The sequence below is a fragment of the Nocardia elegans NBRC 108235 genome (assembly GCF_001612845.1).
Taxonomy (GTDB): Bacteria; Actinomycetota; Actinomycetes; order Mycobacteriales; family Mycobacteriaceae; genus Nocardia; species Nocardia nova.
Genome location: NZ_BDBF01000048.1, coordinates 1 through 49,079, shown reverse-complemented (window position 1 = coordinate 49,079; position 49,079 = coordinate 1). Strand labels below are relative to the sequence as shown.

Below are 49,079 nucleotides of genomic sequence, written 5' to 3'. Positions count from 1 at the left end.
GGCGGTCGAGGCGCGCGCGGCGACCGGATGTATCCGGCCGGCGGCGAAACAGGTGATCACGACCCGGGTGCCGCCCTCGATATCGCGCAGCCGCACGGAGGCGAAACTTCCGGTCGCCGCGCAGTACAACTCGAAGGCCTCCCCGCGCGGGCCCACCCGCACGGTCAGCGACAGCGTCCGGATCTCGGTGTCGGCGGTTCCGATGCGCAGCTGCCACAGCGGCGCGTCGGCGACGGTCTCGAGCCGTTCACAGGCGCCGATCCCGGTGAAGATGCGCGGATACAGCTGCGGGTCGATGAGCAGCTCCCAGACGGCGCTGCGCTCGACCGGCAGCTCGACGGCGGTGTCGAAAACCTCGGTAGCCAACTTCTTACACTTCTCGCGGGCCGGTTCTTCGAGCACACCGGCGGGAATTCCTTTGTAACCGGGATTGATTTCGCGCAGAAGATGCCTTGTGACAATTCCCGGACGGCCCGGGGGCACGGTTGTGAGTTCGCCGCCGATCCTCCGATGGGTGATGTGCGTCGCAGTCCGGAACGGAACGTCGTCCGCTGCTCCGATCGTTGAGCCAGCGGCTGTCCCGCGTCACAACGGTGCCGGACGCCGCCGGAAAAGGATGTGTGAGCTGGATGAGCAGGCGATTCGGGTCACGGTACCGGCGCCCGGCGGTGCTGTGCCTGGCGCTGGCGGCCGTGGTGGCGCTGTCGAGCGGCGTCGCCGCGGCGACCGACGGATCGGCGTCCGCGGACGGATCCCGGGTCGACCGGATCATCGATACCGACGCCCGCCACGCCACGCTCGTCGTGTATTCGGCGGCCATGGACCGCACGATCAGCATGCGGGTACTGCGCCCGGCCGACACCTCGCGGCCGGCTCCGGTGCTGTATCTGCTCGACGGCGCGGAGGACGGCATCGGGCCCGGCGGCATCGAAACCTCATGGGAAACCCGTACCGACATCGACGCTTTCACCGCAGACAAGGACGTCACCGTGGTGAACATCCTCGACGGCCGCTACACGTACTACACCGATTGGCTCGCCGACGATCCGGTGCTGGGCCGCAACGAATGGACGACCTTCCTGACGCGGGAACTTCCGCCGCTCGTCGACGCCGCGCTGCGCACCTCGGGCCGCAATGCGATTGCGGGGGTGTCGATGTCGGCGACATCGGTGCTCGAGCTGGCGCAGGCTGCTCCCGGACTGTACGCCGCGGTGGGGTCGTTCAGCGGATGCGCCCAGACCGGAACCGATCCGGGCCGGCGCTTCGTGCAGGCGGTGGTGGCCTCCGGCGGCGGAAATCCGTGGAACATGTGGGGACCGGACGGTTCGCCCGGCTGGATCGACGCCGATCCCAGCACCACGGCGAATCTGGAAAAGCTCCGGGGGACAGAGCTTTTCGTGACCGCGGGGATGCCGCACCCCGGCGGTGCGACGAACGGCCCGGCGGTCGCCGATCCCGCCGGAGGCGGTGCGCTGGAATCGGTGGTCGCGCAGTGCACCCGGCGCCTGCAGGACGCGACCGAGGCTCTCGGAATTCCCGCCACCTACCGCTACACGCCGGGCGGGCTGCACGACTGGCCGTATTGGGAGCGGTCCCTGCACGAGGCGTGGCCGAGTTTCGCGCGGGCGCTCGCCGATTAGCAGCCCGAATCAGGGCTTGCGGGCCACACCCGCATAGCCGTCGAGGGGCCGGACCTCCGAGAGGGGTTCGTCCGGATCCGGTCGCCACCGGGCCAGATATTCCAGGCCCGGTTCGACCAGAACCAGATCGCCGAGCAGTTCCATGATCTCGGCGCGGGTGCGCAGCCGATCGCCCCGGCCGGTGACGCGTTCGGTCACCGCGAGCATGCGGTCCATCTGCTCGGGCGGTCCCTCACTGGTCAGATGCGACAGCGCCAGATAACTTCCGGAGGCGATGGTGGCGCGTAGTCGCTCGAATACCGTCGCGGCCAGCGCATCGTCGGCGACGAAATGCAGCATCGATACGAGCAGGACGGCGACCGGCCGGTGGAAATCCAGCAGCTCCCGGACCTGCGGATGCTCCAGTACCCCATCGATATCGGTGAAATCGCCGTGCACCGCGGTGGCGTTCGGATTGTCGGCCAGCAGCTTGCGGCTCATGGTCACCGCGACCGGATCGATATCGACATAGACCACTCGCGCGCCCGGCACGACGCGCTGCGCGATCTCGTGCACGTTGCCCGCGGTCGGAATTCCGGAGCCCAGATCGAGGAATTGGTCGATACCCGCCTCGGCGAGAAAACCTACCGCACGCTGCAAAAACGCGCGGTTGGCGCGGGCCGTGCGCGGGACTTCGGGAATGACCTCGATCATTTGCGCGGCGACCGCCCGATCCACCTCGAAATTGGCGAATCCGCCGAGCAGATAGTCGTAAACTCGCGCCGGGCTGGGAATCCTGGGGTCGATGTCGTCGGCCGCCCAGTCGGGTAACAGGGGTTGCACGCAGCTCATCCTAGGCCGCGCACCCGGGCGGCGACATCGGTCGCATGAAGGACCCAGCGGTTGCGTCCGCTGGCCTTCGCGCGATACAGCCCGGCGTCGGCGGCATCGAGCAGCCGCTCGGCGTCGGTGCCGGTGACCGGGGTGACGATCGCGCCGATACAGGCCGAGATCATCAGGTCGTGGTTGTCGACGGGGATGGGTTCGGCCAACGCGTCGAGCAGGCGCTGGGCGACCGTGGCGATGTGCTCGGTATCGCAGGTCGGTCGCACCAGCCCGACGAATTCGTCGCCGCCCACCCGGGCCAGCAGGATCGCCGGGACGGCCGCCGAGAGCCGGTCCGCGACCGCGACCAGCAGGCGATCACCCACTCCGTGGCCGTAGGTGTCGTTGACCGATTTGAATCCGTCGAGGTCGATGAAACACAAGCCGATGCAGTCCTCGGTCTCGGCGTCGGTGATGATGGCCGAGAGCACTTCCACCAGTTGCCGCCGATTGGGCAGGCCGGTGAGCGGATCCAGGCGGGCCTGGCGATGTAATTCGGCCTGCAATTCCCGCCGCTGTGTGGTGTCTTCGCCGACCACCAGCAGATAGGCCGCGCGCCCGCCGGTCGCCGGCACCAGGGTGATCGCCCAGGTGGCCCACCCGTCGACACCTCCGGGCCGGGGATAGCGCAATTCCATCCGGACCGTGCCCGAGCCGGCGTGCAAAAGTTCGCCCAGCACGCGGCGCCGCAATTCCACTCGGTCGTCCGGATGGATCAGATCGGTGACACCGCGTTCGAGTAGATACTCGCGGCTCACGCCCAGCATCGCGGCCATGGCCGGATTCACGTCGACCACCCGGCCCTCGGCGTCACCGATGCCGATGGCGATGGCGGCATTGTCGAATACCACCCGGAATCGCGCCTCGGCGGCATTGCGGGCATCGGCCATCGCCGAGTGCAACATTTCCTGATGCCGTGCCCGGGTGGCGAGTAACTCCTCGGTATATCCGCGGGCCATCTCACCCAGTACGGCGAGCACCCGATCGCCCGGGGGGAAGGTGGTGGTGGCCAGCGGCGTCAGCGCACGGGCGGAGCGGGGCATGACCTGCGGATCGGTGAGGTTGGCGCGCACCAGCGCGGCGCCGATCGCGGCCGCGGGCGCCGCGTCGAACGGTTCCGCCCGCACGATGGTGACGAGCTGCTGGAGCAACCCCAGCAGCAGGTGCTCCAGCTCGCGCATGGACATGGGAACGAAACCGGTGTCGGCGATGGCGATACGCCATCGCCGAGCCAGTTCACCGACCCCGGTTTCCCCTGTCATGCACACCAACCCCGCCTCGGAACTACTCCCAGCGACTTGTGAGTACGGCGCGGCGCCGAACCAGAGAACCAGATTACCGCGCCGAGCGGGCCCGCAAGATCACGGCTGTGGCGTGATGCTGCGGGCCCGCTCGGTATGTACGGCGTGCGATCTCGGTGGAAAGATCGGATGCCGGCTACTTGCTCGCTTTGTGATAGGCGGCGACAACCTCGGAGGAAATGCGGCCGCGCGCGGAGACGTTATAGCCGTGTTTCTTGGCCCATTCCCGGATCGCCACCGTCTGCTCGCGGTCGGCCGCGGACTTGGTGCGGGTGCCACCGCCGGACTTCAAGCGGCCGACCTTGCGGGCCTTTTCCGTCCAGGGTTCGAGTGCCCCGCGCAGCTTCCCGGCATTCAATGTCGAGAGGTCGATTTCATACGCCACACCGTCGATCGAGAACTGCACGGTCTCATCCGCTTTGGACTTCCCGTCGTAATCATCGATGAGTGTGACGGTGACTTTCTTGGCCATGATCGAGCCCTTTCGCACTGACACGGAGCAACTGGGATTGTGTATACCGTACCGTAGTGCGGTCGGCCGTAGTGAATCCGGTGCTATTCGGGCGTTTTCGATCGTGAATGTTCCCGGAATGCGAAAAGAATCGGCGGGACGTATTTAGTGCGGGCACGGCAAAAGTTATCGGAATGCTCGCGGTCTTCGGACACTACTCGGGAGTTCGGATCGCGCGGTTCGGATAAAGGGAGCGGTGGGCGGGTACCCGGCTCCCGGGCCTCGCGGCGCGCGGAGCAGGGGATATTGCACACATAGCGATGTATGCATATGATGACGAGCGAAGCGACGGAGAGGAGTTTCGGGCATGGGCGCCGGACATACACACGGCTCGGGTCACGGGCATGCGCACAGTCATGCGCACGCCACTCCCGACAGCGATCGGCGCTGGCTCGCCGGGGCCCTCGCGGTCATCGTGGTCTTCCTCCTCGGCGAGGTGGTCGTCGGTGTGGTGGCCGGATCACTGGCCCTGCTGTCGGATGCCGCGCACATGCTCACCGACGCCGCCTCGATCGCGTTGGCGCTGTGGGCAATTCGTCTCGCGGCGCGACCGCCGGCCGGGCGGATGACCTTCGGCTGGAAGCGGGTCGAAATCCTGTCCGCGCAAGCCAACGGCCTGACGCTGCTGGTGTTGTCGGCCTGGCTGTTCTACGAGGCGATCCGCCGCCTGATCCAGCCGCCGTCGGTCACCGGTGGGCTCGTACTCACCACAGCGCTCGTGGGTGTGGTCGTGAATCTTGCCGCCACCTGGATGATTTCCCGGGCCAATCGCAGCAGCCTGAATGTCGAGGGCGCGTTCCAGCACATCCTCACCGATCTCTACGCCTTCCTCGCGACCGCGGTGGCCGGAGTGATCATCATGGTCACCGGATTCGAACGCGCCGACGCGATAGCGACGCTGGTGGTGGTCGCGCTGATGGTCAAGGCGGGCGTCGGCCTGGTCCGCGCGTCGAGCCGGATATTCCTCGAGGCCGCCCCGGCCGATATCGATCCGGCTGCGGTGGGTGTGGGTATGGCCGCCCGTGACGGGGTGGTCGAGGTGCACGACCTGCACATCTGGGAAATCACCTCGGGGTCTCCGGCGCTCTCGGCGCACGTGCTGGTCGAGCCCGGCCGCGACTGTCACGCGGTGCGTCAGGATCTGGCGCAGTGGCTGGCCGCCGACCATCACATCGAGCACGCCACGCTGCAGGTGGATCACGCACAGCCCGAACTGATCGAACTCGGGGCCGGTTCGAGTGGCCACTGCGCCCAGTCGCACGGCCCCGCGCACCGGTCGCAGGATGTCGCGCACGCCCACGAATCCGGTAATCGGAACTAACCGGACACCCCGCCGGACCGGCGCAAACGCCCCGGGACGCCGGGTGGATACTGGCTGCCGTGGGATGGATCGACACGCCGCTAACCGTGCAGTCCGTCATCGAGGAATGGCGCTGGGACACCTCGACCATCGTGGTGACCGCCGGGTTGGGGCTCGGCTACGGCCTGGCTCGCCGGCGCGCCGATCGGCGCGGTAGCACGGAGTCGGCGGGACGCAGCTGGGCGTTCGGCGCGGTCGGCCTCGGAGTGTGGTTGCTGACCGGCGTCAGCGTGATCGGCGTGTACTCCGGGACCCTCTTCTGGATGCGGGCACTGCAAATCCTGCTGCTGCTCTACGTGGTGCCGTTCGGCCTGGCGACCGGGCGGCCGCTGACCGTGGTGCGGGATTCGCTGGGCGCGGCCGGACGAGCGCGGATGGAACGCGTGCTGGCCTCGGCGCCGGCGCGGGTGGTGACCTATCCGCTGATCTCCTCGATCGCCATCCTGGCCACTCCCTGGCTGCTGATCCTGACCCCGTGGTACGAAGCCGTCCTGCGGCACGGCGTGGTCGACGCGCTCACCCGAATGCTGCTGGTGGCCGTCGGCTTCCTGTACTTCTATTCGCGGCTGCAGACCGATCCGGTGCCGCACCGCTATTCGCAGGCCCTCTCGTTGTTGATCACGGTTTTCGAGTCGCTGGCGGACGGGGTGCTGGGATTGGTGCTGTGGTTCGGGCCGCTGGTCGCGGTGGACTACTACACCGAGGTGGGCCGGACGTGGGGCCCCGATCTGCGCATGGATCAGATCATCGGCGCGGGCATCATCTGGGTGCTCGGCGACGTGCTCGGCCTGCCCTACCTGCTGACGCTGATGCGGTCGTGGGCGGCCGACGAACGACGCAACGCCGCGAAAATGGACGCCGAACTCGATGCGGCCGAAGAGCTTTCGGCGCCACCGGCCGACGCGGACGCGCGGACCTCGCCCGCGCCCGCCGCGGCGACGGCGAGCGCGGAGGCACCGGTCCAGAGCGGCCTGTGGTGGGAAAACGATCCCGTGCTGCGCGACCGCTTCCGGCGCTGACGGAATGCGCCCGTCCGGACGGCTACCGCTTCCTGCCACCGGCCGGGCTATCGCACCCGGATCTCGCGCACTCAGATCTTGCGGATCACCGTGACGACCTTGCCCAGGATCTGGGCGTCGTTACCGTCGATCGGATCGAACAGCGGGTTGTGCGGAATCAGCCAGACCTGGTCGCCGGTGCGTTTGAACGTCTTGACCGTCGCCTCGCCCTCGATCATCGCCGCGACGATATCGCCGTTGTCGGCGACATTCTGCTGGCGGACGACCACCCAGTCGCCGTCGCAGATCGCCGCGTCGACCATTGATTCGCCGACGACCTTCAGCAGGAACAGCGAACCCTCGCCGACCAGTTCGCGCGGCAGCGGGAACACGTCCTCGACGGCCTGTTCCGCGAGGATCGGCCCACCGGCGGCGATGCGGCCCAGCACCGGCACATAGGTGGGCGCCGGGGTCGCATCCGAGGTTTCGGTCGCCACCGCGCGCAGCACCGGCGCGGCACCGGCCGCCCGCACGGCGGTCTCGTCCAGGCCGCGGACGTCGACCGCACGGGGACGGTTGGGATCGCGGCGCAGATACCCCTTGCGTTCGAGTGCCCGGAGCTGATGCGCGACCGACGAGGTGGAGGTGAGTCCGACCGCATCGCCGATCTCGCGGATGCTCGGGGGATAGCCGCGTTCGCTCACCGAGGTCCGGATGACCTCGAGTACCTTGCGCTGGCGGTCGGTGAGATCCGCTCCGTTGCCGGGGGTTTCGGTGTCACCGGCCGGCGCCGGGGCGCCGTCGGGGGAGGCCGTGCCGCTTCCGGCCGCCTCCTCGTGTCCGACCACCGTACGTTCGCTCACGCTCGCCGTCCTCCATTCGTCTGTCTGCCGGGGCGTGTGTCTGCCGGGTTCTGCCGGCGCCGGGTTCTGCCGGCGCCGCCGGATCGCGTGTTTCGAATGTAGTCCGCCCGCGGCCAGGTTTCAAACATCTGTTCGACGCATGTCGGCGTGGCTGGTGACTTTGTCGGTCCGGCGTGGTAAGAATTCGAACATCAGTTCGTCGAACAGATGAGCGAATACGCCACCACTCTCATATCCCTGTGATCCATCAGCCCAGCACTCGTCACAGCATTCATGGAGGTCGTCAGATGCGTACCGCGGTCGATGAATTCAGCACGATCGGCACCCGGACCGGTTCGGCCGGCGGTGCCCCCGTCCGCACCGTGCGGCCGGTCCGGCGCCGCGGCCGGGCCGACCTGCGGCGTCCTCGCGGCCTGGATCGCCCGCACGCTGTGGTGGGCTACGACCGAGTGCCCGCCGCCGCGCCGGCCCGCGGGCCCCATCCGCTCCAGCGGGTGGAACAAGCGCGAATCGGGCTCGCGACCCTCGCGGCGACCGCCCTGCTCACCGCGGCGGCGGTCTGTGGGCTGATGGGCCTGGCACAGCTGCGCGACGCGGATGGTCCGGCGTCCACCCAGACCGTCCAGGTGCAGCCGGGTGAGTCGCTGGCCGACCTCGCGCAGCGGGTGGCGCCGGGAGATCCGGTGCGCGACACGGTGGCCCGCATCGTGGAGTTGAACGGATTACGTGGCGCCGAGGTGGCCGCCGGACGCACTCTCGTGGTTCCGGCATCGCGATAACGCCGTGGTCGGGGGCCTCGATGACCGCGAATCCGCGTGGCCGGATTTATTGATCCAGAACTGAAACATGTTGCTACTCTGCTCGGAATGTGATCGGGGCTACATTCGCCGCCAACAGATTTCGAGGACGAGGCATCATGGCGCACACCCTCCAGCGGGCGCTGCCGCGACTGTTCGCACACGCGGCCGCACTGCTCATCTGTTTCGTCATCGCCGGTGCCGCGGCGCCCGCGGTACGCGCGGAGGCGGGATACACCGCATATCTGGACATTCCCGTGGTGAACGGGGCGGGGGAGAGCGCCGGTGGCCTGAATCCCGAGCTGCCGCTGGACATTTCGACGCTGCGCGCGGCGCTCGACCAGGCCCGCGGCGACGGAGTCGCACCGTCGCGGTATGCGGCACTGCTACATCAGTATTGGCTCACGGTGGCGACCGCCGGTGCCGATATCGACCTGGCCGCGTGGGATCCGATCCGGGGAGTTGCCGCCAATTCGCGCACCTTCACCCAGGTCTACGTGAACTACCTGCGGCTGACGACCGCCCACCCCGAGTTCTACTGGACCGGGCTGGCCGGACTGGCGGGTGGCTCGTTCGCCTCCGGCTTCTTCGACATGAGCGATGTGGCAACGATTCTCAGCGTGCCGGGTATCCACCAGCTCGGCGGCGCGGTCGCGGATCTGCTGCGAGCCACACCGCCGGAGCTCGTCGCGGCGCTACCCGCCGACATCCGGCTCCTGGCGAGCGAGGGGCCCCGGCTCACCGCCGAGGATCTGGCATGGTTCCAGACCCGGCTGATGATCATGCAGAAGCACATCTTCCTCGACCAGGTGCCGATGCACGAGGCCTATGTCGCGGGAGGGTTGCCCGCGATCGAGGAGATGTACGCCGCCGGCGTGCTCGACGACAATGCCGTCCAGGCCTGGCGCTCGCTCGCCACCGGCACGGTCACCGGATACAACGACGCGCTGATGCGGATGACCGATCGCGAACAGAATCAGATCATCGCCGATCAATGGGATGTGACGTCGCAGGGGCGGGGCGCTATGGGCCGGGTGATGACCTACGTCAGCACCGTGGCGGCAAAGCCGGCGGTACCCGGCGTGCGCGCACCCGGTGTGTTCGCACCGACCACCGTCTCGGCGGAGGTCGACGGTCGCACGATGACGCTGCGCACCCCGTTGCCCGACTTCAACTGGGCCGACCGCGACCCGCGCTGGACCTACATCACCGGCGATCTGGTGCCGTGCTACGAACGGATGCAGGCCACCCCGGGTCTGGCACGCCAGGTGCTGTCGGTGCCGTTCGCCGGTGATCTCGCCGCCGGGCGATTGCTGAATCGCCTGCCGGATCTGCTCACCGACCTGACGAGCCAGTGGCAACTGACGGCGTGAGCAGCCCCGGTCGCGGGTCCGCATGGGCCGTGCCGAACACCGTCCGGGTATCCTGAAAGACGCTCAGGACATACGTGGTGAGTGCGGCTGTTTCGGCGGAAGAAGGTCGAGGGCAGGCAGCTCGTCGCGAACCGACGCAGGCATCGACGAAGGATCCCGGATGCATTGCCCGTACTGTCGGCACCCGGATTCGCGGGTGGTCGACTCGCGTGAGGCCGAGGAAGGCAGCGCGATCAGGCGCCGCCGCGCGTGTCCGCAGTGCGGTCGCCGCTTCACCACGGTCGAGACCGCGATCCTCTCGGTGGTCAAACGCAGCGGTGTCACCGAACCGTTCAGCCGCGAGAAGGTGATCCGTGGCGTCCGCCGCGCCTGCCAGGGGCGTGAGGTCGACGACGATGCCCTGAACCTGCTCGCCCAGCAGGTCGAGGATGCGGTGCGAGCGAAGGGCTCTCCGGAGGTGCCGAGCCACGAAGTCGGTCTGGCCATCCTCGGGCCGTTGCGCGATCTCGACGAGGTCGCCTATCTGCGTTTCGCGTCGGTCTACCGGTCCTTCAGCTCCGCCGACGATTTCGAACGCGAGATCGCCGATCTGCGCCGCCATCGCGCCGAACGATCGGTGCCCGCCGGCGCCGACTGATCAACGCGGCCGGGTGATCAGCGGGGCCGGGTGGCGGCGGGCGCCGCGCCGATGCCGTCGATGGCCTTGACGATTCGCTTGGCGGACACCGGATACGGCGTACCCAGCTGCTGGGCGAACAGGCTCACCCGCAGTTCCTCGATCATCCACCAGATCTCGGTGACGTCGGCGGCCGTGCGACGCGCCTCCGGGAGGCGGTCGAGCAACCGCGCGTAGGCGGTGTGCACCCGATCCAGTTCGGCCGCGCCGTGGCGATCGCGATCGGCCGAGGCCGGCAGCGCGAGCAGTCGTGCCTCGGCGGCGTGCAGATACCGCGGGATCTCGCGCAGCCGGGCACTGCCGAATTCGCTGACGAAACCGGCGAAGACCAGGTCGTCGAGCTGCCCGGCCACATCGTCGGCGATATCGCGATCGGTGGTGTCGGCCAGAGCGGCGCGCACCCGGTGCGCGGCCGCCAGCACCGGAACCACCAGCGCGAGGATGCGCGCGACCGCACCGGCGAACTGCGGTCGAACCTGCTCGACGAGCCGGGTGAACTGCTCCGGGCTGCGCACCGGGCCACCGTGTGCGGCGATCAGTTCGTCGGCGGCGCAGGCGCGGCAGTCGTCGAGCAGCGCCTCCAGCGATCCGTACGGGTTCTGGCTCAACGCGAGGCGATCGGCGGCCGACAGCCCCGAGGTGACCGAGCGTTGCGCGGCCGGCATCTCGCGCAGCAGCAGCGCCCGGGTGCCGGTGCGCATCGCGGCACGCTGTGCCGCCGGTGAGGACAACACTCGCACCGCCACCCCGTCACCCTCGCGGACCAGCGCGGGATAGCCGGTGATGGTCTGGCCGCCGACCTCACGCCGAACGGTCTGCGGCACGGTGCCCAGCGTCTGCGCCGTCCACACCGTCGCCGGCGCCTTCTCGGCCGCACTCGTCGCCTTCGCCACCGACTGTGAAATTTGCTGGGACAGTTGAGTTTTCAAGGCTGCGAGGCCCTTGCCGCGGGCGAGGTGCGCGCCGTCGGGACCGACGACGGCGAATGTCATCCGCAGATGATCCGGCAGCGCGGCGGGGTCGAGGTCGGCCGGTGCGATCGAGGTCGACGCCAGTGCCGACAATTCGCGGGCCAGTCCGCTGCGCAATGGTTCCGCGCGCGGAGTCAGCCGCGCCAACGCGGCCTTCGCGAAGTCCGGCGCGGGAACGACACTGCGGCGCAGCTGTTTCGGCAGTGTCTTGATCAGTGCGGCGGCGAGTTCCTCGCGCATGCCGGGAACCAGCCAGTCGAAGCCCACGGCACGAACGTGGGCGAGTTGGGCGACCGGGATGTGCACGGTCACGCCGTCGTCGGCCTGTCCCGGCTCGAACTGGTAGGTGAGCGGGAAAGTCAGCTCGCCCTGCCGCCAGCTGTCCGGGTAGGCGGCCGGATCCAGCTGGGCCGCTTGCGCATTGACCACGGTGGCGGTCGAGAAGTCCAGCAGATGCGGATCCTCGCGCTCGGCCTTGCGCCACCAGCTGTCGAAATGCCGCACCGACACCACGTCGGCGGGAATGCGCTGCTCGTAGAAATCGAACAGCACCTGGTCGTCGACGAGGATGTCGCGCCGCCGTGCCCGATGCTCCAGATCGGCCACATCGTCGAGCAGTTCGCGGTTGCGATGGAAGAACCGGTGCCGGGTCTGCCATTCGCCCTGGACCAGTGCGTGCCGGATGAACAGCTCGCGCGACAGCTGGGCATCGATGCGGCCGAAGTCGACGCGGCGCTGGGTGACCAGCGGAATGCCGTAGAGGGTGACCCGCTCGTAGGCCATCGCCGCGCCGCGCCGGGAGGACCAGTGCGGTTCGGAGTAGTTTCGTTTGACCAGATCGCCGGCGAGCCGTTCGGCCCATTCCGGCTCGATCCGCGCGGCCATCCGGCCCCATAGTCGTGAGGTTTCCACCAGTTCGGCCGCCATCACCCAGCGCGGCGGCTTCTTGGCCAGCGTCGAACCGGGGAAGATCATGAACTTCGCGCCGCGCGCACCGAGGAACTCCCGCGATTCGGCCTCGCGCACCCCGATATGCGACAGCATGCCCGCCAGCAGCGCGCGATGGATCGAGTCCCCGTCCCACGGCAGGGCGTCCGGATTCTGTTGCGGCGCGATGGATTCCGCGGCCGACCAGCCGAGGCTTTTCGTGATGGTGCGCAGCTGCCCTTGCAGATCCTGCCATTCCCGGATGCGCAGGTAGTGCAGGAACTCGTCGCGGCACAGTCGCCGGAACTGGTTGGACGACAACGACTTCCGCTGTCCGCGCAGATAGTCCCACAAACGCAGATAAGCGAGGAAATCCGAGCCCTCGACGGTGAAGCGGGCGTGTTTGGTGTCGGCGGCCTGCTGGAATTCGGCCGGCCGTTCCCGCACGTCCTGGATCGACAGCGCCGCGACGATGACCAGCACCTCGGACAGGCATCCGTTCGCCTCGGCGGCGACGAGCATGCGCGCCATCCGCGGATCGACCGGGAGTTGGGCCATCTGCCGTCCCACCGCGGTGAGCGCCAGCTCGTCCCCGCCCTCCGGCGCGCGCACATGGCCCCCGGGGGCGCCTTCGCTGCCGCGTCCGCGGCGACGGCGCGCACCGCGAGCGGGCGTGGGCGCCTCGGCGGGGCGCCCGAGAGCGCCGAGTTCCAGTAGCAGCGCGATACCGTCGCGGATCGCCCGCCGGTCCGGCGCCTCGACGAACGGGAAGCTCTCGATGTCGCCGAGCCCCAGTGCGGTCATCTGCAGGATGACCGCGGCCAGGTTCGTGCGCAGAATCTCCGGTTCGGTGAACGCGGGGCGCGCCTCGAAGTCCTCCTCGGAGTAGAGCCGGATGCAGATGCCGTCGGCTACGCGTCCGCAGCGCCCGGAACGCTGCCGCGCGGAGGCCTGGGAGATCGGTTCGATCGGCAGGCGCTGCACCTTGGTGCGCATCGAATAGCGGGAGATGCGCGCGGTGCCCGGATCCACCACGTAGCGGATACCCGGCACGGTGAGCGAGGTCTCGGCGACGTTGGTGGCCAGCACCACACGACGGCCGGTGTGCGGCTGGAAGACTCGATGCTGTTCGGCCGCCGACAAGCGTGCGTAGAGCGGAACGATCTCGGTGCGCGGAAGTTTCAGATCGCGCAGCGTGTCGGCGGTATCGCGGATCTCGCGCTCACCGGACAGGAATACCAGCACGTCGCCGTCGCCCTCGGCGAGCAGTTCGCGGACCGCGTCGCCGATGGCATCGGTCTGGTCGCGAGCGTCCTCGGCGCTGCCGCGCCCGCTCTGCCGGGCGCGGCGCGGCGCCAGCTCCTCCTCGAAGTCGTCCTCGTCGTCGGTGCCGGCCATGTCCGGAGCCAGCGGGCGATACCGGATTTCGACCGGATAGGACCGTCCCGACACCTCGACGATCGGCGCGGGCTCCCCGGAGTCCGCATCGGCGAAATGACGGGCGAACAGTTCCGGGTCGATGGTCGCCGAGGTGATGATCACCTTGAGATCCGGACGCTTCGGCAACAGCGACTTCAGATAGCCGAGCAGGAAGTCGATATTGAGGCTGCGCTCGTGCGCCTCGTCGATGATGATCGTGTCGTAGCGACGCAGCAGCCGGTCGCGCTGAATTTCGGCCAGCAGGATGCCGTCGGTCATCAATTTGATCAGGGTGCGATCGGAGGCCTGATCGGTGAAGCGCACGGTGTAGCCGACCACGTCGCCGAGCTCGGTATCGAGTTCGGAGGCAATGCGTTCGGCCACCGTGCGGGCCGCCAGCCGCCGCGGCTGGGTGTGGCCGATGGTGCCGCGGATCCCGCGCCCGAGTTCGAGGCAGATCTTCGGGATCTGCGTGGTCTTACCCGACCCCGTCTCACCGGCGATCACGACGACCTGATGGGCGGCGATCGCCGCGGCGATATCGTCGCGATGGGCCGAGACCGGCAGTTGTTCGGGATAGCGAATCGCCGGGACCGCGCCGCGGCGAGTCTCGATGCGAGCCTGCGCGGCGGCGATCTCACGCTCCAGCCGTTCGATCTCGCCGTCGTTGCCGTGTGCCTTGTCCAGCCGTCGGCGCAGCCGGTGTTCGTCGCGGAGAGAGAGGTCGGCCAGGCGAGCGCGCAGCTCGCGGGTGGTGGCAGTCGAGGTCATTGCATCGACCAGCGTAGCGAAACCGGCCGTCCGGCCCGTTCCCGCGCTGGTCGGGGCGCCGGACGGTGAAGATAACCGAATCGTTGCTATCGGATGATCTTGGTACCCCGCGGGGGCCGGTTATGTCACCATCGGGTCATGACTGCTGGTTCCGGAACGCCGATGTGGGTCCGTGGACTGCGCGTGGTGTCGGTGCTGCTGGGCATCGCCGCTCTGGTCCGCGACGGGGTGCGCGCGGTCGCGACGACCGCGTCGCACACGCTGCGCCGGCCGGTGGCGGCGGAGCCCGCGACGAGGCAGCGTACGTCGCCGGTCGGATCCGCCTAGACCCGGAAGCCTTTCCGTGCCGCCGGATTACGCCGGCGGCAGGGTTCGTCGTCTGCCGGTGGCCGGGGCGCCGGTGGTGAAACCGCCTGGCGGGCCGACCGGTATGCGAGGATCGTACGATGATCGGCCGTGCGGGAACGCCGATGTGGATCCGGATCCTGCGGATCGCGTTCGGTGTGCTGGGAATTGTTGCGCTGCTGTGGATTCCGCTCCGTGCGTGGGGATCGCCCGGATTCTCGCTCGGCAACTACGTGAGCTACTTCACCATCGAATCCAATATCGCCGGTGTGCTGGTTCTGCTGATCGGGGGTCTGCTGGATCCGGCGGCGCGGCGCTGGCAGGTGGTGCGCGGCGCGGGCACGCTGTATCTGCTGATCACCGGGGTGATCTACGCGGTGCTGCTGGCGAACATCGATGTGATGCTCACCGATAAGTGGATCAACGACACATTGCATCGGGTGCTGCCGATCGTGCTGGTCGCCGACTGGATTCTGGTGTCGGCGCGGCTGCGGGTCTCGGCGGCGCTGATCGGCGGGTGGCTGATCTACCCGATCGCCTTCTGCGCCTACAGCCTGGTCCGCGGCGAGATCGTGGACTGGTATCCGTATCCGTTCCTGGACCCCCGAGTGCAGGGGTATGTCTCGCTGCTGATCGGGGTGGTGATGCTGGCCGCGGTGATCGCGCTGCTGGCGATCGCGGTGGCGTGGGTGGGGTCGTTGCACAACCGTCGCGAGGCCCCCGTTCCGGTCTGACCCTGCGGTTGCCGGTCGATTGCGCGGGCCGGACGACCCGGCCTCGTCGGGCGTCGCGCGGGTAGTCTGGCGGCGCGGGCGATCGGGTGTGCCCATCGCCACCGGACGACGGGGAGAGGAGCCGAGCATGGGTGCGCTGTGGCACGGATTCGCGGATATGGGCGCGGTGGAGCGCGACGGCGCCTTCGTGGTCGCCCGCGGTGAGGGCGCCTACATCTGGGACGAAGCCGGGCGGCGGTATCTCGATGCGACGGCGGGGCTGTGGTTCACCAATGTCGGTCACGGCCGCCGCGAGATCGCCGACGCGGTCGCGGCGCAATTGTCGACGCTCGCACACTATTCGAACTTCGGCGACCTGACCGCGCCGGTGACGCAGCGGCTGGCCGAGCGGTTGTCGGAGCTGGCGCCGGTGCCCGGCAGCAAGATCATGTTCACCTCCGGTGGATCCGACTCGGTCGACACCGCCGCCAAACTCGCCCGCCGGTTCTGGCGCGAGCAGGGCCGTCCGGACAAGACGCTGCTGGTCGGCCGCCGGCTGGCCTATCACGGAATGCACGTCGCCGGAACGGCGCTGGCCGGCATCGAGGGCAATCACGAGGGTTACGGCGAGCTGATGGCCGATACCCGCACGGTGGAATTCGATCAGGCGCAGGCGCTGCGGGCGCTGATCGACGAGGTGGGTGCCGATCGGATCGCGGCGTTCTTCTGCGAGCCGATCATCGGGGCGGGCGGGGTGTATCTGCCACCGGAGGGTTATCTCTCCGAGGTTCGCCGCCTCTGCCGCGACAACGACATCCTCTTCGTCGCCGACGAGGTCGTCACCGGCTTCGGGCGGATCGGCGGATCGTGGTTCGCCTCCACTCGTTTCGGGCTCGAACCGGACCTGATGACCACCGCGAAGGGCCTGACGTCCGGCTATCTGCCGATGGGTGCGGTCTTCGTGGCACCGCGAGTGGCCGAACCGTTCTTCGGTGGCGGAGTGTGGTTCCGGCACGGCTACACCTACGGCGGCCACGCCGGATCGGCCGCCGCGGCGATGGCCAATCTCGACATCATCGAACGCGAGCATCTGCTCGACGCCAGCAAGAACATCGAATCGCTGCTGCACGACCACCTCGCGCCGCTGGCCGGACATCCGCGCGTGGCGCAGGTCCGCAGTGGATTGGGCGCGGTGGCCGGGGTACAACTCGCCGATCCGTCCGAGGGGCCGGCCATGGTGAAAGCGCTACGCGCCGAAGGCGTTTCCACCCGGTCCGCCGGCCAGGGCGCGTTGCAGATCTCGCCGGCGTTCGTCATGACCGACGAGCAGATCGGCGAGCTCGCGGCGGCGATCGGTCGCGCGCTGGGCTGAGCGCACGGTCTGCCCCACGGCTGCCTCTTCGGTGCCTCCGGGCCGCCGGATGGGCGGTGCCCACCGCCGCGCCGTGCGAGCATGGGTGCGAAGGCGAACGCGCCGCGGCGGAAGGTGGTGGGGTGTGGGGTCTTTCGTGACCGAGCACGAGGTGTTGCGCTGGGGCGTCGTCATGGCGTTCGTCGCCGCGGCGGGCATCGTTCTGGTACGGCATGTGGCGGTGCCGGTGACGCCGGGAGACGCGAGCGGACAGCGGCCGGGAACCTGGCCGAGCGAGGTCGACGCGCACGAATCCGACGCGGCCCATCTCGTGATGTGCCTGGTCATGCTCGCGATGCTGCTGTTCCCGGTGGCTGCCGCGCCCGATGCGATCCGCGGGGTGCTCATCGCCATGATCGTCGTGTACGCGGGCCTGTCGATCGTGCGAATCGCGCACTGGCGCATGGCATCCGGCGGTGACGGCGCCGAATTCCGGCTCCCGGCGGTGGTCTACCACCTGGTCGCGGCGGCGGCGATGCTATGGGTGATGGCCGGACATCATCACGGTATGGGGCACCCGGATATGAGCGATGCGGATGGCCCGCCGGTCGTACCCGTCTCGATCGTGGCCGGGCTGTTCGCGCTCGACGGCCTACTGCTGCTGTTCCCGCGTACGAGAATCGCACTGCGGCACAGTATTTCGCATCCGTCCGGCACACCGGGCGCCCTCGGCGCCGTTCCGCACGTCGTGATGGATCTCGGGACCGCCTATATGTTGATCGCCGCCGTCGCCTGATCAGAGGAGTATGGGGTGATCGGCCACGACGCGTCCGCCCAGGCGCACCCAGCCGTCGGAATCCCATTCGGTGAACAGCTGTGAACCCAAGCCCTGGGTGATGATCAGGCTGCGGCGCAATTTCGCGGTGAGTGCGATCGCGGCCGCGCCCGTCGCCTCGTCCTCGGCGATTCCCAAGGCGGGAGCGAACATTCGCGCGTGCACGGCGCCGCGCGCCTCGTTCGTCCAAGCCCACACGTAGTGCTGGCCGTCGGTGAAGTGGCGCGGATCGACCGTGTCGAGGAAGGCGGCGTCGGAGAATTCGTCGAAGGTGAATTCGGGCGCCCATTCGGCGCGGGCGCGAATCCAGACCAGACCGTCGTCGAGCATCTGGATTTCGACGGGACCGGCGGGCACATCGATGATCTTCACGGGATGCCCCTGATCGGCCAGCCACCATGCCGCGCCGACCATCGGATGTCCCGCGAACGGCAGCTCCCGTGCGGGGGTGTAGATGCGCATCCGGGCGCGCCCGGCCACCGGATCGTCGACGACCACCGTCTCACTGTGGCCGATTCGCGCCGCCAGCAACTGGTGATCGATCGCGGCCACGGCCCCCGCGCGCACGATGCCCAGTGGGTTACCGAGCCGGCCGGTGACGTCGGTGAAGACCCGAACCACCTCAACCTGTGCGCCGTCGCTTTCCCATTGGCTCATGCTGCCCCAGCGTACCCGGAGCAACACGCGCGATGCCCCGCCCCGATGGACGGGACGGGGCATCCGGTGGAATGCGTTTCGACGGTGCCTCAGACCGCCGCGGCGGCCAGCGTCTCGCTGGCCTGCACGGCCTGGCCGACGCCCGCCACGATCGCGGCGACGCGCAGCGCCTCGAAGATCACCTCGCGCGAGACGCCGGCCTCGCGCAGGGTGTTCTCGTGGGCCTCCAGGCAGTGCTGGCAGCCGTTGATCGACGACACCGCGAACGACCACAGCTCGAAATCGGCCTTCTCGACGCCCGGATTGCCGATGATCTGCATGCGCAGCCCGGCGCGCAGATCGTCGTAACGACCCTCGAGGAACGCCCGGCCCCGGTAGAACACGTTGTTCATACCCATGATCGAGGCGGCGCCCAGTGCCGCGTTGTAGGCCTCCGCGGACAGGGTGTCGGCGGCCTCCTCGCCGATCTCGCGCAGAGTGGTGGCCGACCGGGTGGCGGCCGCCGCGGCGAGCAGGGTGCCCCACAGCTGCTGTTCGTTCAGCACGGTCGACCGTGCGATGGACGACAGGTTGAGCTTGAGGTCCTTGGCGTATTCGGGAAGCGAATTCTTCAGGTTTTCAACAGACACGGGCAGGAACTTCCTTTTCGGTGATCAGACGCTCGCGGACAGCAGCTCACCCGCGTCGATGGTCGGGTCGCCCTTCTTCCAGTTGCAGGCGCACAGCTCGTCGGACTGCAGCGCGTCGAGCACGCGCAGCACCTCGTCGACGTTGCGGCCGACCGAACCGGCGGTCACGGAGACGAACTGGACCTCGTTGTTCGGATCGACGATGAAGGTCGCGCGGTCGGCGACACCGTCGGCGTTCAGCACGCCGGTCGCGGTGACGAGCTCACGCTTGAGGTCGCTCAGCATCGGGAAGGGGAGGGTCTTGAGATCCTCGTGCTGGGCGCGCCACTGGAAGTGCACGAACTCGTTGTCGACCGACACACCCAGGACCTGGGCGTCACGGTCGGCGAACTCCTCGTTCAGCTTGCCGAAGGCGGCGATCTCGGTCGGGCACACGAAGGTGAAGTCCTTCGGCCAGAAGAAGACGATGCGCCACTTGCCGGCGTAGTCGTCACTGGAGACCTGGGTGAAGTAGTCGTCGGGCTGCTGCGCGTTCACCTTCGACAGGTCACCGCCGATGACCGCCGTCAGGTTGTAGGCGGGGAACTGGTCGCCGATGGTCAGCAGAGCCATGTTGTCTCCTTCGTCGTGATGGGGCACGGGTGACGGGTCGCCCTGGTGCGGGACACCGTCGAAGCTTTCGCTGTCGATCATGCCCAAAAACCAATAAAAGGTAAAGGTGATCAGTTGCACTATACTGATAGGCGTGACTGATCAGACTTATCAGCCCACCCTGTCACAGCTGCGTGCGTTCGTGGCGATTGCGGAATACCGCCACTTCGGGACCGCCGCGGCTCATCTGAATGTGAGCCAACCCACGTTATCGCAGGCCCTGGCATCACTGGAAAACGGTTTGGGCCTGCAGCTGATCGAGCGCAGCACCCGCCGGGTGCTGGTGACCGCCGCGGGCAAAAGGTTGCTGCCGCAGGCGATGGCGACGCTCGAGGCCGCCGACCGCTTCGTCGCCACCGCGGCCGGCGACGGTCTCGGCGGCACCCTGCGCATGGGCATCATCCCCACCGTCGCGCCCTATGTGCTGCCCGCGTTGCTGCCGGAACTGCGCCGCCGGTTGCCGGCTCTGGTGCCGCATGTGATCGAGGATCAGACCGCCCGGCTGCTCGACGGATTGCGCAGCGGCGTCCTCGACGTCGCGATGATGGCACTGCCGTCCGAGGCCACCGGCGTGGTCGAAATCCCGCTCTACACCGAGGAATTCGTCCTGGTCACGCCCCTCGGACACGAATTGGCCGGGCGGAGCGACATCGAGCCCGCGGCCCTGGACGAGCTGCCGCTGCTGTTGCTCGACGAGGGGCACTGCCTGCGTGATCAGACGCTGGATCTGTGCCGGTCGCAGGACGTGCGCCCGGGGCCGGTCGGCGATACTCGCGCGGCCTCGCTGACGACGGTGGTGCAGTGTGTGGGCGGAGGGCTCGGGGTGACGCTGATTCCCGAGATGGCCGTGGCGGCCGAAACCTCCCGTGGCACATTGGATATCGCCCGATTCGCCGCGCCCGCACCGGGGCGCACCATCGGCCTGGTCTTCCGGGGTTCGACCGCACGCGTGGAGGACTACGAACAGCTGGCGGAAATCATTCGGGCACAACGCCCGATATGAGAAATTCCATGGTCTCCCATCCCGATTGACCGGCCGGTGGGCGTCTGGAACGCTCGTCGCGTGCGGATTCATCACCTCAACTGCGGCACCATGGCCATGGGCATGGTGGACCACTGCCTGCTCATCGAGACCAGGACCGGGTTGGTGCTGGTGGATACCGGATTCGGGCTCGACTGTGTGCGCGATCCCGGCCGCTTCGTGGGCCCCGGCCGCTTTCTACTCGGCATCCGGCCCGCCGAGCACCACACCGCCATCCGGCAGATCCAGGCGCTGGGCTACGACCCCGCCGATGTGCGCCACATCATCCTCACGCACCTCGACCTCGACCACTCCGCCGGACTAGCGGATTTCCCCGAGGCCACAATTCACGTGCACGGGCCCGAATTCCGCGCGGCGACCGCGGGGCGGACGCTGTCGGAGCGGCTGCGCTACCGCGCGGCGCAGTGGTCGCACGGCCCGCGCTGGATGGTCAACGAACTCGACGGCACCGACGAGTGGTTCGGTTTCCGCGCGGTGCGCGATCTGCCGGGCGTGCCGCCGGAAATCCTGGTCGTCCCGCTGCCCGGCCACACGCGCGGCCACGTCGGGGTCGCCGTCGACACGGGGTCGGGCTGGCTGCTGCACGCCGGTGACGCGTTCTACGTCGCGAGCGAGATCGACCCGGCCGGGCCGAAGACACCGCTGTTCTGGTGGTCGTTCGAACTGGGCTCGATTGTGCGCGGGGCCTATCTGGAGAACCGGCGGCGACTGGTGGAACTGGGCCGCGCACACGGCGATGCGATCACCATCGTCAACTCCCACGACCCTGATCTGTTCGCCCGGGTCACCGGTAATTCCGTGCGACCCGTCGGATAACGCCACGAGAGTTACCGTGCGCATCCCGTGGAAGCGGGGTTACCCGGTCTGGCGACTTCTCGGCAACCCGTGACCAGCGACGACGTAACGTGTGATGTGGGTCATGTTTACCCGGTGTGATGCGCCGCCCGGCCATTCGGCACAGTGGAGGGATGCGATACGGGTGTGCGAGTAGGAACGGATGGTTCGACGTAACGACGGATAGGTGCGCGGAGGGCGCCGGAGATGCCGGAGGGGTGATCCGGTGACCGCGGCGCAGAAGCCCGCGCCGCAACGCCGCGCACGTCCCGACGATCCCGGTCCGGACCTGTTCGCCTACGGCACCCTGCAATTCGGTCCCGTGCTCGATGTGCTGCTGGGCCGCACGCCCGAGATGGATGTCGCGGTCGCGCGGGGCTGGCGGGTCGCGGCCCTGCCGCAGCGGCTCTACCCGGGGCTTGTGGCCGAACCCGGGCGAATGGCGGGCGGGCTGGTCCTGCGCGGGCTGACCGCGGCCGACTGGCGGACCATCGAAGCCTTCGAGGATCCGGAATACGATCTGCGCCCGATCGAGCTCATCGGTTACGAGCAACCCGTGCGGACCTTCGTCTGGTCGTCGGCGGTCACGGGCAACGACTGGCTGCCCGAAGTGTTCGTCTCCCACCACCTCGACCGCTACGTCGAGCGCACGGCTCAGTGGCGGCAGGAGCGCGCCTGAGCGTCGGTGGTCGGCCATAGACCGCGGGACGCAGGTGTGCGGCAGGTTCGTGACGACGGCTGCCGAGAAGGACCGCCCGGGCCTGTCGTCCCGGGCGGTCCTTCTCGTATTCGATTGTTACGCAAGCCGATCCACGATCGCCGGCCGTATCATGCCCGAGCGGCGATCTCTCGCAGTGCGTACGGTTCGATGGCGCCGCGCACCAGCGCGCGTTCGTCGACCGTCTCCGCGTGGTAGGGCAGCTTCGGCAGCTTCTCGCACATCGCCGTGACCGGGTCGTCGATGCGCTCGGCGACACCGAACAGGAACGTCCACTCGTGCTCGTCGCTGCCGTAGGGCACCACGGTGGCGAACAGATCGGTGAACCGCTGCCACGAACGCTTCAGCGTCTCGTTGCGCCACATCGTCGGGCAACCGGCCTGAGCGGCCAGAACGCCGCCCTCCGCCAGCAGCGCCTTACATCGGGTGAGGAATTCCTCCTCGTAGAGGCGGTTGTGCTGGGCGTCCTCGACCCGCTCGTCGGGGAGGTCGATGACGATCACGTCGTAGCGCACACCGGCGGCTTCGGCCTCGGCCAGGAAGTCCCAGCCGTCGGCGTAGTGCATCCGGATCGCGCCGTCACCGCGGACCGCGGCCTCCAGATCGGCGGGAGTGTATCCGTAGGGCAGATGCCGGGCGCACAGCTCGACCTCCATCCGGTCGATATCGACATGGTCGACGCGGGTCGCGCCCGCGGCTACCGACATCTGGCTGGCCACGCCCTCACCGGAACCGATGATGAGCACGTTGTCGAGCTTGGCCGCCAGCGCGTAGGCCGGGACCAGCATCGCCTCGTGATAGGTCAGCTGGGAGAACTCGGTGGACTGCCGGTCGTCGTCGGAGAACAGCGACACGCCCTGCGCCGTGCGCGCGATCACCATGTGCTGGAACGGGGTTCGCGCATCCACGATCACCTCCGACAGATCCCAGACGCGGGTCAGGCCGTCGCCGACCGGCTCGTGCACCCGGCGCGCGTGATGCCCGCGCTGCACGACCTCCATATGCACCGATTCCGGCTGCAGCGCCTCCTGCAGCAACTCGACCGCCTTGGTGGCGCCGGCGCCGATGCTGCCGCATGTGAACACGTCGACGAAGATGTCGCCGGATTCCGGATAGGTGTGGATCGACGCGTGCGATTCCGACAGCAGCGCCAGCACCGTCACGCCGTGGGGCTCGAACTTCTTGTGCACCACCTCGCAGATCGTCACTCCCGCGGCGAGCAACGATTGTCGAAGCGCTGTTTCGAGTCGTTCGAGATCGTCGCAGAGGGCTACGTCGACACCACCGAACTCGGCCAGCACGTGCCAGCCGGTGAATTCTGCCGTCATGGGCAAACTCACTCTCGCTCAGCGCCGATGACATGCACAGTCAAAGGCGGAAAACCGTTGAAGGACACCGACGAATAGCTCGCCGTATAAGCGCCGGTATCGAGGATCCGAACGGGATCACCGGCTCGCAGCGTGGTCGGCAGAAGGACTCGCGTGCGTTGATACAGTACATCGTCTCCGTCGCAGGTCGGGCCCGCGATCACCGCCTCGTCGGCGGGGTCGCCGTCGCGGTCGGTGTCGATCCGGTAGGCGATGTACTCGTTCTCGGTCTCGGCCATACCGTTGTAGCGGCCGATGTCGAGATACACCCAGCGCCGCCCGTCCGGCGCGATGCGCACGTTCACGACCTCGGCGTGGATCACGCCGGCATTGCCCACCAGGGCACGGCCGGGTTCCACCACCAGGTCGGTGTGCTCGGGAAGGTGCCGCGTCGCCGACGCGGCGATCACGGCACTCAGTTCGGACAGCTCCGGCGCCGGGTCGGCGTACGAAATCGGCAGGCCCCCACCGATATTCACCGACGTCACCGGGATGTCCTTGACCGCCAGCGCCTCCGTGATGGCAGCGGCCTGCTCGATGCCGATCTGCCACGCCACCGGGTCCAGTTGCTGGGAACCCACGTGGAAATAGGGGCCCGCCACCCGCAGGCCCAGGTCGCCGGCGCGCACCAGCAGCCGCACCGCCTCACCGGGCGCGCAGCCGAATTTGGTGCCGAACGGGGTCTGTGACTGCGGCGCGGAGGCGAGGAACCGGCACTCCACCTCCGAGCCCGGCGCGAGTTCGGCGATCCGCTCCAGGTCGTCCTCGGTGTCGAAGGCGAACCGGCGCACGCCCGCGGCGTAGGCGGCGGCGATGTGGGCGGCCTTCTTGATCGGATTGCCGTAGCAGAGCACTGCCGGGTCGACGCCCAGCGCCACACACATCTCGATCTCGCCGATGCTGGCGACGTCGAATTCGGCGCCCTCGGAATCGAGCAGCCGGATGATCTCCGGCATCGGAGATGCTTTGACAGCGAAGCGAATTCGTGCCGACGGGAAGGCCGCACGGAAAGCGTGGAAGTTGCCGCGCACCCGATCGAGGTCGATGACGAGACAGGGCGACTCGGGCGCGTTTGTACCGGTCAATCTAAGGGAACTCTCTTTCTTCTGGGCAGCCTCCCGCTGCAGGCAGCGAGCGAGAGAGTATCAGCGCGGGGGCACGGGAAACGAACCGGAACGAGGGTCGGCTTGATCACGCTCGGGTCAGCGCGGCCCGCACCGGGGGACGGTGGCCGGATCAGATCAGCGCGTCGGCACCGGGTTTTCGGCGGCGTACGAGCGTCGTGGCCGGATCGCGACGGAGGTCGAGAACGATCGTGCTCATCCCGCACGCACCGTCATCGCGTCGAAGACCACCTCGCCGGCGGCATCGGATTCGGCCAGATCCACGACGGCCTCGAGCGCCCAGCCGTGATCACCGGCGGGGTCGTCGAGCACCTGGCGCACCCGCCAGAAACCCGGTTCGGTCTCCACGGCGAACAGCGCCGGGCCGCGGGCGTCCGGGCCGGTGCCGATCGCGCCGTATTCGTCGAAGTACGCGGCCAGATCGTTCGCCCAGTCCGGTCCGTCGTCGAATTCGGCGAGTTCGTCCCAGCGCTGCCGGGCGGCCAGCTCGACCCGGCGAAACATGCTGTTGCGCACCATGACCCGGAACGCGCGTTCGTTCGCGGTGATCGGCCGCACGGTGTCGGCGCCGAAGGCGAGTTGATCGTCGTCGGTCTCGGCGCCCGGATTGGTGAGTTGCTCCCATTCGTCGAGCAGACTCGAATCGACTTGGCGGACAAGCTCACCGAGCCATTCGGTGATGTCCTCGAGTTCCTCGGTGCGCGCGGATTCGGGGACGGTCCGGCGCAGCGCGCGATAGGCGTCGGCAAGGTAGCGCAGCACCAGGCCCTCCGAGCGCGCCAGCTCGTACTGGGAGACCAATTCGGCGAAAGTCAGTGAGCGCTCGATCATTTCGCGCACCACGGACTTGGGGGAGGGGCTGAATTCCGAGACCCACGGATGGCCGGCGCGATAGGTTTCGAAGGCCGGTTCGATCAGCTCGGCCAGCGGTTTCGGCCAGGTGATCTCCTCGATCAGCTCCATGCGTTCGTCGTACTCGATGCCGTCGGCCTTCATCTCGGCGATCGCCGCACCCCGCGCCCGGTGCTGCTGGGCGAGCAGCAACTGGCGCGGATCCTCCAGTGTGGATTCGATGATCGACACCACATCCAGTGTGTAGCTGGGAGCGGAGTTGTCAAGCAGCTCCAGCGCTGCCAGCGCGAACGGCGACAGTGGCTGGTCGAGAGCGAAGTCGCGCTGCAGATCGACGGTGAGCCGCGCCCGGCGGCCGGTGGCGTCGGGTTCGTCGAGTTGCTGGACCACGCCCGCATCGCGCAGCGCACGGTAGAGCCGGATCGCTTTCAGGATGTGTTTGCGCTGCGCAGGCCGTGGTTCGTGATTGTCCTCGAGCAGATGGCGCATCGCGTCGAAACAGTTGCCAGGCCGGGCGATGACGTTGAGCAGCATCGAATTGGTGACCCGGAAACGAGACACCATCGGTTCCGGCTGCGCGGTGACGAGCCGGTCGAAGGTGTCCTCCGACCAGGACACGAAACCCTCCGGCGGTTTACGCCGCTGGATTTTGCGCAGCTTCTTCGGATCGTCGCCGGCCTTGGCGACCAGCCGGGCGTTCTCCACCTCGTGCTCGGGTGCCTGCACCACCACCGTGCCGACGGTGTCGTATCCGGCGCGCCCGGCCCGGCCCGCGATCTGATGGAATTCGCGCGCCTTCAAACGCCGCGTGCGCACCCCGTCGAATTTCGTCAATCCGGTGAGCAGCACCGTGCGGATCGGCACGTTGATGCCCACACCGAGGGTGTCGGTGCCGCAGACGACCTTCAGCAACCCGTCCTGGGCCAGCCGTTCCACCAGCCGCCGGTACTTCGGCAACATCCCGGCATGGTGGACGCCGATGCCGTGGCGGATCAGCCGCGACAGTGTCTTGCCGAATCCGGTCGCGAACCGGAAACCACCCAGCGCCTGGGCGATCGCGTCCTTTTCCGCCTTGGACGCGAAATTCACACTCGTCAGCGCCTGAGCGCGCTCGAGTGCGGCGGCCTGGGTGAAGTGCACGACGTAGACCGGGGCCTGGCTGGTGGTCACCAGCTCTTCCAGGGTCTCCGTGATGGGAGTGCGGACATAGGAGAACAGCAGCGGCACCGGGCGCTCGGAGCCGGTGACGACGGCGGTGGAGCGGCCGGTGCGGCGTTCCAGATCCCTGGCGAAATGGTCCACCTCACCCAAAGTGGCCGACATCAGCAGGAATTGGGCGCGCGGCAGTTCCAGCAGCGGCACCTGCCAGGCCCAGCCGCGATCGGGATCGGCGTAGAAATGGAATTCGTCCATCACCACCTGGCCGACATCCGCGTCCGCGCCTTCCCGCAGCGCGAGATTGGCGAGGATTTCGGCGGTGGCGCAGATGATGGGGGCGGTCGGATTCACCGCGGCGTCGCCGGTGACCATGCCGACCTTGTCGGCGCCGAACACCTCGCACAGCGCGAAGAACTTCTCGCTGACCAGCGCCTTGATCGGCGCGGTGTAGTAGCTGCGCTCACCGCGGTTCAGCGCGGCGAAGTGGGCGCCGACGGCGACCATCGATTTGCCGGAGCCGGTAGGGGTGGCGAGGATGACGTTCGCCCCGGTCATCAGCTCTAGCAGGGCCTCTTCCTGCGCCGGATACAGCGTCAGCCCCTGGGCGGAGGTCCATTCGGCGAAGGTTTCGTACAGCCAGTCGGCATCCACGTCGGGCACGGCACGGTCGGGAACCAGTTCGGACAGCTGCACGTGCGTCCACGTTACCGACGAACCGCCGCGGGTACCGCATCGCCCGGCGGCACGGCCGTCAACCGTGCGCGCCGGGCGATGTGGTGTGGGTCAGTCCCGGGAGTCGTCGCCGTCGCCGAATTCGGTCTGCTCGGCGAGGAAGCGCTCGAACTCCGCGCCCAGTTCCTCGCCTGTCGGCAGGTCGGCCTCGCCGGCGAGCAGGCTGGAGCGGCGCTCTTGGGCGGTGACGAAGCTGTCGTACTGGCGCTCGAGCGCCTGTACCACCGTCTCCACCTCGGCATTTCCGGCGATGTGCTCGTTGACCTGTTCGCGCACGCGGGCCGCGGCCTCGCCGAGTGCGGCCAGCGGAAGTTCCAGCCCGGCGTTGTCGGCGACGTTCTCCAGCAGTGTCTGCGCGGCTTCCGGGTACGCGGTCTGCGCCAGATAGTGCGGGACGTGCACCGAGAATCCGATGGATTCGTGGCCGTGCTGTCCCATGCGGTACTCCAGCAGCGACGACGCGCTACCGGGAACCTGCAGTTCTCCGGGCCAGCGCTGATGTTCACCGATCAGATCGCGGTCGCTGGCGTGTGCGGTGACACCCAGCGGCCGGGTGTGCGGAATCGCCATCGGGATCGCGCTCAGGCCGATGCTGCGACGCACGCCTAGCTGTTCGGCCAGCAGGCGAACCGCCGTCACGAACTTTTCCCAGCGCAAGTCGGGTTCGATGCCCGACAGCAACAGGAAGGGGGTGCCGGCGGTATCGCGCAGCGCCCACAGGTTCAGTTCCGGATCGGCGTAGTCGGAGAAGTGATCGGTCTTGAACGTCATCAACGGCCGCCGCGAGCGATAGTCGAGCAATTCGTCGACGTCGAACGAGGCGACGAGCTCCGATTCGAGGCTTTCGCGCAGATGGGTCGTTGCCAGCCGTACCGCGTGACCCGCGTCGGTGAAACCTTCCAGGCCGTGCACCAGCACCGGACCCTCGCCGTCGGCCGAGGACAGCTGCGGAGCGGGGAACTCCAGCTCGTACATACTGCTCATTTGCCAAACTCCCTGGTCAAGCCCTGTCCGCCTCAGTCGTTTTCAGTGGTGGCCCGGTGCCGGATCTCGCCACCTCTCCACCGTCCAGGGTACGCGCGCGGGGGTCGCGTACCGGTCGGCGTGCGGGTGGTGACATCCGACGGAAACCGCCGGTCCACCGGGGGATGTAACCCTGCAGAGTAGCGGTCGCGGAGCGTACCCGGCGGAGGTAGGCCACGCTCTGTCCTACCGGAGAAGACAACTCCGGATCGGCAAGCCATATTCCCGCGGGGTCGGCGTGGCAGATCCGCGGGGGCGGCGGTATCGGCCATAGTGGGGGAGTGAGCGTCCCGGATCCGCCGGCCTCGCGGAGGCGCCGCGGGTTCGGCCGCACCGTCGGGTACGCGGCATTGAGTTGTCTGCTCGCCGCGTGCGGTTCCACGGTGTCCGGGCATCCGGCCGCGATGCGCCAGAGTGTGGTCACCCGGCATATCGACGGTGATCTGACGGCGATGCTGCCCGGCCAGGACCGATTCCCGACGGGCTATACGACCGTCGTCGCCTCCGGTGATCGCGCCGCGGCGGCGGCCGCGGACCTCACCGCGATTCCGCCGGGGGCACAAATCGACCCACCGGACTGTGCACCCGATCCGCCCGATCCCGGCCGGATCGCCGTCGTGGTCGGCACCGACGACCGGACGCGAGCCACGATCACCGTCGTGCTCAGCCGTACGAACGAGCCGTTGTCCCGTCTGGGCGACCAGCTTTCGCGCTGCGCCACGGTGCGTGCCCGGCACGCGGCGATCGATCGCACGATCACCACGCGGCTCCTGCCGCCTCCGCCGGTCGATGCCGACGACACTCTGGCCTTCGGCCGGACGGTGACCGGCGCGCCGCCCGGCAGCTCCGCCGATCCGGCCCTGCGCACACTGCTCGCGCAGGTCGGTGACATCCGAATCGAAACCACGGCAATGACTTTCGGTGCCGACGCACCGGATACGACCGGCCTGGACCAGGTCTTCACGGCCGCGGTCGCCAAGGTCCGCACCCGCTGACACCTCTGGCGGATGTGCTCTCCCCGGCGCAACCGTAACAGCAGGCACCGACATCCCCGCCCGGTTCCACCGCGTGTCGCCGGCGCGATCCCCAGGTCTCGACGGGCTCCCCAGACGAAATATAAGCCCAGCTCAGCCACGCGGGCCGGCGGTGACGCCCGGGCAGTGTGAATGCCATGACCACACACACCGGCCCCAGCCGGCCCAGCACCGACCGCCCCGATGCCGTGCGGACGCCCTCGCCTTCGAGTGCTGCGTCTCATCCCGACGCGGCCTCGCCGGAGGCGGACACGATACGAGTCGTGACCGGCCCCGGCACCTCGCCGCTGCCCGAGTCGACGGTGCGGGAGGGCGTGCCGGGCCGAGAGGACTGCTCTGCGACCGCGGGTCATGCGCGGAAGGCAGGCCACGGCGGGCCGGAGGGCACCTCTGCCGCCGCGGGCCATGCGCGGAAGGTCACGAATGCCTCGGGGGCCACGAGGGGCACGAGGGCCGCGGAGGGCGAAGCCGCTACCGGTAGTGAGCGCGACGCGGCGTCGCCGCCTTCTTCGCCGCGCATCGCCCCACGCGCCCACCGGATCTGTCGCTCGCAGGACGGAGTCACCCGCACGACGGGCGGAAGGACGGGCGGATCGACCGCCGAGGCGGGACCAGTTCCGTTGCACTGCGCCACTTTTCGCGGGGGCGCACGTGTGGACGCCCCGCGAGACGCGTGTGCCGGCACCCGATGCGCGGCCGTGCGCGAATGCGTCGGCGCCGAAGACGGCTGCGGCGACTCGACGGGGCCGAAGCGGCGTTGGCGGTGTGAGGCCGACCAGGTGTTGCGGCCGCGTGCGGATATCTGCGGACGTGACAGCGGTGACGAGGAATACGGTGCTGTGCACAACGCGGACGGCATGGTGGACGCCGGTGGTGATACGGCGAAATCGTCGCCGTCACAGCGGGATATGCCGCCAGAACCGGCGGGAAGCGTGGCGGACACGCCTATTACCGGACCGGGTTCGACACCGCCCGGCGGGAACGGCCACGACAGTGAGGCCGAACCGGGTTTGTCCGGCCGGGGCGACGGTGGGACGTCCGGGGACCTGGTCGAAGACGCGATGGGACACCACACGCGAGCAGAAGGCGTCGAACAGCTGTGGACGGCGACGGCGCTGACCATGAACGAGCCGGCGGAGTTCATCGCGGCGGTGCCCGCGCTGCTGGGATTTCGACCGCAGCGCTCGCTGGTGGCCTGTCTGCTGCTGCGGTCGCGGAAGTACCCGGGCGCGGTCTATCTCGGAGCGGTGGCCCGCCACGATCTCGACGTGGCGGGCTGCGGGGCCTGGGTGCGACTGGCCGGCCAGCTGGCCGCCATCTGTGGTCGGGAGCAGGCCGTCGGTGTGGTGACGCTGATCGTCGACGATCGTGCCACGGCACCGCGGGCGGGCCGGGCCGGGCGGCGCGCGGCCCGGCATCGCGACTTGGTGCGGGTGCTCGACGGCGCGCTGCGGAGTCAGGACGTACTCCTCGCGGAAGCATGGGCCGTGGGCGAGATCACCCCGGGCGCCGACTGGTGGAGTGTGCTCGATCCGGACAGTGCCGGGACACAAGCGGATCCAGTGGCCTCGCCGGTCGCGCTCGCTCAGGTGCTCGACGGCCGTCCCATCCGCGGCTCGCGCACCGAGCTCACGGCCGCGGTGGCGGAGGACATGCCGCTGCGGGTCGAGATCGACGCGGTGATCGGCAGCGCCGCGGAGGCCGCCAGGCTGCGGTTCCGGCGCGCACTGCGTGCCGGTGAGCCGCGCTCCTACAGCCGCGCGGCCCTCGACATGGTGCTGTGGCAGATCAGCACCGTCGAATCGGGCGACGAACTCGACCCACGCGAACTCGCGGATCTGGCCGTCGCCGTGCGCGACACCGCGGTGCGCGATTCCCTGTTCGCGGTGGCGCTGGGTGCCCATGCCGCCGCGGCCGAAGCGCTATGGTCTCGTGCCTGCCGCGGCCTCACCGGCCCCGACCGCGCCGAACTGGCCACCCTTTTCGGCTACAGCGCCTACACCCGCGGCGACGGACCGCTGGCGGGTGTGGCGTTCGAGGCGGCACTGCAGGCCGATCCGGCGCATCGCATCGCACGACTGCTGGATGCGGCGCTACGTACCGGTATGCGCCCCGGTGACGTGCGCAAACTCGCCGTCAGCGGTCGCGATATCGCCGCCGGACTGGGGGTCGACCTGGTCATCGCCGAACCCGGCGAATCGCACACCGGCACGGAGTCGCGATGACATCTGTCCGGTCACGGTCGCGGAGGCCGCGCGTGTCAGCGAGCGCTGTGCGCGCGGTCGCCGAGCGAGGTGAGGAAATCCCACGCGTCGGAGACGATTTCATCGAGATCGTTGTGTTCGGGCTGCCAGCCGAGTTCATCGATCGCCCTCGCGCTCGAGGCGATCAGCACCGCCGGATCACCGGCGCGCCGCGGCGCGTCCACCGCCGGGATGGGCCGGCCGACCACACGCTCACAGGCCGAGATCACTTCGCGCACCGAGAAACCCGTGCCGCTGCCGAGGTTGAAGATGCGATGTTCGCCCGGCCGCGACTGCGCCAGCGCCAGCACATGGGCGCGGGCGAGATCACGAATGTGGATGTAGTCGCGCACCGCGGTGCCGTCCGGCGTCGGGTAGTCGGTGCCGAAGACGGAAATCGAATCCCGATGCCCCAGAGCCGTTTGCAGGATCAGCGGGATGAGATGGGTTTCCACCACACGGTTCTCACCGAGCCCGCCGTAGGCGCCGGCGACGTTGAAATACCGCAGGCTCGTCGCGGCCAGACCGTGGGCGACGGCGTACGAGGTGATCGCGTGGTCGATCGCGAGTTTCGACGCCCCGTAGGGATTGGTCGGCCGGGTCGGGGCGGACTCGAGAATCGGAACCTGTTCCGGCTCACCGTAGACCGCCGCGGTCGAGGAGAACACCAGCCGCGGGGTCTGCGTGCGGCGGATCGCCTCCAGCAGCGCCAGCGTCTTCACCACGTTGCCGTACCAGTACTTCTCGGGCTGCTGCACCGATTCACCGACCAGCGACTGCGCCGCGAAATGCAGGACGCCGTCGAAGGATTCGGATTCGATCAGCTCGACGCCGGTGGTCGCGATATCTCCGTCGACGAATTTCGCCCCGGCCGGCACACCCTCGGCGTTGCCGGTGGACAGATCGTCGACCACCACGACCTCGTGGCCGTCCTGAACCAATACCTGGGCGCATACTCCGCCGACATATCCGGCACCGCCGGTTACCAGGAGTTTCATTCGTCAGGCCAGCCTGACCTGGACCGCGTGGGCCATCTCGTCGGACAGTTCGAAACCGACGTGCCCGGGCACCGAGATGATCACCACACCCGGCTTGGTCTCCACGGTCACGCGGGCGTCGGGGACCACTCCCGCCTCCCGCAGCTGACCGATCACATCCGGATCTGCCTGGATATGTTCCGACAATCGCCGCACGACGACCGCCGACACCTGGCCGGGCGGCAGATCGGAGAGCCGGACCAGCGTCTCCTCACCGGAATGGATGGAGTTGACGCCGAGTTCGTCCAGGCCGGGGATGGGGTTGCCGTACGGGGAGGTGGTGGGGTGGTTGAGCACCTCGAGCAGACGCAGTTCCACCTCCTCGCTCATCACGTGCTCCCAGCGGCAGGCTTCGGCGTGTACGTTCTGCCAGTCCAGCCCGATCACGTCGACCAGCAACCGTTCGGCCAGCCGGTGCTTACGCATGACCGCCACGGCCATCGCACGGCCCTTGTCGGTGAGTTCGAGGTGCCGGTCGCCGGCGACCATCAGCAGACCGTCGCGCTCCATCCGCGCGACCGTCTGACTCACCGTCGGGCCGCTCTGCTCGAGGCGCTCGGCGATACGCGCCCGCAACGGCACCACGCCCTCCTCCTCGAGGTCGTAGATGGTACGGAGATACATCTCCGTGGTGTCGACCAGATCCTTCACCTGTTACCCCTTCGTCGGCACGAATTCTACCCACGCCCGGCTGCACAATCGGCCTCAGCATATTTCGCACGTCCTGCACGAACTCCGCCGATACCTGCGCGCGCGACCGGATGCGCGCGGGCGACAGGCGCGCCCGGTGTCGTCTTGCATTTCTACTGCATGACAACGACAACTCGGGTGGTCTGCTTCCCGTGTCCCCGCCCGTGCGAGCAACGCCACGGCGACGGGCCGCGTTGGGCTAGCGTGACGGTATGGCAGACGACGCCGCCGTGGTGTGGACCGACCGCTTCCTGGACTACACCTGGACCCCGGAGCACCCGATGAAACCGGCCCGGCTCCGATTCACGATGGCACTCGCGCGCAGTCTCGGATTGCTCGACGGCATCGAAACCCTCGCGCCCGGCCCGGCCGGCGACGGTGAGCTGCTGCGCATCCACACCGCCGCCTATCTCGACGCGGTGCGTCACGCCGTTCCCGCACCGCCGGGCACCACACCGCCGGCCGCGCCCCCGCACGGGCTGGGGTCTATGGACAATCCCGTCTTCCCTCATATGCACGAGGCGGCCTCGGTGATCGTCGGCGGAACTCTTGCCGCCGCGCGGGAAATCGCGGCCGGCCGCACCCGGCGGGCGGTGAGCATCGGGGGTGGTATGCATCACGCGATGCCCGACGCGGCATCGGGGTTCTGCGTCTACAACGATGTGGCGGTGGCCATTTCGTGGCTGCTGGACAACGGATTCGACCGCATCGCCTACGTCGACGTCGACGTGCATCACGGCGACGGCGTGCAGCGCGCCTTCTACGGCGACCCTCGCGTGCTGACGATTTCGCTGCATCAGCATCCGGCGACGCTGTGGCCCAACACGGGCTGGCCCGAGGAGATCGGCGCGGGCCCGGCCGAAGGCACTGCGATCAACCTCGCCGTCCTGCCCGGTACCCGGGATGCGCAGTGGCTGCGCGGATTTCACGCCGTGGTGCCCGGAGCGCTGGCCGCGTTCCGGCCGCAGCTGGTGGTCAGTCAGTGCGGAGTCGACAGCCATCGCGAAGACCCCCTCGCCGACCTCGAACTCACCGTCGACGGCCAGCGCGCGGCGTTTCGCGCCATGCGTGAACTCGCGGACCGATATGCCGAAGGGCGCTGGCTGGCCGTGGGCGGCGGCGGCTACGGGGTGGTCCGGGTGGTGCCGCGAGCGTGGACCCATCTGCTGGCGATAGCGCTGGATCGGGAGATCGACCCGGGGACCGTCATCCCCGAGGAGTGGCGTGAGCTGGTGCGCGCCTATGCCCCGACCGTGCCGGCGCCGGTCACGATGGGCGACGGCGGCGACACCGCCTTCACCCCGTGGGAGGGGCCGGGCGGTGCGCTCGACACCGGCGACGCCCGTATCGACCGCGTGCAGCGCGCGATCGACACCTCGGTGCTCGCCACCCGCCGCGCGACCTACGGATTGCTGGGCCTGGACCCGGAGGACCCCCGTGACTGAATCATCCGCCACCACACCGGACGCCGAGAACACTCCCGCCGATCCGCCGCCGCCTCCGCAGCATTGGTTCGCCGACGTGCTCGCCGCCGACGGCGGTGTGGTCCGGCTGCGCCCGATCACTCCCGCCGATGCGGAGCCGATGCAGGCCTTCCACGCGGCGCTGTCCGATCGCACCCGCTATCTGCGTTATTTCGGCCCCTATCCGCGGATGACACCGAAGGATCTGTACCGCACCACCCACGTGGACTACCACAATCGGGTGGGGCTGGTCGTCGAGCTGGGGTCGGTGATCATCGCGGTCGGCCGCTACGAACTGCTGACCGATCGCGAAGGCCCTCGTGCGGCGGAGGTGGCGTTCGTCGTCGCCGACGAGCATCAGGGCCGCGGGCTGGGGTCGATTCTGCTCGAGCATCTGGCCGGTGCGGCCGCCGAGAACGACATCGAGACCTTCGTCGCCGAGGTGCTCGCCGAGAACCACACCATGGTCACGGTTTTCCGGGAGGCCGGATACCAGGTGCAGCGCAGTCGCGACGGGTCGGTGTTGCACCTCGAATTCGCCATCGACCCCACCGAAGCGCTGCTGTCGGTGCGGGATTCGCGGGAGCGGGCCTCGGAGGCGCGCAGTGTCGGCAATCTGCTGGCCCCACGGTCGATCGCGGTCATCGGCGCCACCCCGGCGGCGAGCCGGGTCGGCGGGGCGGTGCTGGCGAATCTGCTGTCCGGCGTGTTCCAGGGCCCGGTGTACCCGGTGAATCCGAACCGGACCTCCGTCCGCGGTGTGCGCGCCTACCCGACCGTGCACGACATCCCCGACGAACTGGATCTGGCGGTCGTCGCGGTACCGGCCGAGGAGATCAAATCCGTCCTCGACGACTGTATGGCCAAGGGGGTCAAAGGCCTGGTCGTGCTGACCGCCGGATTCTCCGAAACCGGGCCGGCCGGCTATCACGCCGAACGCGATCTGGTCGACGCCGCGCGCGGTCACGGCATGCGGGTGGTGGGCCCGAGTGCGCTCGGTATCGCCAACACCGATCCGGCGGTCTCGCTGAACGCGACGCTGGCGCCGGTCCTGCCGGGCCGCGGCCGAGTCGGATTCTTCTGCCAGTCCGGGCCGCTGGGTGCGGCCATCCTGGGGGAGGCGGCCGCGCGCAAGCTCGGCCTGTCGACTTTCGTCTCGGCGGGCAATCGCGCCGATGTATCCGGCAACGACCTGCTGCAGTACTGGGACACCGATCCCGACACCGACGTCGTACTGCTGTATCTGGAAACGTTCGGCAATCCGCGCAAGTTCTCCCGCATCGCGCGACGGGTGGCCCGCACCAAGCCGGTGGTGGCGGTAAGTAGCGGCCGCAACGCCGCGAACGTGCCGGTCAGCGGTCTGGAACGGTCGGTGGAACGCGATCTGTTCGCTCAGGCCGGAATCGTGCAGGTCGATACGATCGCCGAACTGTTCGACTGTGCCATGCTGCTGGCGTATCAGCCGCTGCCGGAGGGTCCGCGGCTCGCGGTGATCGGCAACAGCGCGGCTCTGGGCTGGTTGGCGGTGGACGCGGCGCGCGGGGAGGGACTGGAGGTGGGGGAGCCGACCGATCTGGGGCCGCAGGCCGAACCCGCCGACTACCTGACCGCCGTCGCGAGTGCGATGGATTCCGCCGAGGTCGACGCCGTCATCGTCATCTTCGCGCCGCCGGTACCGGCGGCGGTCACCGCCTTCGCCGAGGCGATCCGGGCCGGCGCGCAGGATGCGGTCAAACCCGTGCTCACCACGTTCGTCGCCGATCATGGAATGCCGAACCTGCTCACCGTGCGCGGTGCGGGCGGCATCGTCGACCGCGGTTCCATTCCGTCCTACCCGGATCCGGAACGCGCGGCGCGGGCGCTGGCTCGGGTGCGGCGGTACGCGGCGTGGCGGACGCGTCCGGCCTCCCTGGTGGTGCGGCCGGACGGTCTCGAGGTCGTGCGGGCGCGAGAGCTGGTGGAGCAGTGGATGTCTCGCAGTCCCGACGGGGAGTGGCTCGGCGACCTGGAGGCCGCGGAACTGCTCGCCTGCTACGGCATTCGCGTGGTGGAATTCCGGGAAGCCCACGATCCCGAGGCCGCGGTCGCGGCGGCCGCAGAGCTGGGATATCCCGTCGCCGCCAAGGCCACCGGCGAAATGTGGCGTAGCCGACCCGATTTCACCGGTGTCCGCCTCGATCTGTGGCGCGACACCGCGGTCCGGCGTGCTTATACCGATCTGGCGGAGCTGACCGGCAACGCGGTCGTCCACATCCAGAAGATGGCTACCAAGGGGGTCGGGTGTGTGCTGCGGGTCCAGGACGATCCCTCGTTCGGATCCGTCATCGGATTCGGCCTCTCGGGAACCATCATCGACCTGCTCGGCGACCGCGCCTACCGGGCCCTGCCGCTGACCGAGGCCGAGGCGGTGGAACTGATCGACGCGCCGCGCGCCGCCCCGCTGCTCGACGGGCAGGCCGGATCGGGCCGCACGATCGGCGAACCGGTGGACAAGAAGGCGTTGGCCGCACTGGCACAACGCATTTCGGCGCTGTGCGACGATCTGCCGGAGGTGCGGGAATTGTCGGTGGAACCGGTGCTGGCCTCACCGGAGGGCGCCGCGATCCTGTACGCGCGGGTGCGGATCGGGCCGGAGCCGAGCCGCTTCGACAACGGGCCGCGCCGCCTGGTGTGAGTCGTCGCGTGCCCGGTCCGCCATACCGCCGTGACCAGCGCCACCGCGGCCGGTCGGGCGACATGGTCGATACTGGCCGTATGCGCGAAGATCAGATCGAGAGCGCTACGGCGCCCCTGCGGGACGATATCCGGTTTCTCGGCGCGATCCTGGGCGAGACCATTCACGACCACGAAGGCCCCGAGGTGTTCGACCTCGTCGAACGGGTGCGGGTCGAGGCCTTCCGGGTGCGGCGGTCGGAAGTGGAACGCAGCGCGGTCGCGGAGATGCTGCGCGATACCGAGTTGCGGGTGGCGATCCCGCTGATCCGGGCGTTCAGCCATTTTCTGCTGCTGGCCAATCTCGCCGAGGACCTGCAGCGCGACCGCCGCCGCGCGGTCCACGTCGCCGCCGGCGAGCCACCGCAGGAATCCAGCCTGGCCGCGACCTATCGGGCTCTCGACCACGCCCGCGTCGACGGCGCGGTCGCCGCGGAGGTACTCGACGACGCGCTGGTCTCGCCGGTGATCACCGCTCATCCCACCGAAACGCGGCGCCGTACCGTCTTCGACGTCCAGGCCCGCATCACCGAACTGATGCGGCGGCGGGCGCGCTATCGCGAGGACGAACCCGAGTACGCCGCGATCGACCACGACATCCGCCGCCAGATCCTCACCCTGTGGCGCACCGCGCTGATCCGCCTCGCGCGGTTGCGGATCTCCGACGAGATCGAGGTCGGATTGCGCTACTACGACCTCACCCTGCTCGAGGTGATTCCGCGCATCAACGCCGAGGTGCGCGAGGCGCTGCGGGCGCGGTGGCCCGGATACGATTTGCTCGCCCGGCCGATCCTGCGGCCCGGTTCCTGGATCGGCGGCGACCGCGACGGCAACCCGAACGTGACCGGCGAGGTGGTGGAACGCGCCACCCGCCGGGCCGCCACGGTGATCTTCGGCCACTATCTGAAAGAGCTTGTCGCGCTGGAGAAGTCGCTGTCGCAGTCGATCCGGCTGGTCGCGATCACCCCGGAGCTGGCCCGGCTGGCCGATGCCGCGGGTGACGATTCACCGCAGCGTGCCGACGAACCGTATCGTCGCGCGATTCGCGGCATCCGGCTTCGGGTGGCCGCGACCGCGCAGCGCGCCCTCGGCTCGGCGGCCGAATTCCCCTCGGTGCTCGAACTGCCGGGTGAGCAGCTCGCCCGCGTCGCTCCGTACGAGGGTCCGGCGCGGCTGCTGGACGAGCTGAACATCATCGACGCCTCCATGCGCGCATCCGGTGACGGCCTGCTGGCCGACGACCGCTTGGCCGCGCTGCGCGGCGCGGTGGAGACGTTCGGGTTCCACCTGCAGGGCTTGGACATGCGCCAGAACTCGGAGGTGCACGAGCAGGTCGTGGCCGAACTGCTGGCGTGGTCGGGGGTGCACCCGGATTACGGCAGCCTCTCCGAACCGGAGCGTGTCGAGCTGCTGGCAGACGAATTGAGTACGCGCCGCCCGCTGCTGGGCCCGCACGCCCGGCTCAGCGAACTCGCCACCAAGGAACTGGGTGTGGTTCGCGCGGCCCGCGCCGCGATCGACGCGCTGGGGCCCGATACCGTGCCCAACTACATCATCAGTATGTGCACCTCGGTCAGCGACATGCTCGAGGCGGCGCTGCTGTTGAAAGAGGCGGGAATTCTCGACCCCGGCGACGAACAGACCCCACCCCACTCCCCGGTCGGGGTGGTTCCGCTGTTCGAGACGATCGACGATCTGCGCGGTGGCGCGGCGACTTTGGCCGCGGCACTGGAGGTTCCGGCGTACCGCCGGCTGGTCGCCGCCCGCGCGATGGCACAGGAGGTGATGCTCGGATATTCCGACTCCAACAAGGACGGCGGATATCTGGCGGCGAACTGGGCGTTGTACCGCGCCGAACTCGATCTGGTGGAAACCGCGCGCAAGACCGGAATCCGGTTGCGGCTGTTCCACGGCCGTGGCGGGACTGTCGGTCGCGGCGGCGGCCGCAGCTACGACGCGATCCTCGCCCAGCCGGCGGGCGCGGTGCGTGGTTCGCTGCGCCTGACCGAACAGGGTGAGGTGATCTCCACCAAGTACGCCGAATCCGGTTCGGCCCACCGCAATCTGGAATCGCTGGTCGCCGGCACGCTGGAATCGTCACTGCTGGATGTCGAGGGGTTGGGGTCCGGCGCCGAGGCGGCCTACGAAGTCTTCGAGGAACTCGCGGACGCGGCGCGCGAGGGATATGCGCGGCTGGTGCACCGGACGCCCGGCTTCGTCGACTACTTCCGGGCTTCCACGCCCATCGCGGAGGTCGCCGACCTCAATCTCGGCAGCCGGCCGGCCTCGCGCAAACCCACCAATTCGGTGTCGGACCTGCGGGCCATTCCCTGGGTGATGGCGTGGAGCCAGTCCCGGGTGATGCTGCCGGGCTGGTACGGCACCGGCAGCGCCATCCAGGAGTGGGCCGGTACGGATTCCGAGCGCTGGGATACCCTGCGCGATCTGTATCGGCGGTGGCCGTTCTTCCGCACCGTGATGTCCAATCTGGCGCAGGTGATGGCCAAGGCGGATATGGATATCGCCGCCAGCTACGCCGAACTGGTCGAGGATGCGACGTTGCGCACCACCATCTTCGGCATGATCCGCGACGAGTTCGACCGCACCGTGCAGGTGCACGCGGCGATCACCGGCAGCGATCAGTTGCTCTCGGACAATCCCGCGCTGGCCGAATCCATTCGCAATCGCTTCCCGTATCTGGAACCGCTGAACCAGATGCAGGTGGATCTGCTGCGGCGCAGGCGCGCCGGGGACGAATCGGAATTGGTCGAGCGGGGCATCCTGCTCACCATGAACGGCCTGGCCACCGCCCTGCGCAATTCGGGATAATTGGCCAATTCGGCGCGGCTGCAAGGGGATTCGCACAGAGAGATTCGCACAGAGAGTCAGGGCGGATCGATACAGCACGCCGGCCGACGGATGTGCCCCGGAGGGGGGAAGGGCACACCGGCGTCGGCCGGCGCAGCGGAGGTGACCACGCTATCCGGTCACCGGAATGGTGCTGGGCCGGATTCCGGGCGGCCCAGCGTCTGTGTGACCTAGCTGGCGTAGGCGCGCAGGCGGTCCGCCCGCTCACCCTTGCGGAGCTTGGCCATGACTTCGCGCTCGATCTGGCGCACGCGCTCACGCGAGAGACCGAACAGTTTGCCGATCTGGTCGAGGGTGCGCGGCTGGCCGTCGTCGAGGCCGAAGCGCAGCCGGATGACCTGCTGTTCGCGCTCGTCCAGGGTGGCCAGCACACTGCGCACGTCGCGGTGCATGAGCCCGGCGATGACGGCGCTCTCCGCGGAGGTCGCCTCCGAATCCTCGATGAAGTCGCCCAGCGGGGCTTCCTCGTCGTTGCCGACCGGCATGTCCAGGCTCACCGGGTCGCGGCTGTGGTCGAGCAGATCGGCGATCTTCTCCACCGGAATACCCGACTCGGCCGACAGCTCCTCGTCACTGGCCTCGCGGCCGAGCTGCTGATGCAGCTCCCGCTTGATCCGGGCCAGCTTGTTGACCTGCTCCACCAGATGCACGGGGAGGCGTATGGTACGGCTCTGATCGGCCATACCGCGGGTGATGGCCTGACGGATCCACCAGGTGGCGTAGGTGGAGAACTTGAAACCCTTGGCGTAGTCGAACTTCTCCATCGCGCGGATCAGTCCCAGGTTGCCTTCCTGGATCAGGTCCAGCAGCGGCATGCCGCGGCCGGTGTAGCGCTTGGCCAGCGATACGACCAGGCGGAGGTTGGCCTCCAGCAGATGCTGACGGGCGGCCTGGCCGTCGCGGACCAGGATCGCCAGATCCCGCTTGCGGGTCGCCGAGAGCCGCTTGCCGGTCTCCAACAGGTGTTGGGCATAGAGGCCCGCCTCGATGCGCTTGGCCAATTCGACCTCGTCGGCGGCCGTGAGCAGCGCGGTCTTACCGATCCCGTTCAGGTACACACGTACCAGGTCGGCTGCGGGGCTCTGGGCGTCGAGGTCCGAATCGATGGCGCGCACTCCAGTGGTGGCGGGGCTTGTCATGACTTGCCTCCTGTCGGTGGTGTCTCACTCCGAACAACGGACCCGACACTGGGAAAGTTCCCCGCCTTGGCGCCGATAAACCGTGCTGAGCTGCGGCTTTCGCATCCTCCGTCTGAGAAGTTCTTAAGAAGGGAACTCCGGGAACAGGGGGGAGGACGCGGGCGCGCGCCCGGCGTCGCTTGCGGTCGCGTCGAGTTCTTCCGGTGTGATCAGTCCGTGCCGGACCAGTCCGGTGACCGCCGACAACGCCTCGGCTCGGAATTGCGGTGTGGCGGTGTCGCCGGTGTGGCCGATCGCGAGCAATTCGACCAGTTCTTCCAACGGCAGTCCGCCGGGCCGCATTCCCGCGAGCAGCGCCGCCAGAGTGTCGTCGATCTCGTGCTGCCAGCGGGGACCGTCACCGCGATGCAGCCGGACCACGCGCTCCTGCCAGCCCTCGGCGCCCGGCAGCAGGACGCGTTCGAGCGCCGTCGCGGCGTCGACGGTGAATCGCGAACGCCAGGCGACATCGTTGTCCGCCAGGACCGTGCGCAGCCACGCCGAGCGGCGGAAGTAGGCCGGCGCCTCCGCGCCGAGCGGGTCGTCGAAGCCATGGGTGAGATCCTCGGCGAGCACTTCGGTGGGCCCGTCGATCGCGCGCAGATAGACGAAGCCGAAACCGATACCCTCCACCTTCGCCGCATCGAAGGCGTCCAGCCACTGTTCGGCCCGCTGCTGGGCCTCGGGATCGCGCGGATCGAGGCCGGCATCGCGCAGCCACGTGCCGACATACAGCGCCGGATCGGCCACATCGCGCTGCACGATCCAGGCGTCGACCCCGTGGTCGGGCAGCCAGCTCGCCACCCGGGTCCGCCAGTCGACACCGTCGGCGTGCACCCAGGAGGCGAGCATCGCCGCGGTACCACCCGGATTCAGCAGGCCGGGCGCCTGGCAGACGACCAGTTCGCTGGCGCCGTCCAGGGCCAGCCCCGAATCGCGGTAGGTGTGCTCGATCCGGGCCGGCCCGACCACGAACGGAGGATTGGCCACCACCTGATCGAAGCGGCGCCCGGCCACCGGCTCGAACCACGAGCCTTCGGCGAATTCGATCTCCAGGTCGTTGAGCGCGGCGGTCGCCTCGGCCAGCCACAGCGCCCGGCTGCTGACATCGGTGCCGGTCACCGTCTTCGCATAGCCCGCGGCGTGCACCGCCTGCACACCGCAGCCGGTGCCGAGATCCAGGACCGATCCGACGGGTTCGGTCGGTGTGGCGCGCAGCAGCGACAGCGACGCCTGTCCCACGCCCAGGACGTGGTCGGCGCTGAGTGTGCGGCGCCGCATCGAGTCGTCGAGATCCGACAGCACCCAGCGGGTGCCCGATCCCAGGTCCAGTGGGCGCAGGTCCAGGGCGGCGCGGATCGAATCACCGTCGCGCTCGAGCAGACCGGCGGCGACGGCTCGGTCGAGGTCGAGCGGTGCGAAGGCCGCGGCCACCTCCCGTTCGGGCAGGGCGTCACCGAGCAGCAGCAGCCGGATCAGCGTGCCGAGTTCACCGGCCTCGCGCGCGGCCCGGCGCACCGGCACCGGTTCGGATCGCCCCAGAGCGGTGTGGGCGTCGGCGCCGATGGCCTCGAGCACGGTGTCGGCGTCGTAGCGGACCCGGGTCAGCGCGGTGCGCAGCGCGGGTGCGAGGGCGGTGAGCAGGGAGGCGGTGGTCCGGTCGGCAGGCACACGAGAACTCTGCCACCTGGTACGGGGTGCCGTACTCGCCGGGTCCGGGCAGGTCGCCCGCGTCGTTCAGCCGTCGATGGACCGATGCTGTCCCGATTCGAGCGCTTTCGACGCCCGGCGCTCGTCCCAGCGGCTGGGCTCGTCCTTGCTGCGCGGCGGCCGGTCGTTCGCGATGAGGACGGCGATCCAGGGAAGCGGGATGGAGACGCCGATGATGGCCAGGGAGATCAGCGCGTTGCTCCACAGGCCGTAGGCCGCCGCCGCCAGGACCAGGCAGGGAATGCGGAAGCCCATCAGGATCATGTAGCGCTTGACGCGGGCGCGGTGCTGCTGCTCCAGGGAGGGCGCGGCCTCGGTGATCAACACCGGATGCTTGTCCTCCCCGGGGAAATATCCCGTCGAGGCGCGGGTGGGCCGGGGGATCGAACCGGGAGGCCGGCGCTCGAACGTCGCGCCCGATGGCCGCGGATCGTCCGCCGGCACCGAAACCTCCGGGCCCTCGGCGGCGTTCGCGGAGCCGCTGGGCTCGGCCGCGCGTGCGTCCTCGCGCTCCGAACCGACCCGTCCCGGGCCCGACGTCCGGGACTCGGGCGGTAGGTCGGAGGAGTCGCCGTCACGCTGCATACGTCGAGTCTTCCACTCCGCATGATCGAATGCACACGCGCCTTCGGCCGCGCGAGCACCGCCGGGCCGCGGGGTATTCGATGAGGTTGGCGACACCCGCTCACCACCCTCGCGCGGCGATGGCAGAATCGATGGGGTGAGCACCGACACCCTGGTTCGTCCGGATACGACCACCGACGAGACGACCGACAGCGATACTCCGAAATTCTTCCACTACGTGAAGAAGGACAAGATCGCCGAGAGTGCCGTCATGGGTACCCATGTGGTGGCGCTGTGCGGCGAAGTGTTCCCGGTGACGCGCTCGGCGAAGCCCGGCTCGCCGGTCTGCCCGGACTGCAAGCGCATCTACGAAATGATGAAGAAGGACTGAGCCGCAGCAGCGACCGAGCGGCCGCTTGCAGCTGTCTCGTCCGTCTGCGCCCGCGCCCGTCCCGCTTTGTGTGATCATTGTTCTCTCTGACGAGAACGATGTTTTCCGCGAGGTGGGCACTACATGAAAATCGCGACGTCCCGATGGTTGCGCACCGTCTCCTGCCTCGCGGCGGCACTCGTGACGGTTACCGCCTTCTCGACCGCCACCGCCCAGGCCGGCGAACCGGCGAACGTCGCGGCGCAGCCGTCGCCGGGATGTTCGGCGCCGCATCCCACTGGCACCTCGAACGAGAGTTTCGCGGCGGCCGGGAAATCCGGGACCTACATTCTCGACGTCCCCGCCGCCGCCGCACCGCTGCCGCTGATCGTCGATCTGCACGGCTATCTGGAACCGGCCGCACTCGAGTACGTCGGCACCGGCCTGGGTTCCTTCGGCATGGCGAACGGATTCGCGACGGTCACGCCGCAGCTGGACGAATCCGGTGTGCCGCGATGGGATTTCGGTGAGCACAGCGCCGATATCGCCTACCTGTCCGAATTGCTGACCCACGTCGAGACCACCCGGTGCGTGGACGAACGCCGCGTCTATGTGACCGGGCTGTCGATGGGGGCCTTCACCACCTCGTCGCTGGCATGTCAGCTCGCGGACCGGATCGCCGCGGTGGCGCCGGTGGCCGGACTGCAGGACTTCGCGTGGTGCGATCCGGTTCGGGCCGTCCCGGTGGTCGCCTTCCACGGCACCGAGGATCCGATCGTCGCCTACACCGGCGGGGTCGGGCCCAATGCGAAATATCTGCCCTCGGCCGACGGAACCGGGTCGGCTCAGCGCGGCGATACGCGGCCGAGCGGTGTCGACGGACCCGGACCGGCGAGCATCCCCGATCAGGCGGCGGCGTGGGCGCGGCGCGAAGGATGCGGAACACAACCGGACCGGCAGCAGGTCACCCCCGACGTCGTGCGCTACACCTATCCGTGCCCGGAGCAGACGGCCGTGCAGTTGTACGCGGTACTCGGCGGCGGGCACACGTGGCCGGGCACCGCGTCGGTGATCTCGGCGGAACCGCTGGTCGGCCGCACCACGACGGCGATCAGCGCGAACCGGATCATCTGGGACTTCTTCCGCGACCACCCGTTGCCCGGCGCCGGGAAGTAGGCGACGCGCCCAACGGCACCCAGCGAGCGCGCCGGCTGCCGACATCCGTCGAGGGCTCGATCGTCTCCGGCGCGGTTATCCGGCGGGGCGGATCCGGCCGTGATCGAGGACGGTCGGTGGGCGGGTGTCGGCGCGGTGGGCGGAACCACCGGCGGGGTCGTCGGACTGCCCGGTCTGCGGCGGGCCCTCCGAATGCTGCGCGTGTTGCGGCTTCGCGGTTCCCGGGGCATCGGGCTGCGTCCACGGCAGATCGGCGGGTGGCTCGACGTCGCCGCGCACGGTCTCGTTCTCGTCGTGGTGTCCGTCGTGCCGGTGCTTGCGCCGGGCCCACCACTGTTTGAACTGTTCGAACCGGGTCGCGCGGGCCGGCCAGAACTCCTGCACGGTGGCGTTGAATTCCGCGCCCAGGATCACCGCGAAGGCCAGGAAGAACGTGAAGAGCAGGAAGGCGATCGGCGTCGCGAGGGCCCCGTAACTGACGCCGGCGCGCGCCGCGTAGGTCAGGTAGCGGCGCAGGATGTCGCTGGCCGCCATGAAGAAGATGCCGGCCACCAGGGCTCCCCCGAAGAGCCGGTGCCACGGCAGCGACCGGTGCAGGGCCAGCTTGTACAACGTGGTCAGGCCGACGATGAGCAGCAGTCCGGCCGCCGGATAGTAGAAGGTGTCGATCAGGCGTAATCCGGGTTCGCGCCAGTCCGGCGGCAGCGTGCGGCCGATCAGGGTCGGGCCCAACGCCACCAGCGGCAGCACGAACACGGCCGCCACCAGGAACAGCAGATACAACCCGAGCGCGAAGATGCGCTGCCAGACCGGATGGCGGGCATCGGCCTGCCCGTGTGCGGCGACGATGGAATCGACGAAGGTCGCCATGGCCGAGGACCCGGCCCACAGCGACAACACGAATCCCACCGAGACCACCGCCCCGCGGCCGCGCTGCAGTACGTCGCGCACGGTCGGCGCGATCATCTCGTCGACGACGTTGGCGCTGAAAAGATTGCGGCTGAAGCTGACGATCTTGCCCTCGACGATATGCACGGTGTCGGGGCCGAACAGGCCGCCGACGTAACCGATACTGCCCAGCAGTCCGAGCAGCAGCGGCGCCAGCGACAGGGTCTGCCAGAACGCGGCGGCGGCCGATTTGGCGAAGATCGAATCGCTCCACGCCTTGTCGGCGACCCGCGCGATCACCTGCCAGACGCGCCGGAACGCGGCCATGACTCGGCCGCGCAGCCGCTGCCAGGAGCGCGCCGCGCCGGAGATCGAGGCCGGTCGGTCGGAACACATCGTGAGTACAGCATTGCCCACCGGTGGCCCGACGGCAGCAACAGGAGGTGAACGTGTCGTAAGTGTTCTGCCGCACAGGCCCGCGGTGATCTGCGAGGTGAGCCGGGCCGCCGCCGGATTCGTGGCAGATGAGGTGGTGTCGAATTGGCTAGGTGTCGGTGCCGGTCGCTACTCTCTGTCGAGTGACTTCGGGTGGTGGCGGTTCGTTACGAGCATGGCAGCGCAGAGCACTCACCAGATATCTGACGACCAAACCACGTGACTTCCTGGCCGTGGCCACGCCCGGGGCGGGTAAGACCACGTTCGCGCTGCGGCTGGCGACCGAACTGCTCACCGACCGCACCGTCGACCAGGTCACCGTGGTCGCGCCGACCGAACATCTCAAGCACCAGTGGTCGGCGGCGGCGGCGCGGATCGGCATCCAGCTGGATTCGAACTTCTCCAACAGCACCGGAGGCACCTCCGGCGATTTCCACGGCGTCGTGGTCACCTACGCCCAGGTCGCCTCGCATCCGTTCAAGCATCGGGTGCGGACCGAGAATCGCCGGACGCTGGTGATTCTCGACGAGATCCACCACGCGGGTGACGCCAAGAGCTGGGGTGATGCGGTGGCCGAGGCGTTCGGCGACGCCACCCGCCGCCTGGCGCTCACCGGTACTCCCTTCCGTAGTGACGATTCGCAGATTCCGTTCGTCAACTACGAACCGGACGAATCCGGATTTCCGCGGTCGAGTGCCGACTACACCTACGGCTATTCCGAGGCCCTGGCCGACGGCGTGGTCCGGCCGGTGGTCTTCCTCGCCTATTCCGGTGAGGCGCAGTGGCGCGACAGCGCGGGGGAGGAGTACTCCGCCCGGCTGGGCGAGCCGTTGAGCGCCGAACAGACCGCGCGTGCCTGGCGCACGGCCCTCGATCCGGCCGGCGACTGGATGTCGAAGGTGCTGACCGCCGCCGACACCCGGCTGCGGCAGCTGCGCGCCACCGGCATGCCCGACGCGGGCGGTCTGGTGATCGCGACCGATCAGGAGAAGGCCCGCGATTACGCCGAACTGCTGGAACATATTTCGGGCAGCAAACCGGCGGTGGTCCTCTCCGACGACCCCGCCTCCTCCCAGCGGATCGGGGAATTCAGCAACAACACCGACCCGTGGATGGTCGCGGTGCGCATGGTGTCCGAAGGTGTGGACGTGCCGCGCCTAGCCGTCGGCGTCTACGCCACCAGCGCCTCGACCCCGCTGTATTTCGCCCAGGCGATCGGCCGTTTCGTGCGTGCGCGCCGGACCGGGGAGACCGCGAGCGTCTTCCTGCCGTCGGTGCCGGTGCTGCTCGATCTGGCCGCCCAGCTCGAGGTGCAACGCGACCACGTCATCGGCAAACCGCATCGGGAGAAGAACGCCCTCGACGACGAACTGCTGATCGACGCCAATAAGCAGAAGGACGAACCGGGCGAGGAGGAACGCGCCTTCGTCGCGCTGGCGGCCGATGCCGAACTGGATCAGGTGATCTACGACGGCGACTCGTTCGGTACCGCGACGTTCTCCGGTAGCGACGAGGAGGCCGACTACCTCGGCATTCCGGGCCTGCTGGACGCCGATCAGATGCGCGCCCTGCTGCGAGACCGCCAGACCCGCCAGATCCGCGAACGCAGCGCCGCTGTCTCGGTGGCCGAGGCGCCCGATGCCGGCCCGTCCGCGGCGGCCGCGGCCGAACGCGTCGCGACCGCCGATCGGCTGGGGGAGTTGCGGCGCGAACTCAACTCGCTGGTCGCCATGCATCATCACCGCACCGGTAAGCCACACGGGGTGATCCACGGCGAGCTCCGGCGCGAATGCGGCGGGCCGCCGACAGCGCTGGCGACCGCCGATCAGCTGTCCCAGCGCATCGCGGCACTGCGGCGCATGTAGTCGCAGCAGCGACGGGGTGGCGAAAAGCCCTGGCCCGCAGCATTTTCGGGAACCGGACCCGGTGCTTCAGCGCTGTTCGGCGGGGGCCGATTCCGGCCAGGCCTGCAGCGCTCGGTCGATGGTCCGGCCGAGCCGGTGCAGGTCCACGCCGTCACCGGCCTGCACCGACAGTCCGAACAGCACGGCGGTGTAGAAATCGGCGAGACCGTCGATGTCGGTGTCGGCCGGCAGATCCCCGTCGCGGATGCCGCGCTCGAGGCGCTGTCGCACCGCTTCGGTGGTGTGGCGACGGCGTTCGGCGAGCAGATCGCGGACGGCGCCGTGGCGCGGGCCCGCCGTATTGC

The 49,079-nt window shown here is 68.7% G+C and carries 41 protein-coding genes; 21 read left to right on the top strand and 20 right to left on the bottom strand.

Annotated elements, in window-relative coordinates; genetic code table 11:
* Window positions 1-402: SRPBCC family protein (locus NE2_RS27950; RefSeq protein WP_507756634.1), on the bottom strand; the 402-nt coding region annotated here is incomplete at its 3' end.
* Window positions 403-629: 227 nt separating this feature from the next.
* Between NE2_RS27950 and NE2_RS27945 the strand changes: the two genes are divergently transcribed.
* The gene (locus NE2_RS27945) at window positions 630-1,640 is read left to right on the top strand and encodes an alpha/beta hydrolase (RefSeq protein WP_063909505.1); all 1,011 of its coding nucleotides are present in this window, start codon (window positions 630-632) and stop codon (window positions 1,638-1,640) included.
* 9 nt (window positions 1,641-1,649) lie between these two features.
* On the opposite strand, the gene NE2_RS27940 is transcribed toward NE2_RS27945, so the two are convergent.
* The 3 genes from NE2_RS27940 to NE2_RS27930 form a co-directional block, all read right to left on the bottom strand.
* On the bottom strand, window positions 1,650-2,462 hold the full coding sequence (locus NE2_RS27940) for an SAM-dependent methyltransferase (RefSeq protein WP_167356788.1): 813 nt from the start codon (window positions 2,460-2,462) through the stop codon (window positions 1,650-1,652).
* A gap of 5 nt (window positions 2,463-2,467) precedes the next feature.
* Complete coding sequence (locus tag NE2_RS27935) at window positions 2,468-3,766, bottom strand: diguanylate cyclase domain-containing protein (protein WP_063030885.1); 1,299 nt, start codon at window positions 3,764-3,766, stop codon at window positions 2,468-2,470.
* A 175-nt stretch (window positions 3,767-3,941) separates the two neighbouring features.
* A complete protein-coding gene (locus tag NE2_RS27930) occupies window positions 3,942-4,277 on the bottom strand; it encodes a histone-like nucleoid-structuring protein Lsr2 (RefSeq protein ID WP_030517270.1) in 336 nt (111 codons plus the stop codon).
* Between the two features lie 346 nt (window positions 4,278-4,623).
* Here NE2_RS27930 and NE2_RS27925 point away from each other — a divergent pair, with 346 nt between their 5' ends.
* Both NE2_RS27925 and NE2_RS27920 read left to right on the top strand, forming a co-directional pair.
* Window positions 4,624-5,637, top strand: coding sequence for a cation diffusion facilitator family transporter (locus tag NE2_RS27925; RefSeq protein WP_063030883.1), 1,014 nt, complete (start codon window positions 4,624-4,626; stop codon window positions 5,635-5,637).
* Between the two features lie 68 nt (window positions 5,638-5,705).
* Complete coding sequence (locus tag NE2_RS27920; RefSeq protein ID WP_063030905.1) at window positions 5,706-6,695, top strand: cytochrome c oxidase assembly protein; 990 nt, start codon at window positions 5,706-5,708, stop codon at window positions 6,693-6,695.
* Between the two features lie 71 nt (window positions 6,696-6,766).
* On the opposite strand, the gene lexA is transcribed toward NE2_RS27920, so the two are convergent.
* Window positions 6,767-7,537, bottom strand: coding sequence for a transcriptional repressor LexA (gene lexA, locus NE2_RS27915; protein WP_233429893.1), 771 nt, complete (start codon window positions 7,535-7,537; stop codon window positions 6,767-6,769).
* Between the two features lie 287 nt (window positions 7,538-7,824).
* Between lexA and NE2_RS27910 the strand changes: the two genes are divergently transcribed.
* From NE2_RS27910 to nrdR, 3 genes are all read left to right on the top strand, one after another.
* Window positions 7,825-8,316, top strand: coding sequence for a LysM peptidoglycan-binding domain-containing protein (locus NE2_RS27910; protein WP_063030881.1), 492 nt, complete (start codon window positions 7,825-7,827; stop codon window positions 8,314-8,316).
* Window positions 8,317-8,453: 137 nt separating this feature from the next.
* Window positions 8,454-9,707, top strand: a complete 1,254-nt coding sequence (locus NE2_RS27905; RefSeq protein ID WP_063030879.1) for a hypothetical protein — start codon at window positions 8,454-8,456, stop codon at window positions 9,705-9,707.
* 160 nt (window positions 9,708-9,867) lie between these two features.
* Window positions 9,868-10,344 (top strand): transcriptional regulator NrdR, encoded by a 477-nt coding sequence (nrdR, locus tag NE2_RS27900; RefSeq protein WP_063030877.1) that lies wholly within the window; start codon window positions 9,868-9,870, stop codon window positions 10,342-10,344.
* A gap of 17 nt (window positions 10,345-10,361) precedes the next feature.
* Here nrdR and hrpA read toward each other — a convergent pair whose 3' ends face one another.
* The gene (hrpA, locus tag NE2_RS27895; protein ID WP_063030875.1) at window positions 10,362-14,471 is read right to left on the bottom strand and encodes an ATP-dependent RNA helicase HrpA; all 4,110 of its coding nucleotides are present in this window, start codon (window positions 14,469-14,471) and stop codon (window positions 10,362-10,364) included.
* Between the two features lie 138 nt (window positions 14,472-14,609).
* Between hrpA and NE2_RS36010 the strand changes: the two genes are divergently transcribed.
* The 4 genes from NE2_RS36010 to NE2_RS27880 all read left to right on the top strand — a co-directional run bounded on the left by NE2_RS36010 (window position 14,610) and on the right by NE2_RS27880 (window position 17,676).
* Window positions 14,610-14,798 (top strand): hypothetical protein, encoded by a 189-nt coding sequence (locus tag NE2_RS36010; protein WP_146165314.1) that lies wholly within the window; start codon window positions 14,610-14,612, stop codon window positions 14,796-14,798.
* Between the two features lie 119 nt (window positions 14,799-14,917).
* Complete coding sequence (locus NE2_RS27890; RefSeq protein WP_063030873.1) at window positions 14,918-15,550, top strand: Pr6Pr family membrane protein; 633 nt, start codon at window positions 14,918-14,920, stop codon at window positions 15,548-15,550.
* Window positions 15,551-15,677: 127 nt separating this feature from the next.
* A complete protein-coding gene (locus tag NE2_RS27885) occupies window positions 15,678-16,901 on the top strand; it encodes an aminotransferase family protein (protein WP_063030871.1) in 1,224 nt (407 codons plus the stop codon).
* 124 nt (window positions 16,902-17,025) lie between these two features.
* Window positions 17,026-17,676, top strand: coding sequence for a DUF5134 domain-containing protein (locus NE2_RS27880; protein ID WP_063030869.1), 651 nt, complete (start codon window positions 17,026-17,028; stop codon window positions 17,674-17,676).
* On the opposite strand, the gene NE2_RS27875 is transcribed toward NE2_RS27880, so the two are convergent.
* The 3 genes from NE2_RS27875 to NE2_RS27865 form a co-directional block, all read right to left on the bottom strand.
* Entirely contained in the window at window positions 17,677-18,372 is a 696-nt protein-coding gene (locus tag NE2_RS27875; RefSeq protein WP_063030897.1) for a PhzF family phenazine biosynthesis protein, read from the bottom strand. It abuts the gene before it with no gap.
* A gap of 89 nt (window positions 18,373-18,461) precedes the next feature.
* Window positions 18,462-19,001 carry an alkylhydroperoxidase, AhpD family gene (ahpD, locus tag NE2_RS27870; protein WP_063030867.1) on the bottom strand — a complete coding sequence of 180 codons (540 nt, stop codon included), beginning with the start codon at window positions 18,999-19,001 and terminating at the stop codon, window positions 18,462-18,464.
* 24 nt (window positions 19,002-19,025) lie between these two features.
* A complete protein-coding gene (locus tag NE2_RS27865; RefSeq protein ID WP_030517257.1) occupies window positions 19,026-19,613 on the bottom strand; it encodes a peroxiredoxin in 588 nt (195 codons plus the stop codon).
* 133 nt (window positions 19,614-19,746) lie between these two features.
* On the opposite strand from NE2_RS27865, the gene NE2_RS27860 reads away from it, so the two are divergent.
* The 3 genes from NE2_RS27860 to NE2_RS27850 all read left to right on the top strand — a co-directional run bounded on the left by NE2_RS27860 (window position 19,747) and on the right by NE2_RS27850 (window position 22,207).
* Window positions 19,747-20,655 (top strand): hydrogen peroxide-inducible genes activator, encoded by a 909-nt coding sequence (locus NE2_RS27860; RefSeq protein WP_063030865.1) that lies wholly within the window; start codon window positions 19,747-19,749, stop codon window positions 20,653-20,655.
* A gap of 60 nt (window positions 20,656-20,715) precedes the next feature.
* The gene (locus NE2_RS27855; protein ID WP_063030863.1) at window positions 20,716-21,510 is read left to right on the top strand and encodes an MBL fold metallo-hydrolase; all 795 of its coding nucleotides are present in this window, start codon (window positions 20,716-20,718) and stop codon (window positions 21,508-21,510) included.
* Window positions 21,511-21,754: 244 nt separating this feature from the next.
* A complete protein-coding gene (locus NE2_RS27850) occupies window positions 21,755-22,207 on the top strand; it encodes a gamma-glutamylcyclotransferase family protein (RefSeq protein ID WP_063030861.1) in 453 nt (150 codons plus the stop codon).
* A 149-nt stretch (window positions 22,208-22,356) separates the two neighbouring features.
* On the opposite strand, the gene speD is transcribed toward NE2_RS27850, so the two are convergent.
* The 4 genes from speD to NE2_RS27830 all read right to left on the bottom strand — a co-directional run bounded on the left by speD (window position 22,357) and on the right by NE2_RS27830 (window position 28,463).
* Window positions 22,357-23,574 carry an adenosylmethionine decarboxylase gene (gene speD, locus NE2_RS27845; protein WP_063030859.1) on the bottom strand — a complete coding sequence of 406 codons (1,218 nt, stop codon included), beginning with the start codon at window positions 23,572-23,574 and terminating at the stop codon, window positions 22,357-22,359.
* Between the two features lie 8 nt (window positions 23,575-23,582).
* The gene (locus tag NE2_RS27840; RefSeq protein WP_106958650.1) at window positions 23,583-24,698 is read right to left on the bottom strand and encodes a type III PLP-dependent enzyme; all 1,116 of its coding nucleotides are present in this window, start codon (window positions 24,696-24,698) and stop codon (window positions 23,583-23,585) included.
* 234 nt (window positions 24,699-24,932) lie between these two features.
* Window positions 24,933-27,440: a DEAD/DEAH box helicase gene (locus NE2_RS27835; RefSeq protein WP_063030855.1), complete on the bottom strand. Its 2,508-nt coding sequence runs from the start codon at window positions 27,438-27,440 to the stop codon at window positions 24,933-24,935.
* A 90-nt stretch (window positions 27,441-27,530) separates the two neighbouring features.
* Complete coding sequence (locus NE2_RS27830) at window positions 27,531-28,463, bottom strand: proteasome assembly chaperone family protein (protein WP_063030853.1); 933 nt, start codon at window positions 28,461-28,463, stop codon at window positions 27,531-27,533.
* Between the two features lie 320 nt (window positions 28,464-28,783).
* Here NE2_RS27830 and NE2_RS27825 point away from each other — a divergent pair, with 320 nt between their 5' ends.
* Together NE2_RS27825 and NE2_RS35250 are read left to right on the top strand one after the other, a co-directional pair.
* On the top strand, window positions 28,784-29,497 hold the full coding sequence (locus NE2_RS27825; protein WP_063030851.1) for a DUF5642 family protein: 714 nt from the start codon (window positions 28,784-28,786) through the stop codon (window positions 29,495-29,497).
* Between the two features lie 692 nt (window positions 29,498-30,189).
* Window positions 30,190-31,761, top strand: a complete 1,572-nt coding sequence (locus NE2_RS35250) for a DUF4192 domain-containing protein (RefSeq protein WP_063030849.1) — start codon at window positions 30,190-30,192, stop codon at window positions 31,759-31,761.
* A 35-nt stretch (window positions 31,762-31,796) separates the two neighbouring features.
* Here the strand turns inward: NE2_RS35250 and galE are convergent, their stop codons facing one another.
* Window positions 31,797-32,777: a UDP-glucose 4-epimerase GalE gene (gene galE, locus NE2_RS27815; protein ID WP_063030847.1), complete on the bottom strand. Its 981-nt coding sequence runs from the start codon at window positions 32,775-32,777 to the stop codon at window positions 31,797-31,799.
* A gap of 3 nt (window positions 32,778-32,780) precedes the next feature.
* Window positions 32,781-33,467, bottom strand: a complete 687-nt coding sequence (locus NE2_RS27810; RefSeq protein WP_062962317.1) for an iron-dependent transcriptional repressor DtxR — start codon at window positions 33,465-33,467, stop codon at window positions 32,781-32,783.
* A 251-nt stretch (window positions 33,468-33,718) separates the two neighbouring features.
* Between NE2_RS27810 and NE2_RS27805 the strand changes: the two genes are divergently transcribed.
* The 3 genes from NE2_RS27805 to ppc all read left to right on the top strand — a co-directional run bounded on the left by NE2_RS27805 (window position 33,719) and on the right by ppc (window position 40,510).
* Window positions 33,719-34,951: an acetoin utilization protein AcuC gene (locus tag NE2_RS27805; RefSeq protein ID WP_063030845.1), complete on the top strand. Its 1,233-nt coding sequence runs from the start codon at window positions 33,719-33,721 to the stop codon at window positions 34,949-34,951.
* Window positions 34,944-37,643 carry a bifunctional acetate--CoA ligase family protein/GNAT family N-acetyltransferase gene (locus NE2_RS27800; RefSeq protein ID WP_063030843.1) on the top strand — a complete coding sequence of 900 codons (2,700 nt, stop codon included), beginning with the start codon at window positions 34,944-34,946 and terminating at the stop codon, window positions 37,641-37,643. The genes NE2_RS27805 and NE2_RS27800 overlap by 8 nt, the downstream gene beginning before the upstream one ends.
* Before the next feature lie 80 nt (window positions 37,644-37,723).
* Window positions 37,724-40,510 carry a phosphoenolpyruvate carboxylase gene (ppc, locus tag NE2_RS27795; protein WP_084494377.1) on the top strand — a complete coding sequence of 929 codons (2,787 nt, stop codon included), beginning with the start codon at window positions 37,724-37,726 and terminating at the stop codon, window positions 40,508-40,510.
* A gap of 209 nt (window positions 40,511-40,719) precedes the next feature.
* On the opposite strand, the gene NE2_RS27790 is transcribed toward ppc, so the two are convergent.
* The 3 genes from NE2_RS27790 to NE2_RS37310 form a co-directional block, all read right to left on the bottom strand.
* The gene (locus NE2_RS27790; protein ID WP_030517242.1) at window positions 40,720-41,688 is read right to left on the bottom strand and encodes a sigma-70 family RNA polymerase sigma factor; all 969 of its coding nucleotides are present in this window, start codon (window positions 41,686-41,688) and stop codon (window positions 40,720-40,722) included.
* Between the two features lie 123 nt (window positions 41,689-41,811).
* Window positions 41,812-43,398: a DUF7782 domain-containing protein gene (locus tag NE2_RS27785; RefSeq protein ID WP_084494376.1), complete on the bottom strand. Its 1,587-nt coding sequence runs from the start codon at window positions 43,396-43,398 to the stop codon at window positions 41,812-41,814.
* A 66-nt stretch (window positions 43,399-43,464) separates the two neighbouring features.
* Window positions 43,465-43,821: a DUF3099 domain-containing protein gene (locus tag NE2_RS37310; protein WP_063030893.1), complete on the bottom strand. Its 357-nt coding sequence runs from the start codon at window positions 43,819-43,821 to the stop codon at window positions 43,465-43,467.
* Between the two features lie 337 nt (window positions 43,822-44,158).
* On the opposite strand from NE2_RS37310, the gene NE2_RS27775 reads away from it, so the two are divergent.
* On the top strand, window positions 44,159-44,392 hold the full coding sequence (locus NE2_RS27775; protein WP_030517239.1) for a DUF3039 domain-containing protein: 234 nt from the start codon (window positions 44,159-44,161) through the stop codon (window positions 44,390-44,392).
* A 123-nt stretch (window positions 44,393-44,515) separates the two neighbouring features.
* On the top strand, window positions 44,516-45,547 hold the full coding sequence (locus tag NE2_RS27770; RefSeq protein ID WP_063030841.1) for a CE1 family esterase: 1,032 nt from the start codon (window positions 44,516-44,518) through the stop codon (window positions 45,545-45,547).
* A 75-nt stretch (window positions 45,548-45,622) separates the two neighbouring features.
* Here NE2_RS27770 and NE2_RS27765 read toward each other — a convergent pair whose 3' ends face one another.
* Window positions 45,623-46,762 (bottom strand): YihY/virulence factor BrkB family protein, encoded by a 1,140-nt coding sequence (locus NE2_RS27765; RefSeq protein ID WP_084494381.1) that lies wholly within the window; start codon window positions 46,760-46,762, stop codon window positions 45,623-45,625.
* A 251-nt stretch (window positions 46,763-47,013) separates the two neighbouring features.
* On the opposite strand from NE2_RS27765, the gene NE2_RS27760 reads away from it, so the two are divergent.
* Window positions 47,014-48,735: a DEAD/DEAH box helicase gene (locus NE2_RS27760; RefSeq protein WP_233429892.1), complete on the top strand. Its 1,722-nt coding sequence runs from the start codon at window positions 47,014-47,016 to the stop codon at window positions 48,733-48,735.
* A gap of 66 nt (window positions 48,736-48,801) precedes the next feature.
* Here NE2_RS27760 and NE2_RS27755 read toward each other — a convergent pair.
* On the bottom strand, window positions 48,802-49,079 hold a 278-nt coding region (locus NE2_RS27755), incomplete at its 5' end, for a TetR family transcriptional regulator C-terminal domain-containing protein (RefSeq protein ID WP_174553989.1).

Bases quoted from the DNA above. Each gene is read 5' to 3' on its own strand.
- NE2_RS36010 (WP_146165314.1), top strand. From the start codon at position 14,610: ATGACTGCTGGTTCCGGAACGCCGATGTGGGTCCGTGGACTGCGCGTG.
- NE2_RS27865 (WP_030517257.1), bottom strand. From the start codon at position 19,613: ATGGCTCTGCTGACCATCGGCGACCAGTTCCCCGCCTACAACCTGACG.
- NE2_RS27790 (WP_030517242.1), bottom strand. From the start codon at position 41,688: ATGACAAGCCCCGCCACCACTGGAGTGCGCGCCATCGATTCGGACCTC.
- ppc (WP_084494377.1), top strand. From the start codon at position 37,724: ATGCGCGAAGATCAGATCGAGAGCGCTACGGCGCCCCTGCGGGACGAT.
- NE2_RS27765 (WP_084494381.1), bottom strand. From the start codon at position 46,762: ATGGCCGCGTTCCGGCGCGTCTGGCAGGTGATCGCGCGGGTCGCCGAC.
- NE2_RS27875 (WP_063030897.1), bottom strand. From the start codon at position 18,372: ATGAGCCAATGGGAAAGCGACGGCGCACAGGTTGAGGTGGTTCGGGTC.
- nrdR (WP_063030877.1), top strand. From the start codon at position 9,868: ATGCATTGCCCGTACTGTCGGCACCCGGATTCGCGGGTGGTCGACTCG.
- NE2_RS27945 (WP_063909505.1), top strand. From the start codon at position 630: ATGAGCAGGCGATTCGGGTCACGGTACCGGCGCCCGGCGGTGCTGTGC.
- NE2_RS27910 (WP_063030881.1), top strand. From the start codon at position 7,825: ATGCGTACCGCGGTCGATGAATTCAGCACGATCGGCACCCGGACCGGT.
- galE (WP_063030847.1), bottom strand. From the start codon at position 32,777: ATGAAACTCCTGGTAACCGGCGGTGCCGGATATGTCGGCGGAGTATGC.
- NE2_RS27805 (WP_063030845.1), top strand. From the start codon at position 33,719: ATGGCAGACGACGCCGCCGTGGTGTGGACCGACCGCTTCCTGGACTAC.
- NE2_RS27770 (WP_063030841.1), top strand. From the start codon at position 44,516: ATGAAAATCGCGACGTCCCGATGGTTGCGCACCGTCTCCTGCCTCGCG.
- speD (WP_063030859.1), bottom strand. From the start codon at position 23,574: ATGACGGCAGAATTCACCGGCTGGCACGTGCTGGCCGAGTTCGGTGGT.
- NE2_RS27890 (WP_063030873.1), top strand. From the start codon at position 14,918: ATGATCGGCCGTGCGGGAACGCCGATGTGGATCCGGATCCTGCGGATC.
- NE2_RS27830 (WP_063030853.1), bottom strand. From the start codon at position 28,463: ATGAGCAGTATGTACGAGCTGGAGTTCCCCGCTCCGCAGCTGTCCTCG.
- hrpA (WP_063030875.1), bottom strand. From the start codon at position 14,471: ATGACCTCGACTGCCACCACCCGCGAGCTGCGCGCTCGCCTGGCCGAC.
- NE2_RS27935 (WP_063030885.1), bottom strand. From the start codon at position 3,766: ATGACAGGGGAAACCGGGGTCGGTGAACTGGCTCGGCGATGGCGTATC.
- NE2_RS27930 (WP_030517270.1), bottom strand. From the start codon at position 4,277: ATGGCCAAGAAAGTCACCGTCACACTCATCGATGATTACGACGGGAAG.
- NE2_RS27885 (WP_063030871.1), top strand. From the start codon at position 15,678: ATGGGTGCGCTGTGGCACGGATTCGCGGATATGGGCGCGGTGGAGCGC.
- NE2_RS27925 (WP_063030883.1), top strand. From the start codon at position 4,624: ATGGGCGCCGGACATACACACGGCTCGGGTCACGGGCATGCGCACAGT.
- NE2_RS27905 (WP_063030879.1), top strand. From the start codon at position 8,454: ATGGCGCACACCCTCCAGCGGGCGCTGCCGCGACTGTTCGCACACGCG.